Source organism: Streptomyces sp. NPDC029014 (assembly GCF_055564695.1).
The window spans coordinates 1-54,414 of sequence record NZ_JBVHVT010000062.1; the positions used below are offsets into that span (position 1 = coordinate 1).

24 protein-coding genes are annotated in these 54,414 nt (G+C 73.1%); 3 read left to right on the plus strand and 21 right to left on the minus strand.

The genetic code is table 11. The annotated features are described in order from the left end of the window. Both ACZ4VL_RS28630 and ACZ4VL_RS28635 read right to left on the minus strand, forming a co-directional pair. Window positions 1-1,983 (minus strand): type I polyketide synthase (locus ACZ4VL_RS28630; protein WP_468205406.1); only part of this gene is annotated, 1,983 nt, incomplete at its 3' end. A gap of 48 nt (window positions 1,984-2,031) precedes the next feature. Further along, window positions 2,032-15,972: a type I polyketide synthase gene (locus ACZ4VL_RS28635; RefSeq protein WP_468205409.1), complete on the minus strand. Its 13,941-nt coding sequence runs from the start codon at window positions 15,970-15,972 to the stop codon at window positions 2,032-2,034. Window positions 15,973-16,419: 447 nt separating this feature from the next. Here ACZ4VL_RS28635 and ACZ4VL_RS28640 point away from each other — a divergent pair, with 447 nt between their 5' ends. Genes ACZ4VL_RS28640 through ACZ4VL_RS28650 form a run of 3 tightly spaced genes read left to right on the plus strand, consistent with a single transcriptional unit; the run spans window position 16,420 to window position 19,293 of the window. After that, window positions 16,420-17,751, plus strand: a complete 1,332-nt coding sequence (locus tag ACZ4VL_RS28640; protein WP_468205412.1) for an LLM class flavin-dependent oxidoreductase — start codon at window positions 16,420-16,422, stop codon at window positions 17,749-17,751. Continuing rightward, window positions 17,748-18,785, plus strand: coding sequence for an LLM class flavin-dependent oxidoreductase (locus tag ACZ4VL_RS28645; RefSeq protein WP_468205415.1), 1,038 nt, complete (start codon window positions 17,748-17,750; stop codon window positions 18,783-18,785). Before ACZ4VL_RS28640 ends, ACZ4VL_RS28645 begins: the two co-directional genes overlap by 4 nt. A gap of 1 nt (window position 18,786) precedes the next feature. Next, entirely contained in the window at window positions 18,787-19,293 is a 507-nt protein-coding gene (locus ACZ4VL_RS28650) for a flavin reductase family protein (RefSeq protein ID WP_468205416.1), read from the plus strand. Window positions 19,294-19,824: 531 nt separating this feature from the next. Here ACZ4VL_RS28650 and ACZ4VL_RS28655 read toward each other — a convergent pair. The 19 genes from ACZ4VL_RS28655 to ACZ4VL_RS28745 form a co-directional block, all read right to left on the minus strand. Next, the gene (locus tag ACZ4VL_RS28655; RefSeq protein WP_468205419.1) at window positions 19,825-20,601 is read right to left on the minus strand and encodes a class I SAM-dependent methyltransferase; all 777 of its coding nucleotides are present in this window, start codon (window positions 20,599-20,601) and stop codon (window positions 19,825-19,827) included. A gap of 100 nt (window positions 20,602-20,701) precedes the next feature. Next, window positions 20,702-22,006, minus strand: coding sequence for an acyltransferase family protein (locus ACZ4VL_RS28660; RefSeq protein WP_468205420.1), 1,305 nt, complete (start codon window positions 22,004-22,006; stop codon window positions 20,702-20,704). Beyond that, window positions 21,999-22,949: an alpha/beta hydrolase gene (locus ACZ4VL_RS28665; protein WP_468205423.1), complete on the minus strand. Its 951-nt coding sequence runs from the start codon at window positions 22,947-22,949 to the stop codon at window positions 21,999-22,001. Before ACZ4VL_RS28665 ends, ACZ4VL_RS28660 begins: the two co-directional genes overlap by 8 nt. 180 nt (window positions 22,950-23,129) lie before the next feature. After that, on the minus strand, window positions 23,130-24,353 hold the full coding sequence (locus ACZ4VL_RS28670; protein ID WP_468205424.1) for a sensor histidine kinase: 1,224 nt from the start codon (window positions 24,351-24,353) through the stop codon (window positions 23,130-23,132). Further along, window positions 24,350-25,690, minus strand: coding sequence for an FtsX-like permease family protein (locus tag ACZ4VL_RS28675; RefSeq protein ID WP_468205427.1), 1,341 nt, complete (start codon window positions 25,688-25,690; stop codon window positions 24,350-24,352). The genes ACZ4VL_RS28670 and ACZ4VL_RS28675 overlap by 4 nt, the downstream gene beginning before the upstream one ends. Next, entirely contained in the window at window positions 25,684-26,451 is a 768-nt protein-coding gene (locus ACZ4VL_RS28680; RefSeq protein WP_468205428.1) for an ABC transporter ATP-binding protein, read from the minus strand. The genes ACZ4VL_RS28675 and ACZ4VL_RS28680 overlap by 7 nt, the downstream gene beginning before the upstream one ends. A gap of 116 nt (window positions 26,452-26,567) precedes the next feature. Continuing rightward, a complete protein-coding gene (locus ACZ4VL_RS28685; RefSeq protein ID WP_468205429.1) occupies window positions 26,568-27,215 on the minus strand; it encodes a response regulator transcription factor in 648 nt (215 codons plus the stop codon). Between the two features lie 33 nt (window positions 27,216-27,248). Then, window positions 27,249-28,232, minus strand: a complete 984-nt coding sequence (locus tag ACZ4VL_RS28690; RefSeq protein WP_468205432.1) for a TauD/TfdA family dioxygenase — start codon at window positions 28,230-28,232, stop codon at window positions 27,249-27,251. Next, the gene (sbnA, locus tag ACZ4VL_RS28695) at window positions 28,229-29,242 is read right to left on the minus strand and encodes a 2,3-diaminopropionate biosynthesis protein SbnA (protein WP_468205435.1); all 1,014 of its coding nucleotides are present in this window, start codon (window positions 29,240-29,242) and stop codon (window positions 28,229-28,231) included. The genes ACZ4VL_RS28690 and sbnA overlap by 4 nt, the downstream gene beginning before the upstream one ends. 29 nt (window positions 29,243-29,271) lie before the next feature. Then, window positions 29,272-30,303: a 2,3-diaminopropionate biosynthesis protein SbnB gene (gene sbnB, locus ACZ4VL_RS28700; RefSeq protein WP_468205438.1), complete on the minus strand. Its 1,032-nt coding sequence runs from the start codon at window positions 30,301-30,303 to the stop codon at window positions 29,272-29,274. Between the two features lie 16 nt (window positions 30,304-30,319). Continuing rightward, window positions 30,320-31,297 carry a TauD/TfdA family dioxygenase gene (locus tag ACZ4VL_RS28705; protein WP_468205441.1) on the minus strand — a complete coding sequence of 326 codons (978 nt, stop codon included), beginning with the start codon at window positions 31,295-31,297 and terminating at the stop codon, window positions 30,320-30,322. A gap of 2 nt (window positions 31,298-31,299) precedes the next feature. After that, window positions 31,300-34,356, minus strand: a complete 3,057-nt coding sequence (locus ACZ4VL_RS28710; RefSeq protein ID WP_468205444.1) for a non-ribosomal peptide synthetase — start codon at window positions 34,354-34,356, stop codon at window positions 31,300-31,302. A 78-nt stretch (window positions 34,357-34,434) separates the two neighbouring features. Further along, on the minus strand, window positions 34,435-35,262 hold the full coding sequence (locus ACZ4VL_RS28715) for an ABC transporter permease (protein ID WP_468205447.1): 828 nt from the start codon (window positions 35,260-35,262) through the stop codon (window positions 34,435-34,437). Continuing rightward, complete coding sequence (locus ACZ4VL_RS28720) at window positions 35,259-36,191, minus strand: ATP-binding cassette domain-containing protein (RefSeq protein WP_468205449.1); 933 nt, start codon at window positions 36,189-36,191, stop codon at window positions 35,259-35,261. The genes ACZ4VL_RS28715 and ACZ4VL_RS28720 overlap by 4 nt, the downstream gene beginning before the upstream one ends. A 4-nt stretch (window positions 36,192-36,195) precedes the next feature. Then, complete coding sequence (locus tag ACZ4VL_RS28725) at window positions 36,196-36,408, minus strand: MbtH family protein (protein WP_043435585.1); 213 nt, start codon at window positions 36,406-36,408, stop codon at window positions 36,196-36,198. Next, window positions 36,405-40,040 carry an SDR family NAD(P)-dependent oxidoreductase gene (locus ACZ4VL_RS28730; RefSeq protein ID WP_468205451.1) on the minus strand — a complete coding sequence of 1,212 codons (3,636 nt, stop codon included), beginning with the start codon at window positions 40,038-40,040 and terminating at the stop codon, window positions 36,405-36,407. The genes ACZ4VL_RS28725 and ACZ4VL_RS28730 overlap by 4 nt, the downstream gene beginning before the upstream one ends. Beyond that, complete coding sequence (locus ACZ4VL_RS28735; protein ID WP_468205454.1) at window positions 40,037-40,825, minus strand: thioesterase II family protein; 789 nt, start codon at window positions 40,823-40,825, stop codon at window positions 40,037-40,039. The genes ACZ4VL_RS28730 and ACZ4VL_RS28735 overlap by 4 nt, the downstream gene beginning before the upstream one ends. 60 nt (window positions 40,826-40,885) lie before the next feature. Next, window positions 40,886-50,917 carry an amino acid adenylation domain-containing protein gene (locus ACZ4VL_RS28740; protein ID WP_468205456.1) on the minus strand — a complete coding sequence of 3,344 codons (10,032 nt, stop codon included), beginning with the start codon at window positions 50,915-50,917 and terminating at the stop codon, window positions 40,886-40,888. After that, window positions 50,917-54,414: amino acid adenylation domain-containing protein (locus tag ACZ4VL_RS28745; protein WP_468205458.1), on the minus strand; the 3,498-nt coding region annotated here is incomplete at its 5' end. The genes ACZ4VL_RS28740 and ACZ4VL_RS28745, both read right to left, overlap by 1 nt.

A 54,414-nucleotide genomic window follows, 5' to 3' on the forward strand; every position in this document is an offset into this window, starting at 1 on the left:
GAAGTCCGGCCGCACACCCCACGACGACACCAACCGGAACAACGCCACCTCAAGCGCGAAAATCGCCGGCTGCGCCCACACCGTCCGGTCCAACAACCCCTCACCAGAGCCGTCCTCACCGAACATCACCCCACGCAACGACGGCCCACCCAACTCCGCCGCGAACAACCCCACGACCTCGTCCAACGCCTCCGCGAACACCGGAAACGCCTCATACAAGCCACGACCCATCCCCAGCCGCTGACTCCCCTGCCCCGTGAACACCACCGCACAACGCACCGGACCATCAGCCGTGCCGTGCACCAGTCCCGGAGCAGCGGTGCCCTGTGCGAGGGCGTCCAGGCCGGTCAGCAGGGACTGCCGGTCCTCGCTCAGGACGACGGCCCGGTGTTCCAGGCGGGCTCGTGTGGTCGCCAGCGCGCGGCCGATCGCGCGCACGTCGGACTCGGGGCGTCCAGCGGCGTACGCGTACAGGCTGCGGGCCTGTGCGCGCAGCGCCTGCGCACTGCGCGCAGACACCACCCACGGCACCGGACCACCCGCCGCAACCGACCCCGGAACCGACTCCGGATCCGCGACCGGGGTGGGGGCCGGGGCCTGCGGGGCTTCCTCCAGGATCACGTGCGCGTTCGTCCCGCTGATCCCGAACGAGGACACACCCGCCCGGCGCAGACGGTCACTCTGCGGCCACGACCGGGCCTCCCGCAGCAGCTCCACCGCACCGGCGGACCAGTCCACCAGCGGCGTCGGCTCGTCCGCGTGCAAGGTCCGCGGCAACTCGCCGTGCCGCAGCGCCATCACCATCTTGATCACACCGGCCACACCGGCCGCGGCCTGGGCGTGGCCGAGGTTGGACTTCAGGGAGCCCAGCCACAGCGGGCTCCGGACGGAACGGTCGCGGCCGTAGGTGGCGAGCAGGGCCTGCGCCTCGATCGGGTCACCCAGCCTCGTCCCCGTCCCGTGCGCCTCGACCGCGTCGACGTCGCCGGCCGCCAACCCCGCGTCGCCGAGTGCCTGCCGGATGACGTTCTCCTGTGCCGGGCCGCTGGGTGCGGTGAGCCCGTTGCTCGCCCCGTCCTGGTTGACGGCACTGCCCCGCACCACCGCCCACACCCGGTGCCCGTTGCGGACCGCGTCCGAGAGCCGCTCCAGCACGAGGACGCCGACGCCCTCGGACCAGCCCGTACCGTCCGCACCCGCCCCGAACGCCTTGCACCGCCCGTCGACCGAGAGCCCGCCCTGGCGGCTGAACTCGGCGAACATCACGGGGCTGGACATCACCGCCACGCCGCCCGCCAGCGCGAGGGAGCACTCGTCCCTGCGGAGGGCCTGTACGGCCAGGTGCAGGGCGACGAGCGACGAGGAGCAGGCCGTGTCGACGGTGATGGCCGGGCCGTTGAAGCCGAAGGTGTACGGCACGCGGCCGGAGACGACGCTGGCGGCCGTGCCCGTGCCGTAGTAGCCCTCGATCTCTGCCGGTACGGCGGGCAGTCCGGCCGCGTAGTCGTGGTACATGACGCCCGCGTACACGCCCGTCCGGCTGCCCTTGAGGGTGGTCATGTCGATGCCGGCGTGCTCGACCGCCTCCCAGGAGGCCTCCAGCAGCAGTCGCTGCTGGGGGTCCATGGCGAGGGCCTCGCGCGGCGAGACACCGAAGAAGCCGGCGTCGAACTCCGCCGCGTCGTACAGGAAGCCGCCCTTGCGGGTGGCGCTCTTACCGGGCCGCTCGGGGTCCGGGTCGAAGAGGGATTCGGTGTCCCAACCCCGGTCCTGCGGGAAGTCCGAGATGGCGTCCTCGCCCCGGTCCACCAGGGTCCACAGGTCCTCGGGCGAGTTCACGCCGCCCGGGAACCGGCAGGCCATGCCGACGATCGCGATCGGCTCGCGGTGGCGGTCTTCCGCTTCCTGGAGCTGCCGGCGCGTCTGGTGCAGCTCCCGTGCCGCCCACTTCAGCTTGTTCAGAAGGTTCTGGTCGTCGGTCATGAGGGGTCACTCCCGCAAAGGTGCATTGAGGTCTGGCCGGGGGCAGGTTCAGGAGTTCCCGAACTCTTTGTCGATCAGGTCGAGGATCTGGTCCGCGGTCGCGGCCTCCAGTTCGTCGACGAAGCCGCCGCCGTCCGCAGGGTCCGGCTGTACGGGGGCTTCGGCGGCGGTTTCCCGCCCGGGGGCGGAGAGGGCGAGCAGTGCGGTGAGGCGGGCGGTGATGCGTTGCCGGGCTTCGTCGCCGAGGTCCGGCCCGGTCAGTGCCTGCTCGATCCGCCCCAGGCCGTCGAGGATCGGCTCCAGGGCCGGTCCTGCTCCGGCGCCGAGTTCCTTCTCCACGTACGCGGCGAGTTCCTGGATCGTGGGGTGGTCGAAGACGAGGGAGGCGGGCAGACGCAGCCCGGTGAGCCGGTTGAGGTGGTTGCGCAGCTCGACCGCCATCAGCGAGTCGAAGCCCAGTCCCTTGAACGGCGTGTCCACCGCCACCGGCCGACCCGGCCCGTACCCCAACACCTCCCCGACCTGCCGCTGCACCACGTCCAGCACCACCCGGCGACGCTCGACCTCGCCCAGCCCCGCCAACCGGCCGGCCAGACCCGCCACCTCCGCCGGACCACGCCCACCAGCCGGACGACGAACACCCGAACCACGTACCAGCGACCGCAACACCACCGGCACCTCGTCGGCATCACGCCGCCGCAACCCGGCCACGTCCAACGCCGCCGGCACCACCACCGCACGCCCCGACGCCACCGCCGCGTCGAACAGCCCGAGCCCCTCCCCGGCGGACATGGCGGCCAGGCCCAGGGAGGACAGCCGTACCCGGTCGACCTGCGACAGGTCCCCCGTCAGTCCGCCGTCCGAGGCCCACCAGCCCCACGCCAGTGACACTCCGGGCAGGCCCTGCTCACGACGCTGCGCCGCCAGCCCGTCCAGTACGGCGTTGGCCGCCGCGTAGGCCGCCTGGCCCGCGCTGCCCACGACGCCGGCGAAGGAGGAGAACAGCACGAACGCGGTCAGGTCGAGTCCGGCGGTCAGCTCGTGGAGGTTCAGTGCGGCCCGTGCCTTCGCGTGGAAGACGGCCCGGAGTCGGTCCGCGTCGAGGGATTCGATCACCGAGTCGTCGAGGACCGCCGCGGAGTGCACCACCCCGGTGAGCGGCCGGTCCGCGGGGATCGAGTCGAGCAACGCGGCCAGTGCCGTGCGGTCACCGACGTCACAGGCCTCCACCCGCACCCGCGCCCCGGCCCCCACCAACTCCTCCACCAGGGCGTCGACCCCGTCGGCGGCAGCGCCGCGGCGCGACACCAGCAGCAGGTCCCGTACTCCGTACGCCGACACCAGGTGCCGGGCCACCAACGCGCCCAGACCACCCGTGCCACCCGTCACCAGCACCGTCCCCGAAGGCCCGAACGAACCCTCCGAACGGCCCGCCGGCACCTCACCCACCCGGGCCAGACGCGGCACCAGCACCCGACCGCCGCGCACCGCCACCTGCGACTCGCCCACACCCAGCGCCAGCCCCAACGCGGCCGCCTCCGCACCCGCCGACAGGCCCGGCTCCACATCCACCAGCACCAGCCGGCCCGGATGCTCCCGCTGCGCCGAACGCACCAGACCCCACACCGACGCCGCACCCACATCCACCACGGCCTCACCCGTGGCACCCCGCGTCAACACCACCAGCCGCGACCCGGCGAACCGCTCCCCGGACACGAACTCCTGCACCACGGACAGAGCCCGTGCCGCCGTCTGCGACACCTCGTCGGCCCGGTCGTCGTCCACGGCCCCGGCCTCCAGGACCACGAACTCCGAGGCCTCCGCAGAGCCCCAGGCAGTCCACTCCACCGCCGCGTCGGCCACTGCCGGTACCGGTTCCCACGTCATGTGGAACAGGGCGTCCTGGACACCGCCGCCCGCGGCGGCGCGCAGCTGCTCCCGCTGCACCGGCCGCGTCACCAGCCGGCCCACCGACAGCACCGGCGCACCCGACTCGTCGGCCGCCCGCACCGCCACCGCGTCATCGCCCGCCGGTACGAGCGCCACGCGCAGTACGGGCCCGGGCCGGCCGGTGAGTTCGATCCCGGACCAGTCGAAGGGCAGGCGCAGTTCCTCTCCGGAGGGGTCGATCGACAGGTGGAACGCCGCGTCCAGCAGCGCCGGGTGGATGCCGTACGCCGATGCCTCGCCGTTGACCGCGTCGGGCAGGGCGATCTCGGCGAAGAGCTCCTCGCCCCGCCGCCACGCGGCCCGCACACCCTGGAACACCGGCCCGTACTCGTACCCCGCACCGGCCAACCGGTCGTAGAGACCCGCGGTCTCCACGGCCACCGCACCCCGCGGCGGCCACACCTCCAGACCACCGCCCTCCACGGGGACGGGCGAGCCCGGCAGCAGCGAACCCGCGGCGTGCAGCGTCCACTGCGCGTCGCCGAGGGCGGCCGCGTCCGCTCCGTGTTCCGGGCGGGAGTGGACGGTCACGGCACGGCGGCCGTCGTCGTCGGGGCCCGCCACGGCGAGTTGGACGCGCGCCCCGGCGCCGTCGACGACGAGGGGCTGGTGGAGGGTCAGCTCCTCCAGCCGGCCGCAGCCGAGCCGTTCGCCCGCCTGGAGGGCCAGCTCGACCCAGACCGCGCCCGGCAGCACCACCGTGCCGGACACGGCGTGGTCGGCGAGCCAGGGCTGCGCGGCCAGGGACAGGCGGCCGGTCCACAGCACGCCGCGGCCGTCGGGCAGCGGTACCGTCGCGCCGAGCAGCGGATGGTCCGCGGCGGACAGGCCCAGGCCGGCTACGTCGCCGCGGCGGGCCGGGACGTCGAGCCAGAACCGCTCCCGCTGGAAGGCGTACGTCGGAAGGTCGACGCGCCGGGCGGCGGTGCCGTGGACCTGGTTCCAGTCGACGGCCAGGCCGCGTACGTGGCCCTCGGTGAGGGAGGTCAGGAACCGCTCGGTGCCGCCCTCGTCGCGGCGCAGGGTGCCGAGCGCGACGGCGGGTGACGTGGTGTCGTCGAAGGTCTCCTGCAGGCCCACGGTGAGGACGGGGTGGGCGCTGACCTCGACGAAGAAGCCGAAGCCGTCGCGCAGCAGCTGCCGTACGGTGTCGTCGAAGCGCACTTCCTGGCGCAGGTTCGTGTACCAGTACTGCGCGTTCGCGCCGGCGGTGTCGAACGGTCCGCCGGTGACCGTCGAGTAGAACGGGACGTCGCCGGAGCGGGGGCGGACGTCCGCCAGGTCGGCGAGGACCCGGTCGCGCACGGTCTCCACCTGGGCGGAGTGGGAGGCGTAGTCCACGGGGATCCGCTTGGCGCGCACCCCGTCGGCCTCGCATGCGGCGAGGAGTTCCGTCAGGGCCTGCGGCTCGCCGGAGACGACGGTGGAGGACGGGCCGTTGACGGAGGCGACGGAGATCCGCTCGCCCCAGCGGGCCGTGAGCTCGCGGACCCGGGCGGCGGGGAGCGGCACGGACACCATGCCGCCGTGGCCGGACAGGTCGTCGGCGATGGCGCGGGCGCGCAGGGACACGACCTTCGCCGCGTCCTCCAGGGACAGCGCGCCGGCGACCGTGGCGGCGGCGATCTCGCCCTGGCTGTGGCCGATGACGGCGTCGGGGCGGACGCCCACGGCCTGCCAGAGGGCCGCGAGGGAGACCATGACGGCCCACAGGGCTGACTGCACGACCACGACGTCGTCCAGGGACGGGGCGTCGTCGTCGCCGCGGATCACGTCGGTGACGGACCAGCCCACATGGGGGCGGAGCGCGGCGTCACACGCGGCGAGTCGGTCGGCGAACACCGGCGAGGAGGTCAGCAGTTCGGCCGCCATCCCCCGCCACTGCGAACCCTGGCCCGGGAAGACGAACGCGACCCGGCCGGGTGCCTCGGCCGCCGTTGCGGTGACCGTGCCGGCGGCCGGCAGCCCTTCTGCCAGGGCGGTCAGCCCGGCCAGGGCGCTCGCGCGGTCGGCGGCCAGCACCACGGCACGGTGCTCGAACGCGGTGCGGGTCGTGGCCAGGGCGTGGCCGACGTCGGTCACGTCGAGGTCGGCGCGGGCGCCCACGAATGCGGCCAGGCGCTCGGCCTGGGCGCGCAGCGCGGACCCGGACCTGCCGGACAGCGGCCAGGGCACCACGGCCGGCCCGGACAGCGCGGCGGCGGTCCCGGTGGGGGCGGCGGGTCGGGCGTCCCCGGCGGGGTCGGGCTGCGTCGCCTCCTCGACGATGACGTGGGCGTTGGTGCCGCTGATGCCGAAGGAGGAGACGCCGGCGCGGCGGGGGCGCCCGTCGGGGTTCCACGCCACGGGTTCGGTGAGCAGTTCGACGGCGCCCTCGCTCCAGTCCACGTGCGGGGAGGGCCGGTCCACGTGCAGGGTCTGCGGCAGCAGTCCGTGGTGCATGGCCTGCACCATCTTGATGACGCCGGCGACGCCCGCGGCGGCCTGTGCGTGGCCGATGTTGGACTTGACGGAGCCCAGGCGCAGGGGCTGGTCGGCGGGTCGGTCCTGGCCGTAGGTTGCGAGCAGGGCCTGCGCCTCGATGGGGTCGCCCAGGGTGGTGCCGGTGCCGTGGGCCTCCACGGCGTCGACGTCCGCGGCCGTCAGTCCGGCGTTGGCCAGCGCGGCGCGGATGACCCGCTGCTGCGAGGGGCCGTTGGGCGCGGTGAGGCCGTTGCTGGCGCCGTCCTGGTTGACGGCGCTGCCCCGGACGACGGCGAGCACCGGGTGCCCGTTGCGGCGGGCGTCCGACAGGCGCTCCACCAGCAGCACGCCGGCTCCCTCGGCCCAGCCGGCGCCGTCGGCGGACTCGGCGAACGCCTTGCAGCGGCCGTCGGGGGCCATGCCCCGCTGGCGGCTGAACTCCACGAACACCCACGGCGTGGCCATCACGGTGACGCCGCCGGCGAGTGCCAGTGAGCATTCGCCGGAGCGCAGGGCCTGCACGGCCAGGTGCAGGGCGACCAGCGACGAGGAGCACGCCGTGTCGACGGTGACGGCGGGCCCTTCCAGGCCGAAGGTGTAGGCGATCCGGCCCGAGGCGACACTGCCCTGGGTGCTGGTGACGCCGTACCCCTCGAGGCCCTGGGGGATCTCGGCGTCGCTGCCGTAGTCGTGGTGCATGACGCCGGCGAACACTCCGGTGGAGCTGCCCCTGAGGGTGCCCGGGTCGATGCCGGCCCGTTCGAAGGCCTCCCAGGACGTCTCCAGCAGCAGCCGCTGCTGCGGGTCCATGGCGAGGGCCTCGCGGGGGGAGATGCCGAAGAAGGCGGGGTCGAAGTCGGCGGCGTCGTGGAGGAACCCGCCCTCGCGGGCGTAGCTCTTGCCGGGTGCCTCCGGGTCGGGGTCGTACAGGCCGGCGTCCCAGCCCCGGTCGGTGGGGAGGAACGACACCGCGTCCCGGCCCGTGGCCACCAGCTGCCACAGGTCCTCCGGGGAGGTGACGCCGCCCGGGTAGCGGCAGGCCATGCCGACGATGGCGATCGGTTCGTCGTCCGTGCCCGCCGGTGCCGGGCCGGCCGGCGGGAGGGCGGCGGGTGCGGCGGTCCCGCCCAGGAGGTGCTCGCGCAGGTGGTCGGCGAGCCGGCTCGGGGTGGGGTGGTCGAAGACGAGCGTGGCGGGGAGGCGCTGCCCGGTGGCGGCGTTCAGGCGGTTGCGCAGTTCCACCGCGGTGAGCGAGTCGAAGCCGAGCTCCTTGAACGGCCGCGTGGCGGCGATGGTCTCCGGGGTGGCGTGCCCCAGGACGGTGGCGACCTGGGCGCGCACCAGGTCCAGCAGGGCCCGGCCCTGCTCCTGGGGGGCGAGGCCGGACAGCTGCCCGGCCAGGTCGGTGGTCGGTGCGTCGGCGGCGGCCGTCCTGCGGGCGGCGGTGCGGACCAGACCCCGGAACAGGGGCCGCAGCATGCCGGACTCCGCCTCGCGGCGCAGGGCCGCCGGGTCGAGCCGTACGGGGACCAGGTGGGCGTCGTCCCGGCGGACGGCCGCGTCCAGCAGGGCCAGGCCCTGCGGGGAGGGGAGGGCCTGGATGCCGGCCCGCCGCATCCACGCGAGGTCGTCCTGATCGAGGTGTCCGAGCATCTCCCCGGCGTCGGCCCACAGGCCCCAGGCGAGGGAGTGCGCGGGCAGGCCCCGGGCGCGGCGGTGCTGGGCGAGGGCGTCGAGGAAGGCGTTGGCGGCGGCGTAGTTGCCCTGGCCCGGGTTGCCGAAGGTGCCCGCGACGGAGGAGAACAGCACGAACGCCGAAAGGGGCTGGTGGAGGGTCAGTTCGTGCAGGTGGACGGCGGCGTCGACCTTGGGGCGCAGTACGCCGGCCAGCCGCTGCGGCGTCAGGGCGGTGACGAGGCCGTCGTCCAGGACGCCCGCGGCGTGGACGACGCCGGTCAGCGGCCGGTCGGCGGGTACGGCGTCGAGGGTCGCGGCCAGCGCGGCCCGGTCGGCGGCGTCGCACGCGACGATGTCCACGTGGGTGGCGCCTTGCGCGAGCAGGTCGGCCCGCAGCCGGTCGGCACCGGCCGCGTCCGGGCCGCGGCGGCTGGTGAGGAGCAGGTGCCGTACGCCGTGTTCGGTGACGAGGTGGCGGGCGAGGAGGCCGCCGAGGGCGCCGGTGCCGCCGGTGATCAGGACCGTTCCGGTCGTGGTGAACGCGGGCGCGGCTGCGCCGTCGGCGGCTGCCCGGTCCGCGGCTACCCCGTCCGCGGCGGCGCCCGCCCGGGCCAGCCGTGGGACCAGGGCGGTGCCCGCGCGGACGGCTGCCTGGGGTTCCCCGGCGTCGAGGGCCGCCGTGACGGCGGCGGCCAGGGCGTCCCGTGAGGTGTCCGCGTCATCGACGTCGACGAGCAGGAAGCGGCCGGGGTGCTCCGACTGGGCCGACCGCAGCAGACCCCATGCCGGTGCGTGCGCCAGGTCGGTGACGTCCTCTTCGGGGCGGGCGGCGACCGCGTTGCGGGTGACGAGGACGAGCCGGGACCCTGCCGTGCGTTCGTCGGCGAGCCAGGTGTGCAGCAGGGCCAGCACCTCGGCCGTCGCGGTGTGCGCGGCCGCCGCCGGGTCGCCGTCCCCGGCCGCGGCGGAGCGGTCGGCGACCACGACCGGTGGTACGTCGCCGTCGGCGAGGAGGGCCTCGAGGTCGACGGTCCGCCGGACGGTGTCGAGCGGGGCGGTGGCGGTCCGGCCGTCCGGGTCCGGCGTGCCGAGTACGGCCCAGCCGCCGGTGTCCACGGTGTCGGCGACCGGCAGCGCGGTCCACTCGGTGCGGAACAGCGCGTTGCGGGTGGTGTCCGCGGCGGCGCCGATCACGCCGTCCGGCACCGGGCGCAGGGTCAGCGACTCGACGACGGCCACCGGCGCGCCGGTGGGGTCGGTGAGGGTCACGGACACGGTGTCCGGGCCGGTCGGGGCGATGCGGACCCGTACGGAGACGGCGCCCACGGCGTGCAGGCCGACCCCGCTCCAGGCGAACGGCAGCCGTACCGGGGCGGCGTCCCGCTGCTCCAGCGCGTCGAGCAGCGCGGGGTGGAGGGCCGCGTCCAGGAGGGCCGGGTGAATGCCGAACCGGACGGCCCCGGCGGCCTGTTCCTCGGCCAGGGCCACCTCGGCGTGGATCTCCTCGCCGGTGCGCCAGGCGGCGCGCAGGCCCTGGAAGGCGGGGCCGTAGCCGTAGCCGCGGTCGGCGATCCGGTCGTAGAAGGAGTCCAGGTCGATGCGTTCGGCGCCGGGCGGCGGCCAGGCCTGGTGCTGCTGCGGTGCGGGGGCCGGTGCCGCGGCGGCGGTCAGCACGCCGGTGGCGTTGCGGGTCCAGGGCTCCTCGGGGTCGTCGGCGTGGCCCGTCTCGGGGCGTGAGTACACCGCGAGGCGCGCCTGCCCGGTCGCGTCGGCCGGTTCGACGGCGACCTGCACCTGGACACCGCCGCGGGCGGGCAGGACGAGCGGGGCTTCGAGGGTGAGCTCCGCCAGGCGGTCGCAGGCCACCGCCTCGCCCGCGCGCAGGGCGAGTTCGACGAAGGCGGCGCCGGGCAGCAGCACGGTGTCCAGGGCGGTGTGGTCGGCGAGCCAGGGCTGCGCGGTCAGCGAGAGCCGGCCGGTCAGCAGGACGTCACCGCTCGCCGCGGTGGTCAACGCCGCACCGAGCAGCGGGTGGTGGGCCGCGCCCAGACCGAGTCCGCGGGGGTCGCCGCTGTCGGCGGGCGCGGTGTCCAGCCAGTAGCGCCGGCGCTGGAAGGCGTACGTCGGCAGGTCGGTGGCCCGGGCGTCCGTCCCCGTGAACCAGGTCTTCCAGTCCACGCCGGGCAGGCCGCGGACGTACCCCTCGGCGAGCGAGGTCAGGAAGCGGTCGGTGCCGCCCTCCGCGCGGCGCAGCGACCCCAGCGCCACGGCCTCGGTACGGGCGTCCTCGGCGGTGGCCTGGAGGCCGGTGGTCAGCACCGGGTGCGCGCTGGACTCGACGAAGAAGCGGAATCCGTCGGCCAGCAGGGTCCGTACGACGCCCTCGAAGTCCACCGGCTGTCGGGCGTTGTCGAACCAGTACTGCGCCGTCAGGGTCTCGGTGTCGTGCTGTCCGCCCGTGACCGTGGAGTAGAACGGCACGTCGCCCCTGCGGGGGGTGATGTCGGCGAAGAGTTCCAGGATCTCCTCGCGCAGGGGGTCCACCTGGGCGCAGTGGGAGGCCACCGTGGCGCCCACGATCCGGGCGCGCACGTCGTCAGCGCGGCAGGAGTCCACGAACTCCTCCAGGGCCGGGACGTCACCCGCGACCGTCACCGCGCGCGGGCCGTTGCGTCCCGCGATGACGAGTCGCCCCTCCCAGCGGGCGAGCTGCTGCTGCACCTCGTCGGCCGCGAGGGCCACCGAGGCGACCGCGCCGTTGCCGACCAGTTCGCGGGCGAAGAGGGCGCTGCGCAGCACGATCAGCTTGGCGGCGTCCTCCAGCGTCAGCGCTCCGGCCACGTGGGCGGCGGCGATCTCGCCCTGGCTGTGGCCGACGACCGCGTCGGGCCGCACGCCGGACGCCTGCCACAGCGCCGCCAGTGCCACGTTCACGGCGAACAGCACCGGCTGGAGGACCTCGATCCGGTCCAGGGACGGGGCCTGCGGGGCCTCCCGCAGCACGTCGGTCACCGACCAGTCGACGAAACGACCGAGCACCGCGTCCACCTCGGCCATGCGGGCGGCGAACACCGGGGAGGTGTCCAGCAGTTCGGTCGCCATGCCCGGCCACTGGGAGCCCTGGCCGGGGAACACGAACACCACCCGGCCCCGGACGTCGGCAGTGCCGGACACCGCCCCCACCGTGGGCCGGCCCTCGGCCAGCCCGGCCAGGCGGGCCGCGCCGGCCTCGGCGTCGGGGGCCAGGACCACGGCCCGCTGCTCCAGTTCGGCCCGGGTCGCGGCCAGCGACCAGCCGACGTCGAGCGGGGACGGCGGCTCCTCGCCGGCCCGGGTGAACGCCGCGAGGCGTCCGGCCTGCGCCCGCAGTCCGGCGTCGTCGCCGGCGGTCACGACCCACGGCACGGGTACCGGTGCCCCCGCCGTCGCGGGGCGGGAGGTGGGGGGGCCGGCGGTGGGGCGCGGGCCGGGGACGGCGGTGTGCGTGCCGGCGGGCGGCTCCTCCAGGATGAGGTGCGCGTTGGTTCCGCTGATGCCGAACGAGGACACGCCCGCCCGGCGGGGGTGGCCGTCCGCCGGCCACGGCACCGCCTCGGTCAGCGGTTCCACGGCGCCCGCGGTCCAGTCGACGTGCGGCGACGGCTCGTCGATGTGCAGGGAGCGCGGCAGCAGCCCGTGGCGCATCGCCATCACCATCTTGATGACGCCGGCCGCGCCCGCCGCGGCCTGGGTGTGCCCGATGTTCGACTTCACCGATCCCAGGCGCAGCGGCCGGCCGTCGGCCCGTCCCTGCCCGTAGGTGGCCAGGAGGGCCTGCGCCTCGATGGGGTCGCCGAGCGTCGTGCCGGTGCCGTGCGCCTCGACCGCGTCGACGTCCTCGGGGTTCAGGGCCGCGTCCGCGAGCGCGTCCCGGATGACGCGCCGCTGCGAGGGGCCGTGCGGGGCCGTCAGCCCGTTGCTGGCGCCGTCCTGGTTGACGGCGCTGCCGCGGACGACCGCGAGGACCCGGTGGCCGCGTCGCACGGCGTCCGACAGCCGCTCGACCAGCAGCACGCCCGCGCCTTCGGCCCAGCCGGTGCCGTCGGCCGCCGCCGAGAAGGGCTTGCAGCGGCCGTCGGGCGACAGCGCTCCCTGTCGGCTGAGTTCGACGAACATGCCCGGCGTCGGCATGACGGTCACACCGCCGGCGAGGGCCATCGAGCACTCCCCCGACCGCAGCGAGCGCACCGCCCAGTGCAGGGCCACCAGGGACGATGAGCAGGCGGTGTCGACGGTCACCGCGGGCCCTTCGAGGCCCAGGGTGTAGGCGACCCGGCCGGAGGCGACGCTGATCGTCCCGCCGGTCAGCCGGTGGCCGTCGACGCCCTCGGCGCCGTCCTTGAGCTGCGGTCCGTACTCCTGGAACATCGTCCCGAAGAACACGCCGGTGCGGCTGCCGCGCAGGGCGTGCGGATCGATGCCGGCGCGTTCCACGGCCTCCCAGGACGTTTCCAGCAGCAGCCGCTGCTGCGGGTCCATCGCCAGGGCCTCGCGGGGCGAGATGCCGAAGAACGCCGGGTCGAAGCCGTCCGCGTCGTGGAGGAACCCGCCGTGCCGCACGTAACTGGTGCCGGGGCGCTCCAGCTGCGGGTCGTAGAGGTGGTCCAGGTCCCAGCCGCGGTTGACGGGGAAGTCCCCGATGACGTCCCGTTCGGCGAGGACCAGCTCCCACAGTTCCTCGGGGCTGGTCACGCCGCCGGGGAAGCGGCAGGCCATCGCCACGATCGCGATCGGCTCGTCGGCGGAGCCGGGGCGCGGGGCGGTCGTCTCCCCCGCGGGTGCGTCGTCGCCGCCGGAGAGCAGGCCGTACAGGTGGGAGGCGGTCGCGGCGGGCGTCGGGTGGTCGAAGAGGGCGGTCGTGGTGAGGGACGCCCCGGTCGCGGCCCGCAGCCGGTTGCGCAGGTCGACCATGCCCACGGAGTCGAGGCCGAGCGCCTTGAAGGTGCGCTGCACGTCGATGTCGTGGGGGTGCGGGTGGCCCAGGACGACGGCGGTCTCCTGCCGGACGAGGTCGGCCGCCCGTTCGGGGGTCATCACGTCGTGGCCGCGCTCCCGGACCGCGCGCGCCGACTGCGCCGTCCGGGCGGGGGCCTCGGGCTGCGGTTCGGCGGTCGCCGGGGACGCGGCGGCCGGGGTCGGGGCCGGGGCCGGGGTCAGCCAGTGGCTGCGGCGCTGGAAGGCGTACGTCGGCAGGTCGGCCGCCCGGGGACCGGGGCCGAGGAGGGCCGGCCAGTCCACGTCGACGCCGCCGGTCCAGGCCTCGCCGGCCGACAGCAGGAAGCGGTCCCAGCCGCCCTCGCCGCGGCGCAGCGTGCCGACCGCCAGGGCCCGGGGTCCCGCGCCGACGGCCTCCAGGGTCTCCTCGACGGCCGCTGCGAGCACGGGATGGGCGCTGATCTCGACGAAGCGGGTGAAGCCGTCCGCCGCCGCGGCGCGCACCGCGTCCTCGAACCGGACCGTCTCGCGCAGGTTGCGGTACCAGTACTCCTCGTCCAGCCGGGGGTCGGCGAGCAGGGCGCCGGTCAGCGCCGAGTAGAACGGCACGGCGGCCTGCTCCGGGACGATCCCGGACAGGGCACCCAGGACCTCGTCGCGGGCGACCTCGACCTCGGCGCAGTGGGAGGCGTAGTCGACCGGGATCCTGCGGGCCCGGACGTCCGCGGCCGCGCACCGGGCCAGCAGGTCCTCCAGGGCGCGCGGGTCGCCGGACACCACCGTCGACGACGGGCCGTTGACGGCCGCGACCGACAGCCGGCCGTCGAAGGGGGCGATCAGCTCGCCGGTCGCCGCGGCGCCCAGCGCGACGGCGACCATGCCGCCCCGCTCGGCCAGGAGCCGGCGGATGGCCCGGCTGCGCAGGGCCACCACCCGGGCTCCGTCCGCGAGGGACAGGGCGCCCGCGACCACGGCGGCGGCGATCTCGCCCTGGGAGTGGCCGAGCACGGCGGCCGGTTCGACGCCCGCCGACCGCCACACCTCGGCCAGGGACACCATCACCGCCCAGAGCGCCGGTTGCACGACGTCGACCCGGTCCAGCCGCTCCGGGTCGGACGGGTCCCGCACCACATCGGTCAGCGACCAGTCGACGTACGGGGCCAGGGCGCTCTCGCAGGCCGCCATGCGCTCGGCGAAGACGGGCGACGACTCCAGCAGTCCGGCGGCCATGCCCGCCCACTGCGCGCCCTGTCCGGGGAAGACGAACACCACGCCGGGGTCCGTGCCGGGGCCGGGGCCTGCGGAGACGCCCCGTACCACCTCGGCCGCGCCGGATCGGCCCGCCAGGGCGCGCAGCCCGGCCCGCAGCGCCGCCTCGTCCGCGCCGACGACGACGGCACGGTGCTCGAACTGCGCCCGCCCGGCGGCGAGCGTGCGGGCGACGGAACGCGGCCCCGAGCCCGGGTGCCGCCGCAGGTGGTCCTCCAGCCGCTCCGCCTGCGCGGCGAGCGCGCCCTCGTCACGGCCGGACACCGGCCAGGCGAGCAAACCGGTGGCCTCGACCGGTGCCGGGGCGGCGGCACCGGCTGCGCCCTCGGGGGCGGCCGCCCTCGGGGCGCGCAGGTCCGCGGGGGCGTCCGTGAGGATGACGTGGCAGTTGGTGCCGCCCAGTCCGAAGGAGGAGACACCGGCGACGAGCCGGCCGTTCTCGTCGGGCCACGCCTCGTGCTCGCGCTGCACGGAGAGGTTCAACTCGTCCAGCGGGATGCGGGGGTTGGGGGTCTCGTGGTTGAGCGTGGGGACGACCTCGCGCTCGCTGATGCAGGCGACGACCTTCAGCAGTCCGGCGATGCCCGCCGCCGCCTCGAGGTGGCCGACGTTCGTCTTGACCGAACCGACCCGCAGCGGCGCCTCCTGGGGGCGCGCGGAACCGAAGGCCCGGCCGACGGCCGAGGCTTCGAGCGGGTCGCCCACCCGGGTACCCGTGCCGTGCAGTTCCACGTACTGGACGTCGGCGGGCGAGACACCGGCGGCGCGGCAGGCGTCGAGCAGGACCGCGTGCTGCGCCGCGGCGTCGGGGACGGTCAGGCCGTCACCGCCGCCGTCGTTGTTGACCGCGGTTCCCCGGATCACGGCGAGGACCCGGTCGCCGTCGGCGACGGCCTGCTGCAGGGGCTTGAGCAGGACGAACCCGCCGCCCTCGCCGCGGGCGTAGCCGTTGGCGCGCGCGTCGAAGGTGTAGCAGCGCCCGTCGGGTGAGAGCGCCTCGAAGCTCTTGAGGCTCCGGGTGCCGTGGTCGGCCAGGACGAGGTTGACGCCGCCCGCCAGCACGGCGTCGCACTCGCCGCGCAGCAGGCTCTGCACCGCCAGGTGGACGGCGACGAGCGAGGAGGACTGCCCGGAGTCCACCACGGCGCTCGGCCCGCGCAGGCCGAGGTGGTAGGAGATCCGGTTGGCGATGAAGCTGCGCTGGGTGCCGGTGAGGCTGTGCCGGGAGACGGCCTCGGGCCCCTGACGGTGCAGCAGGGCCGCGTAGTCGTCGTTGATGACGCCGACGAACACGCCGACCCGGGCACCCCGCAGCGCGTGCGGGGAGGTCCCGCTGCGCTCCACGGCCTCCCAGCTCAGCTCCAGCGCCAGGCGCTGCTGCGGGTCCATGGCGGCCGCCTCGGCCGGGGAGACCTCGAAGAAATCGGCGTCGAACCCGTCGACCGCGTCCAGGTATCCGCCCGGCAGATCCACGTCCGCCGACGCGTGCGCGCGCCGCGCGGGCGGAAATTCCCCGATCGCCGAGCGCCCCTCCTTGAGGAGGGTCCAGAACTGGTCCGGAGTGTCTGCTCCGGCAACCCGGCAGGCCGTCCCGACGATCGCGATCTGCGCACTGGAATTCTGACCGTCACGCCCGAGCATATCGGCAGCATTCATCGGTGATACCCCTCCAGAAAACCAGGACAATGCGCACTCGCGCAACGCGTCACACGCAGATCCGAAACGAAGCGAATTCAGCATGAACAGAGCGGACGGGGCGCTGAGAGCCCTCGGGATCCGCCCTGCGGGAGTGGTCTGCCGGCGCTGTGACCTCGCGACACCTCTCCTGCCCCGGCACCCGGACGACCATTCAATTTCGCTGGGAAAGCACTACGGGGGCCGGGCCGACGACGCGACGCTGCCGGTGGCCCCCGAAGCACCTACTCGCCAGTATGGACCGGACCGGTTTCAGTCCGGTTTCAGCATGCAACGAGTTCCCGGAGCGGGTCGCCGTAATCCCACCCGTCTAGTACGGTCGGTCCGCATGACCGACCAGAACGCTCGCCGAGATCCGCGTTCCACGGAGAGCTATTCGTTCGAAAAAGTCCGTTGAGGGAAGTTCGCATGGTTCACCAGAAACGCACCATGAAACTCGGCGCCATCATCGATGGCCCGGGTTCGCACATCGCCGCCTGGCGGCACCCTTCCACGCCGGTCGACGCGCAGCTCGACTTCGACTTCCACCTGGCGTGCATCCGCACGCTCGAACGCGGTCGGTTCGACTGCGTGTTCGTGCCCGACGTCGTGGCCATGTGGGGCACCGACGTCCAGCACGTCAGCCGCACCGCGCGCAACGAGCACTTCGAGCCGCTGAGCCTGCTGGCCGCCTACGCCGCCGGCACCGAGCACATCGGCCTCGCCGCCACCGCCACCACCACGTACAACGAGCCGTACGACGTCGCCCGCAGGTTCAGCTCACTGGACCGCATCAGCGGCGGCCGGGCCGGCTGGAACGTGGTCACCTCCGCCGCACCGTGGGAGTCGCGCAACTTCGGCTTCCCCGAGCACATGGAACACGATCTGCGTTACGTGCGCGCCGAGGAGTTCATCGGCGTGGCCAAGCGGCTGTGGGGTCTCGAGCGGCCGACGGGCACCGACGCGGCCGGCACGCCGTCGACACCTTCGAACCCGTCGTTCTTCGGGGTCCGCGGACCGCTCAACCTGCCGCCCTCCCCGCAGGGCAGCCCCGTGATCTTCCAGGCCGGAGCCTCGCCCGTGGGCCGGGAGTTCGCCGCCCGCCACGCCGAGGTGATCTTCACCCGGCACACGCAGCTGGCCGACGGCCAGGCCACCTACGAGGACCTGAAGCGACGGGTCGCCGCCCACGGCAGGGACCCGGAGCAGGTGCAGATCTGGCCGGGCGTCCAGCCCCTGGTGGCCAGCACGGAGGAGGAGGCGCGCCGGCTCATCGGCGAGCTGCACGACCTGGTGCCCGACATCGTCGCCGTCCGCGCCCTCCAGGAGCAGTTGGGCGACGTGGACCTGACGAAGTACCCGCTGGACGGGCCGGTGCCGGACATCCCGGCTTCGAACCGCTCGTCCAGCACGCGGGCGATGTGGACGGCGCTGGCCCGCCGGGAGAACCTGACGCTCCGCCAGCTCGCCCTGCGCCAGGTGGCGGACTTCTTCGCGGGCACCCCCGAGCAGGTGGCGGACCACATGGAGCGCGGGTTCACCGAGCGCGCCGCAGACGGCTACATCGTCGACTTCCCCCACCTCCCGGCCTCCCTGGACGCGTTCGTCGACCACGTCGTGCCGGAGCTGCGGCGGCGAGGTCTCGTGTCCGAGGAGTACGCCGAGGGCACGCTGCGCGAGAAGTTGGGGCTGGCGAGCCCTCCCCCGGCCGACGCGACCGCGCTCGCCGGTGCCACGACGTTCGAGGAAGGTGCCGCATGACCCGGAGCGATGGCCGCATCCCGTTGTTCACACGCCTGATCACGGCCGCCCGACCGGCCGGCGCGCACGCGCGGGGCAGCGGGGACGTCTCCTTCGCGCAGGTCCGCCGACGCGCCCGGGAGGCCGAGGCCGCCGGGATCGACGCCCTGCTCCTGGCGGACCGCCATGCGGCGGCGCCCGACCCGGCCGACGACCCGCACTTCGAGGCCGGCACCCTCGCAGCGGCCCTGGCCGTCAGCACCACCAGCGTGGGGTTCGTGCCCTCCGTCTGCACCGAGCACACCTTCCCCTACCACGCGGCCCGCGCCCTGGCCACGCTCGACCACCTCGGCGCCGGCCGCGGCGGCTGGCAGCCGCTCGTCCACGCCGATCCGGACGCGGCCGCCAACTACCACCGGGAGCCGAGCACCGCGCCGGAGCGGCACGCCCGCGCCACGGAGTTCGCCGAGGTGCTCACCGGTCTGTGGGACAGCTTCGACGACGACGCCTTCCTCAGGGACCGCGCCTCGGGGGCGTACTTCGTGCCCGAGAAACTCCACGCGCTCGACCACGCCGGCGAGTACTACGACGTGGCCGGACCGCTGAACATCGCCCGTCCGCCCCAGGCACATCCGCCCCTGGTGCAGCGCGCGACGGACCCCGGCGAACTCGCCCTCGCGGCCCGCATCGCCGACGTGGTCCTGCTGCCCGCCCACAGCGCCGGGGAGGCCAAGGCGGTCCGCGACGACCTGCGGGAACAGGCCCGGCGGGCCGGGCGCAACCCCGACGAGGTCCTCGTCCTGCTCGACTGGCCGGCCGACGGCGCCACCGGGGCCGCCGACCACCTCCTGTCCGTGTACGAGGCGGAAGGCGCGGACGGCTTCACCCTGTACGCACCCTCCCCCGACCCGGACACGGCCCACGACGCCGTACTGTCCCTCGCGGCCGAGGTGCGCCGGACGAGCGGTGGCCCGGCGACCCCACCCGGACCGGCGACGCTGCGCGACCGACTGGGCCTGACCCGCCCGGCCGGCCGCCACGGGGCCACCGTCTGACGTGATCGACGACCTGATCGGTTTCGACACCGTCGAGCTGGACGCGCCGACGCTGAAGCAGGCGTTCGGCTGCTTCCCGAGCGGTGTGACGGCGCTCTGCGGCCTGGTCGGCGGTGAACCGGTGGGCATGGCCGTCAGCGCCTTCACGTCCGTGTCCCTCGCGCCACCGCTGCTGTCGGCGTGCATCCAGGAATCGTCGTCCACCTGGCCGCAGTTGCAGGGCCGGCTCCGGCTGGGCCTCAGCGTGCTGGCCGAGGACCAGGCCGCGGCGTGCCGCCACCTGGCGGGCGCGGCGGAGCACCGGTTCCGGGAGGTGGGCTGGCGGACCTCCCGGAACGGGGCGGTCTTCCTCGACGGCGCGGCGGCCTGGTTCGAGTGCTCGGTCTTCGCGGAGGTCCCGGCGGGCGATCACACGATCGCCCTGCTGGAGATCCACCACCTGCGCACTGCGTCGACCACGTCCCCCCTGGTCTTCCACGCCAGCCGCTTCCGCCGCCTGGCCCCATAACCGGACCCCACCAACCGAAAGGCCAGCGTCTTGGCTGAACAGCAGGCACCCTAAAGCGCGATATGAGCGATTTCGTGAATTAACAGACGGTTTCCGGCCGGAGGTTCTCCCGGTCTTCGTACGAGAAACCCGATCACCATCGGTCTCCCGGACCAGGATTCACCAGGTCCGCGACCTGGCAGGAAGGGGCGTGGACGGCCCGGGGGCGGGCGCGGACGGTCAACGTCGCCCCAACAACGCCGCCGTGGCCTGGATGCAGCGCAAGGCGCAGAACCAGCTGCCGACGACCCCGCCCGCCCTGCCGGCCACGGGCCTCGCGATCGCGGCGACCCTGCTGGCCTGTCCGACCCTCTCCACGGCAGCAACCCTGGAAGCCGCAACGGACCTCCACACCAACAAAGAAACAGCCCAGGGCGGACCCCACCCCCTGACGGCGCCGGCGCCCCGCCCGCTCCGAGCGGCTGCTCGTACGCGCCCGGGCGGCCCGGGGTATACCCGGGCCACTTCCCCGGCCCGTCGTAGGCGGCTCCGTCAGCCGAGGGTGAAGAAGACCATCGGGTTGTGCCGGCTGTCACGGACCGGCTCGTCGAGCCCCAGCCCGCTCTTCACCGCGCGGAGCTGCTCGATCACCTCCGGAGCGTGGGCGGCCGACGGGGTGAAGTACGGAATGCGCCGCCCCGTGAGCCACTTCATGAGCACCGAACCCTCGCTCAGCGGCTTCGGGCGGCGCCCGTGGAAGACGTCGTGCACGCTTGTCGGAGTCCCCGAGGGGACCTTCGGGAATACGTTGTCGATGTACCAGTGGGCGAACCGGGCACCGTGGTCGGCGTCGATGAACAGGTAATCCGTCTGCGCGGGAATCTCTCCGAGCCGCTCGCGGACGTCTCCCTTCGTGAACGTCCAGCGGTCCGCCGAAAGCTCCGCCGGAACATTGCTCACCACGTGGTCCACGATGTCGAACGAATACAGGTGGCCCGCGCCGTTGTCCCGCAGCGCGCTCAGGATCCACATCGTGGACCAGCCGTAGAACGTCCCTATCTCCACGACGGTCTCGGGGCGGTGTTCACGAAGCAGCAAATAGGTGATCTCGGCCTCGTAGTCGTCGAGCTGCGCCTTCATCGACTTCCCGCGCTGCTGCAGGAACTTGCGCTGCTGATCCCTGACGCCGCGCAGGTCGTCCCGGTACTTCGCGTAGAGCGCGCCCACGGATTCCACGGAAAGATTCCGCAGCGCATTCCCGACACCCTCCGACATCGAATCCCCGCCACCGATCGGCTTTGAATTCTCGACGCCCTTGGAAACAGTCACGAAACTTTCTCCTTTGTTTTTGCGAGTCCAACTCGATGGCAAATAGCGAACACCGTACAGCAGGGCGATATCGGTTGGAAATCGTCCCGATAATGCCGCTTTATCGACGGCGCCGTCGGACGTTCCACTCCAGATCGCGGAACGCCTTCCAGCAGACGGCGAGCACGCCCGCGAACACGGGGAGCCAGGCGAGGCGGCACAGCACCCAGTGCGGGCTGTCCGGCACGGTGAGGAGGCCGAAGAAGTGCTGTCCGGAGCCGGCCGAGACCACGGTGGTGGCGAGCATGGCCGTCTGGTGCCAGAGGAAGACCGTCATGGCCGAGAGGTTCAGCAGCGCCACGGCCGCCCAGCAGAACTGTCCGGCGGTGGCCCGGGCGGACGCCCCGGGTCGGCTCTGCGGCAGGACCGGATCCTGCTCCGCCGGCTGCCCGGCGAGCCGGCGGAGCGGACCGCACAGCAGAAGTCCCAATCCGCACTGGGCCACTCCGAAGCAGACAGCTGCCAGACTCGGCGGGCTGAGATTGGACAGGGCAGCCCCGGGGACGCCGACCATGCTCGCCGGGTAGTCGCACCACAACACCAGGACCGCCACCGCGGCCGTGCCGCCGACCAGCATTCCGGCCGCACGCCGGCGACCAGCGAGACCGTCCGCCGCCCAGAGCACACCCAGCGCGTACGGCACCAGCCAGCCTGCGGGAACGTTCAGGGACCGGAGCACGGAGACCCATCCGGTGTCGTCCGCCAGTACCCGCGCCAGATCCAGCGCCGCGACCACCAGGAAGGCCGCAACCGCCAGCCGGCCCGCACACCGCCGGATCAGCGGGGTGGCCGCTGTGATCACCGCGTAGACCAAGAGGAACCAGAGCGGGGACACGGCGAGCTGGACGAGGGTTCGGATCGTCTCGTACGCGACCCCGGCAGCGGCCAGCCCGAGCAGCACCAGCAACCACACGGCCACGAGGGCCACCACGGGCCGGAACAGCTGCCGCAACCGCTGGGCCAGCCAGGCGCGGTAGCCGATGTGACGCGCCATCGCGGAGGCGTGGCTCTGGGACCCGACGCGGCCGCCGACGAAGAAGAAGACCGCGAGCGGCTGGAGCAGCCAGGTCACCGGAGTGAAGCCGGGCATGTGGCGTAACGGGCTGTCACCCCCCAAGTGACCTCCCGACTTCAGCACGACGGCGCTCACGAGCCAGTGGCCGAGCACCACCCCGAGGATGGACAGGGCGCGGAGGACGTCCACCGCGCGGTCCCGGGAGGACGGGGTCGCCGCGTCGATCCGCATCACCGCCCGGTGGAGCCGGTCCACGATGGTCCGCTCGGCGAGCCGTGTGCGGGAGGGGGCCGCCCCGGCTGCGGAGGTCGCGGGCGCACTGTGCGGCCGTCGGGCTCGCAGATCAGCCACGGGACACCTCCGAGCCCCGCCCCAGGCTGATCAGGGCGATGTTCCTCAGTGAGAGACCACCGGGACGGAGGTAGTCGCCGTGTCTGCTGTCGCCGGTCGGCAACGTCCGGGCGCCGAAGTCCGCGGAGGTCGGGTCGGCACCGAAGCCCACGCTCTCGCTGAACAGGGAGACCTGGGTGTGCGGCACGTTCGCGATCCAGTCCCTGCTGCCCCGGCCGGCCCAGAACGGCACTCGGATCCCCAGCTCGGAGGCCGACTCGGCCCCCATGCCCGGGCTGCCGACGACGACGAGCCCGGTCACTTCGGACTGTGCCCCCCCGTCCCCGCGCAGCGCTTCCGCGCACACCACGCTCCCGTACGAGTGGCACAACAGGGACGTGGAGGCCTGGGGGTTGAGCTCCCGAAGCCGGCGAAGCCGGTCGCGGAGCCGGCTGCCACCCTGGGCCGCCCGGGCGCGGGTCAAGGTGTCGCGGCTCTTCGTGCGGGGCGCGTGGTAGCCGTACCAGGCGATGACGGCGATCCGTGAACCGGGGTCGATCGAGCGCATCTCGTCGTACAGCGCACGGGCGCCTCCGCCGATCGAACCGTGGGGGGAACCGAGGTGGTCGAAGGTGTCGACGGTGGTGTCCGCCCCCGGCACCACGAGAGCGATCCGCTGCGCGTGCACCAGGTCTCCGAGCACCTCCACCGCCTGGCCGTCGCCCTCTGCGCTGACCTCCAGGAAGGTCCGGCCGGCGGCGCCCAGTCGGCCGAGCGCCAGGGCGCGATCGTCGTCGCCCATCCGTCGCGCCGCCTCTGCCGCCTCTGCGATGTACCGCTGGTTCACCGCGTAGCGTTCGGACAGGTTCTCCGCGGTGACCGGAGCGGGCCGAGGAGCGTCCGGCAGGCCTGGCACGGCCGACGCCGCGGCGGCCGTGACCGACGCGACGATGCATCCGGCCACGACGGCTATGAGTAATCCGTGCCTGATCCGCGCAGCGCGCATCGAGGGCCTTCCTTCCACTGATGAGAGAAACGTCAAGGGCCGTCCGGGCCGTGGGCAGGCGGCAGGGGCGTACGCGGCGTACGCGTCCACGGCGGCTTCCGGAGGCGCAGATGATCGGGTCCGTCGGGCCGCGTCCCGTCAGATGCGGACGGGCAGTTCGATCACGGCGGTGGTGGATCCTGATGCCGGGCTGTCGAGGCTGAGGGTGCCGTCGACCGCGGCCAGCCGTTCGCGAAGGCCCAGCAGGCCGCTTCCCGCCCCGGTCCGGGCGCCGCCCACGCCGTTGTCGTGGATCCGGATCCGCAGCAGTTCACCCACGAGATCCGCGTCCACCGACGCCTGCGTCGCCCCGCTGTGCTTGGCGATGTTCGTCAGCAGTTCGGCAACGCAGAAGTAGGCCACTCTCTCGATCACCGCGTCGGGCCGCTCGTCAAGGTTCACCTTGAGGGTGATCGGCACGCCGGCCTGTGCCGTCAACTTCGGCAGCGCGTCGACGAGTCCCAGATCGAGCGCGGCGGGGCTGATCCCGTCGATGAGGCGCCGCAGTTCCGCGATGGCCGCGTCGGTCTGGGTACGGGCCCGTGCGACGAGCATGCGGGTCCGGTCGGCGGGCGGAGCCTCGTCTTCCAGGGCGTCCGCGGTCAACGACAGTGTCATGGCGATCGCGACGAGTTGTGCCTGCGTCCCGTCGTGCAGGTCACGCTCGACCTGGCGCAGGCTGCGGGCGCCCTCGGCGAGGGCCGTGCTGCGCGCCCATTCGAGAGTGCGCACGCGCCGCTGGGCGACGCTGGGTCCGAGCAGGGACCGGGCGAGCAGCCGGTGCAGGTTCGTCATCGCACGGACCGCCCTCGGGGCGACCGCCAGCGCGAGCAGACCGGCCACCACCGCGGCGGTACCCGGCAACAGTCCCGGCCGGCTGATCAGCGCCCACACGACGGACCACACACCGAGGCCCGGCAGAGCGACCGTGAGGACGAAGGAGACGACGTCGACCGGGAGCCGGAGCGTCAGGTACAGCATGCTGCGCCAGGCGGTCGCGTCGGACAGGCTGCTCCGGATCCAGCGCATCAGCCCGGGCGCGGCCCGCGGTGGCGCGGGGGCGTCCACGGGCTCGCCGAGCAGCGCCCGGACCAACCGGGCGTGGACCCGGCCGAGAGACCGGGCACCCCTCAGGCCGGCGGCGAGCACCGGCAGTCCGAGCAGGGTCAGCGAGAGCAGGCCGCCGACGTAGAGGACGGCCAGGACGTAGACGATGCCGATCAGCGAGAGCGGCAGCCCGGCGAAGGCATAGGCGATCGCCGCCGGCCGTACCTTGCGTCCCGTCGTTCGGGCGCCGTCCTCGACGAACGTGGTCGCCGTCATGCCGTGGCCGCGGCCGAGACGGCCGGCTCCGAGGTGGCCTTCACGCCGGTCACGAGGATCGTCGTGGCGGTGAGCGCCACCACGCCCAGCACCAGGGGGCCGTACATCTCCAGCGGGAGCGAGGGGAGCAGGCCGTCCGTGGCGGCCACCGCGAACGCCACGCTCACGGGCGCCGCGACCAGGATTCCGAGCAGTACGCCCGCCATGGCGGTCAGCGCCGCCTCGGCGCCCAGCATCCGCAACAGCTGGAGCCGGGTCGCACCGGTCAGGGTGAGCAGCGCGTACTCCCGCCGCCTCGCCGCCGTCAGCGAGACGAGCGTGTTCACGGTGGCCACCGCGCCGAAGCCGGCCAGCATGGCGAGTTCCACCCCGCGCAGCCAGATGTCGCTCTCGGCGTAGGTGCCCGGCGGGGCGACCTCCTGGAGCGTCCCCGTGACCGCGGCGAACGTCGTCGAGAGCCCGACCAGCAGCGCGATCGGCACCACGGCGGAAGCCAGCCGGTGGGCGTGGCCCCTCAGGTTGTCCGCGGCGAGCCAGCCGCCGGCGTCCCCCAGGTGTCGGCTGCCCGCGATACGGAACGGCAGGCCGAGCAGCACCATGGCCAGACGCGCCAGCAGGGGTCCGAGCAGTCCCACCGCGATCACGAGGAGCAGTGCCCCGAGCAGGGCCGCCTGAGCGGCCTTGTCCGCCGGCTGCCGCGCCAAGAACGCGCAGAGGAAGCCGGCGCCCGCGAGGAAGAGCACCCCGGCGGCGCCTCGCACCCAGCCCAGCCGGCCCTGTTCTGCCGCCGTCTGAGCCATCGCCGCGGACGGCCTGCCGCGGACCGTGCGGCGGGCGGCGATCTTCGTTGCGCCGACGCCGACGAGTGACGTCGCCGCGGTCGCGATCAGCATGGGCCACGGCGACCACGGCACACCGGATGCGGCCGGGGCCAGGCCACGCGCAACGAGCTCCGTCAGGAAGACCCGCGCACCCCAGGAGCCGAGCACCCACGCCGGCGGTGAGACGAGCAGGATCACCAGGAGCACCTGGCACCTGATGAGCCGCTTGACCTGGGCCGGCGTCGCCCCGCTCGTGCGCAGCAGGGCCATGTCCCGGGCTTGCAGGCGCACGGAGAAGCCGAGCGTGTTCGCCACCACGAACAGGGCCATCAGCATCGCGATCTCGCCGAACGCCCCACCGATCATCGCGAGCCGGGAGTCACCACCGCCGGCGATCGCCGTTGCGATGAGGGAGCCGAACAGCGTGATCACGGCGACGGCCATCAAGAGCGCCGTGGCAAGTCCCGCGAAGGACGCGGGCCGGGCCCTCAGGGCCGCGAGTGCGAACCTCAACATGCCAACCCGCTCAGCTTCTCGGCGATCTGCGCCGCCGACGGGCGGGCGAGGTCATCGATCAGGAGACCGTCGGCGAGGACGACGACGCGGTCCGCGAAACTCGCCGCGACCGGATCGTGCGTCACCATCACGCAGGTGCTGCCTCCGGTTTCCACTCGCTCGCGCAGCAGCCAGAGCACTTCCCGGCTGGTGGAGCGGTCGAGCGCGCCGGTCGGTTCGTCGGCGAAGAGGACACGGGGCCGGCTGAACAACGCACGGGCCACGGCCACCCGTTGCTGCTGACCGCCGGAGAGACGGCCGGGCCGTTCCTTCCTCCGGTCCGCCAGGCCCACCTGCGCGAGGGACTCTGCCACCGCGTCCCAGTCCACCCGGGCACCGGCCAGCCGCGCGGGAAGCGCGACGTTCTGTTCGACCGTCATGGCGGGCATCAGGTTGTACGACTGGAAGATGAACCCCGCCTCGGCACGCCTCAGCTGCGCCAGCCGCCGCTCGGGCAGGGCCGTGATGTCCGTCGAACCCCAGTGGACCGTGCCCGCCGTCTGCCGGTCCATTCCCGCGACGCACTGCAGCAAGGTCGACTTTCCCGACCCGGAGGGGCCCATCACCGCGGTGAACGAGCCGGCCGCGAAGGTGATGTCCACGCCGCGCAGGGCCTTGACCGCGTCGCGGCCCCGGCCGTACGTGCGGTGCAGGTTCTCGGCGCGGACTCCCAGCCCTGCTTCCACGGCGGGCCGGACAGTAGCGTCGGTTCTCAGTGCCATGTCCTCATTCTCGGCTGCACGGCCCGTACGGAACATCGTGCTACCTCCCGTCTTCGGGGTTCGGATATCCGCCCCCCTTGCCGCCGCACCGGCCGCCGAGCGCACGCGGCCGCCGTTTAGGGCCCGATCTCCTGCAGGTAGGCGACGACGGCCTTGACGCGTCGGTTGTCGGCGTCGGTCGAGGGGAGGTCGAACTTCACGAACACGGACGCCGCGTGCTTCTCCACCGCCCGCTCGGAGATGACGAGGAGTGTGGCGATGGAGCGGTTCGAGTGGCCCTGGGCCATCAGGCTCAGGACCTCTCGTTCCCTGGCGGTCAGTCGGTCGAGGCGGCGCGTGCCGCTGTTCAGCATGCGGCTGACGATCTCGGGATCGAGGACCACACCACCGGCCGCGACCCGACGCAGGGCCTCGATGAAGTCCGCCGTGGCGGAAACGCGTTCCTTGAGCAGGTAGCCGATGCCTGACGCCTCGTCGGCCAACAGACGGGCCGCCCAGGACGGCTCGGCGTGCTGGGAGAAGACCAGGATGCCCACGCCCGGTTGCTCGGCGCGGAGTTGGACGGCGGCACGGATGCCCTCGTCCGTGTGGGTCGGGGGCATCCGGATGTCGACGACGGCGACGTCGGGGACGTGTTCGGCCACCGCGCAGAGCAGTTCGTCCGCGTCGCCCGCGGTGGCGAGGACCTCACAGCCGCGGGCGGTCAGCAGCTCGACCATGCCTTCACGAAGAATCACCGAGTCCTCGGCGATGACCACTCGCACGACATGCTCCCCTGGTAGTCGTCGGCCGGATCCTCATTCAACCAGAACGTAGCCGTCGTCCGGACGCCCGCCCCGGGAGCGGCGCAGGGAGGTGAGCGCGAAGGTGCGCTGCAGCCAGCGGTCCCTGCCGTCGTAGCGCGGAGTGAATGCGGTGCGGCCGTGCACGGTGACGTGGTTGTCGACGATGACCAGGTCGCCCGGCAGCAGTCGGGACGTCTGCGAGACCTGCTCGAAGAGCGCACCCAGCTCGGCGAGGGCGGCGGCGCCACCCGTGGTGGTCGCCCGTGTGGCGGAGAAGTCCACCCGCACGTCGGGGTCCTCCCACGAGCCGCCCAGCACCGGGTGCCGGGGAGCGTCGGCGCAGCCGGACCCGAACGAAGGCGGCGCCTCGGTGACGAACTCGGGACGGGCCAGCGCCTCGCGACAGGCCGGGCTGAGCTGCTCCAGGACCTCGCGGACACAGGCGGTACGGGTGCCCGCGACACCCTCGTGGTCGGCGCGCAGGCAGAGCAGCATGACGTAATCCGGGCGGTGCTCGTGAAACGCGTTCTCGTTGTGGAACGAGAGGAGCACCGAGCCGGCGTTGCCCTGGAACTCCTCGCGGCCCGGCACCGGTACGACGTCCTGCACCAGGGCGCCGGACTTCTCCCGCCGGAACGCGGCGGGGTCGCCCAGTCCGCAGGCCACCATGAGAAGGACCGCGGCGGCGACGGAGGCGTCCCGCTGGACCGAGTCCGCGGCCGCCGGGGTGTCCCGTGAGACGTCACCCAGCGGGAGTCCCCGTATCAGCAGCCGTCCACGAGGTCCGGAGTGCCGGCGGAACCGGCGGATCGCCTGCCGCAGCGGGCCGGGCAGGTTCTCCCACGCGTCACGGGCCGCCGCGACGAACTCGGGCGAGTCGACCCGGCCGTCTGCGACGTCCAGCACCCCTCGCGCGACGGCTTCCACCAGGGCGGCTTCACCGTCGAGGGTGAAATCCGCTCGTTCGGCGACGTCCGCCTGCAGCAGCTCGGTCATCGCGCAACACCCGTACTGGACATCATCGGTACTTCCTCGGCTTTCTCGAGTTCGTCGGCGAGGACTGAGTTGCCGTATATCTCCTCGACCCATCCCCTGTGGTAGACCGAGTCCAGGTAGCGCTCGCCCATGTCGGGCGCGATCGCCACGGCGGTGAGGTCCTCGCCGGGAGCGTGCTCGTCCAGCCAGCGCATGGCTCCGCTGATCACCGTCCCGGTGGAGCCGCCGAGCAGGAAACCGCGCCCGGCCAACCGGTGGCAGGCGCGCACGGTCTCCACCTCGCTGACGTGGACCACGTCGTCCACGTAGGACCGGTCGAGCAGCGGCGGTCGCACTCCGGTGCCGAGGCCGGGGATCATCCGCGGCAGGGACGGGCCACCGAACGTGACCGACCCGACCGCATCGACGGCGACGACGGTGACCTGGGGCCGGTTCTCCTTGAAGTAGCGGGCGCAGCCCATGAGCGTGCCGGTCGTTCCGGCCCCGACGAAGGCCACCTTCAGGTCGGGGAATCGCCTGGCGATCGCCGGGGCCGTCGACCTGTAGTGCGCGAGCGCGTTGTTGGGATTGGCGTACTGGTTGAGCCAGACGTGGCTGTCGTTCGACTCGCACAGTTCCTGCACCAGGCGCAGCCGCGCACCGAGGAAGCCGCCCTCGGCCGCGGGTTCGGTGACGGTGTAGACCGTGCCGCCCATGGCCTCGATGAGTTGCTTCGTGGCCAGGTTGCACCTGTTGTCGGTGACGCAGACGAAGCCGTAGCCCTTGCTGGCGGCAAGGATGCTCAGCGCCACGCCGAGGTTGCCCGACGACGACTCCACCAGGACGGAGCCGGGACGCAGCACGCCGCCGGCCTCCGCGGCCTCGACCATCGCCCGGGCGGCCTTGAGCTTGATCGAACCGGCGAAATTGAAACCTTCGCACTTCAGGTAGAGCCTGCGCCCGAAGGTCCGACGGAGGTCGACGAACAGGTCCTCCTCGTGATACTCCTGCGCCTCTGAGATGATCGGCACAGCTTCCTCCCGTTCTGGGGCAGTTGCCCCTAGCCGCCGTACCGGTTCATCTCGTGGAAGAAGTCCTCGACCACGTGCAGGTCGCCGCTGCGCGACACCTGGTCGTGGACATGGGCGCTTACGGCCAGGTCGAGCACGCCGAGGCCGAACGGGGAGAACACCACCGTGCGGTCGGACGGCACCTCGGTACGGCCCGCCATGACGTCGTAGAGGGTTCCGTGGATGAAGTCCCGGTGGCCCACCAGCTGTTCGGCGAGATGCGGCGAGGTGTTGGCCTTGAGGCAGTGTTCGACGTCGTCGACGTAGTTGACGGAATCGAGGATGATCTCCGGCGCCAGGTCGCGCAACGAGACGTGGAGCACCAGCGGGTGGTGGGCGAACAGCTCCGGGTCGGTGACGTGCGGAGTGCCCGCCACGGTGGCGAAGACCACCAGGTCGCTGCCGCGGATCAGGTCGTCCGCGGAGTCGTGCACGGTCACCCGACCGCCCTCACCGCATCGGCCCAGGTAGTCGGCGAAGCCGGCCGCGTGCTCGCCGGACAGGTCGTGTACGCCGACCTCGTCGAAGGACCATCCCGTGCCCGCCAGGTAGGTGTGCAGGTAGCGGGCTATCAGACCTGTACCGATGAAGCCGACCCTGGTGGGGCGGGCCCTTCCGCGGGAGAGCCTGTCGGCGGCGAGGGCGGCGGACGCGGCGGTCCTGCTCGCGCTGATGATCGAGCTCTCCAGGCAGGCGTACGGATAGCCGGTACGGGGATCGTTGAGGATCAGGACCGCCGACGCGCGCGGCAGCCCGGAGTTCACGTTCTCCGGAAAGCTGGAGATCCACTTGAGTCCGTCCACGCCGTCGTCCCCGCCCAGCGACGCGGGCAGGGCGATGATGCGGGCGGTGGGGCGGTCGGGGAACTGGAGGAAGTACGACGGCGGATTGACCGTCTTCCCCGCACCGTGCGCCATATAGGCCGCTTCGACGATCTCCGTGACCAGTCGCTCCTGCCCGCTCAGCGCACGCTGCACCTGCTGGCCGGAGATCACTGCGAAAGTTGGGTTGTGCTTCGTCATCTGGCTTCTCGAACCTCTAGACCGATCGGGTGGTGGGGTTCGCCATCGCGACGAGCACCTCGCGGGCTCCGTCGTACGGCAGCCGGCTGTGAGCCGTGCGCAGGTTGTCGACGAGCATCACGTCGCCCGGGCGCCACGGCTCGGCGACGGTGACGGAGTCGTACACCTTGTTGATCAGCGTGACGATGTCCTCGGTGATCTCACCGCCGTCGCCGAAGCGCGTGTTGAACGGCAGGCCCTCCGGGCCGTAGAAGTCGACCAGGTACTCACGGACCTCGGGCGCCATCGTCCACTCGTTGAGGAAGGCGATCTGGTTGAACCAGAGCCGCTCGCCGTCGGCAGGGTGGCGCAGCACCGCCGGACGACGCTGGCTGGTGCGCAGCCCGTTGCCGTTCCATTCGAAGGAGATGTCGTTGGCCGCGCAGTACCGCTCGACCTCGGCGCGGTCGGTGGTGCCGAACGCCTCCGTCCACGGAACGCCGATGTCCTCGGTGTAGCTGCGGGTGAGCAGCCACCCCTCGCGCTCGAAGCGCTCGACGAGGTCGGCGGGCAGGCCCTGCAGGACACGGCCGGCGTCGGCCAGGGCGGTGGCCCCGCCGCTGGCGGGCGCGCTCAGGCAGGCGAAGGCCATGGTGGCGGGGAATTCGAGCGCGTAGCTCAGCTCGTGGTGCATGCACATCGGCTGGTTCGGCGGCCATTTGGAGGACGAGTAGATGCGGTCGTCATACGTCCAGCGGGGCGCGAACGCCTCGCGCTCCGGCATCAGGTCGTTCCCGAGGACCTTGAGGACCGTGGCCGCTCCGGCGGCGTCGTTCAGCCCGAGGCCGCGTACCAGTACTGCGCCGTGCGACGCGACGATCCGGTACAGCGCCTCGCGGTGTTCGGCGGCCCAGGCCGCCGGGTCCGACGCGTCGGCAGCGGTGACGATGGCCGGACGGCCCTCGTCGCGCCGTCCGTCGAGTCCTGCGAACGGGTCGATGTCATTCGGCGGCACTTTCACACTCGCTCTCTCTCGTGCATGTCGTGGACAGCCAGCACCACGGCGGCTGTCTGCGCCGGCCTGGTGCGGAAGAAGTGGTGACCCCCGTCGGGCAGTTCGCGTACCCGGACGGACCTGGCGATGCGGCGCCAGGCTTCGATGCCGCCTTCGTGGCCCTGGGTGGCGGGGTCGTCGGCGGCCACCACGAGGGTCAGCGGAGCCGCGAGGGGCGTGGCCGGCGGATGCTCCGCCACGTCGGCGAAGAACGTGTTCGCTTCCAGGACGTCGTGCCGGTACGCCGCACCGACCAGCGCCGCTCGACTCGTGTCCGTCCCGGAGAGCTCGGCGTAGCCGCTCTCGCCACTGAGGCGTGCGGCGATCTCCAGGGGGGCCATGGTCTCGATCTCGGCGCTGAACCTCCGCCGGTCGTCGGGGGTGCCGACCAGTTGGCCGCCGATCAGGACGGCCCGCAGGTCGTGCCCCCGCTCCTCCAGCAGACGCGCGGTCAGCACGGCCGGGGCGGCTCCGGAGGAATGGCCCCAGAGCAGGACCGGTCCGGCGACGCGCTCGCCGATCTCGTCCGCCACGGCTGCGGCGATCTCTTCCAGGGAGGCGAACGGCTCGCTCTCGATCGTGAGGTCGTGGCCGGGCAGCTCAACTCCGTGGACTGCCAGCCCACTGTCCGCCAACTCGGCCGCGACGGGCTGGAAGTTGACGGCGTTGCCGCCCGCGTACGGGAAGCAGACGAGGGTGGCGGCCGGCGAGGGGGGCGTGAAGAGGGGGTTCAGGAGGCCCGTTGCGGTGTCCGCCACTTCGGGGCCGCCGGTTCCGTCGATGAATGCGGCCAGGTCGCTCAGCCGCGGGTACCGGGTGAGGTCCTTCAGCGACACGGCCCGGTCGAGCTTCACGACGAGGCGCACGGCGGAGAGGGAGGTGCCACCCGAGTCGAAGAAGTGGCTGCTGCGGCCGACCCGTTCGGGTGTCAGGCCGAGCACGGCCGCCCAGGCGGCGGCGATCCGTTGTTCCGTCGGGGTGACCGGCGGCTGCAGGCCGTCGTCGTCCGCCCCCGCGAGCTCCGCCAGCCGCTTCTTGTCGATCTTGCTGTTGGCGGTGAGCGGCAGGGCGTCGAGGCGCCTGAAACGGCTCGGCACCATGTACTCCGGCAGCGCGGCCGCCAGCCACGTCCGCAGCTCGTCGACGGGTACGTCGGCGGCGGCGGCGTAGAACGCCACCAGGGTCTCACCGGTGACGACCACTGCGGTGTCACGGATCCCGGCGACGCCGAGCAGCCTGTTCTCGATCTCGCCGAGCTCGATGCGGAAGCCCCGCAGCTTCACCTGTGCGTCGCGGCGGCCCAGGAACTCCAGCTTGCCGTCGGGGCACCAGCGGCCGAAGTCACCGGAGCGGTAGAGCCGCTCCCCCGGTCGGTGCGGATCGGTGCCGTACGCGGCGGCCGTTCGCTCCGGGTCGTTGACGTAGCCACGGCCGACGCAGATTCCGGCGAACACGATCTCGCCGGGTGAGCCGAGCGGCACCGGTTCGAGGTCGGGGCCGACGACGTAGACCCGCACGTTGGCGACGGCCGGACCGAGGGGGACCCGGTCACCGCGCGGCGGCTCGGTCATCACTTCGTGGTTCGTGTCGTCGGAGGTCTCGGTGAGTCCGTACGCGTTGACGAGCGCAGTGCCTGGGAAGGCGGCGAACCAACGGTCGACGAGCTCCTTCTTGAGCGCTTCGCCGGTGGCCGAGAGGCAGCGGATCCGGCCGAGGCCGCCGCCGTGCTCCTCCAGGTGCGACAGCACCACTTCGAGGTAGGAGGGGACGAGTTGGGCCACGTCCGCGGCGCGGACGACCTCCACGAACCGCTCCACGTCGAGGATCGCCTCCTGCGGCACGATGAGGGTCGTACCGCCCACCAGCAGGGCCGCGACGAGCTGCCACAGGGAGATGTCGAAGCACTGCGGAGCGATCTGCGCGACGACGTCGCCCTCGCCCACCCCGAGGTCGTCGGTCTTCGCGTAGAGGTGGTTGAGCATGCCCTCGTGCTCGCACATCACCCCCTTGGGCCTGCCCGTGGAGCCGGAGGTGAAGTAGATGTAGGCCAGCCGGTCGGGGCCGATGCCAAGCCCGAGGTCCGCCGGGTCGGCCCCCTCGCTCTCGTCGACGCGCAGAACGGTGACGGACGGGCGCTCGCGCAGGGCCTCGCCGAGGGTGGCGGTGCTGCCCGGCTCCGTGAGGACGAGGGTGCATCCGGCGCGGTCGAGGGTGGTGCCGATACGGTCCGCCGGGAAGTGCGGCTCGATCGGCACGTACACGCCGCCGGCCTTGAACACGGCGAGGACGGAGGCCATCCAGTCAAGGTTGCGCTCGGTCACCACGGCGACGGAGCCCTCGGCGGTCAGACCGTGGTCGAGGAGGGTCCGGCCGATCCGGTTCGCCCGGGCGTTCAGCTCGGCGTACGTGATCCGGCGCTCGCCCGTGATCGCGGCGGTCCTGTCGGGGTGCAGGCGTACCCGCTCCTCGAAGAGCTCGTGGAAGCGGCGGTCCGGCAGCTCCCGCGCCGGGCCGGCCATCCCGACCAATTGGTGGTGCCGCTCCTCGTCCGAGAGCAGGCTGTCGCTCTCGTGGGGGGCGTCCGGGTCGCCGACCATGCGGTCGAGCGCGGTGCGGTGGTAGCCGGCGACCCGGGTCGCGTGGTCGGCGTCGAAGTCCTCGGTGCGGTACGTCAGGACCAGCGCGCCGTCGGTGACGCACACCCCGAACACGACGCCGTCGGGCAGCGTGCCCGGCGACCCGCCGACCATGGTCTCGAACCCGTGACCGGGAGCGACGGCCGCGCCGCGGACGCGGTCCACCAGACCGGCCCATGTGGTGCCGGCCACCGGCACGAGGTGGGGCGCGGGGCCGAAGGCCACCTCGTCCTCGCCGCTGAGGAGCGCGACGACCTTGGCGTGGGCGGCGGAAAGCTCTGTCGGTGTCGGCTCGGATTCCAGCGGAATGCGAACGGTCGCCGTGCCCGGTGCCGTACCGGTTGTCGTCTGCCACCGCGGAACGGTGGTATGACCGGACCTCATGAGAGGGCTCCTCCACTCGGGGAGTTGGAATGAGAAGAATGTATGGGCGGAGGTTTCCCTCCCGTTATCGATCACATTTCAGCGACGTCGATAGCGGGATATCGCCAGCGGTACCGCAAAGCACATGAGGCCCACGCTCCACAGCACGGTGCCGAGGACGGGACCGGCGACCGGCCCTCCGGCGAGCAGGTTGCGGCACGCGTCCGTCACCAGGGTCGTGGGGTTGGCCTCGGCGAAGGTCCGCAGCCAACCCGGCATCGTGCTGGTCGGCACCAGCATGGAACTGCCGAACTGGAACGGGATCATCCAGAGGAAGCCCACCGACTGCACGGTGTTGGGACTGCGCATCGAGAGGCCGATGAAGGCCGACACCCAGGCCAGCGCAGTGCCGTACAGCAGCGTGAGCAGCACGGCGGCCACCGCGAACAGGAAGTTGGTCTCCACCCGGAAGCCGATGGCGATCGCGAACACGAGCATGACGACCTGGCCCAGCAGGAGCCGGCTCATGTCCGCCACGATCCGGCCGGTCAAGACCGCCGAGCGGGCGATGGGCAAGGACCGGAACCGGTCCATCACACCGTTGTCGAAGTCGACGGCGAGCAGGTAACCGGTCGAACGGGACGCGAACATCAGCGTCTGCACCATGATGCCCGGCAGGAGGAACTGCCGGTAGTCGCCGGGGCGGTCTCCCCAGATGGCGCCGCCGAAGACGTACAGGAAGATCAGGGTGAAGACCATCGGCATCACCACGGAGTCGAGGAGCTGTCCGGGGTCGCCGCGTAACTGGAGCATGTTGCGCCTGGCGATGGCGAGCGACTGCCTGGCGGTGTCCCTCAGCCCGTTCCGGGCGGAACCGGCGAGGGGGGGTACCCCGACGGTCGGCGCGATGTCGGTGGTCGGGGTCACGCGGTGCTCCTGGTCAGTTCGATGAAGGCCTCGTCGAGGCTGGCGACCCGGGTGTCCACGGCCAGCACCTCCACCGCCGAGGCGGTGACGGCCCGCACCGCGCGGGTCAGTTCGTCCGGTTCCACGAGCGGCAGCCGGACCGCGCAGGCCTCCTGGTCGATCCGGCCGTCCAGCCCTTCCAGGGCCAGGGCGCCCGCGAGGGCCGCCAGATCCCGGGGGTACGCGGGCCGTACCTCAAGGGTCCGGCCGCCCACCCGGGCCCGGAGCTCCGCGGCCGTACCGGCGGCGATCACCCGTCCCTTGTCCACGACGACCACCGAATCGGCCAGCGCCTCGGCCTCCTCCATGTACTGGGTGGTGAGCAGCACGGTCGAGCCGGCGAGGGCGCGCTCCTTCACGGTGGCCCACAGCTCGTTGCGGCTGTGCGGGTCCAGACCGGTGGTCGGCTCGTCGAGGTAGATGAGCCTCGGCTCGCCCATGAGCGATGCGGCGAGGTCGAGACGTCGGCGCATTCCGCCGGAGTACTCGCGGGCCGGCTTGCCGCCCGCCTCGCCGAGCCGGAACCGCTCCAGCATCCCGTTCGCCTCCGCGCGGGCCCGGCGGGCGGGCACGCCCAGGAGGCGGGCGATGAGATACAGGTTCTCCCTGCCGGAGATGTTGCCGTCGACCGAGGCGAACTGTCCGGTCAGCGCGATGCAGCGGCGGACCTGGTGGGGCTCCTCGACCACGTCGTACCCGAAGATCCGGGCGCGCCCGGCATCGGGTCGCAGCAGGGTCGCCAGGACGCGCACCGTCGTGGTCTTCCCCGCCCCGTTCGGGCCGAGGAGGCCCAGCACCTGCCCGGCGGGCACCGCGAGGTCGACTCCGTCGAGGGCCCGGTGGGCGCCGAAGCGCTTCACCAGGCCCTCGACCTCGATGGCCAGAGTCATGGTGTTATTGCGCGTCCATCGCGGTGGCCAGACTGCGCGGGCGCATGTCGGTCCAGTTGGCCTCGATGTAGGCGAGGCAGGCGTCGCGGGTGTCGGCCGGGTGGGCGGTCAGCCAGCCGGCGGGCACGTCGACGAACGTCGGCCAGAGGGAGTGCTGTCCCTCGTCGTTGACGAGCACCACATAGGTGCCGTCCGCGTCCTCGAACGGATTGGTCATCCTCGTTCACCTTCCAGTTGCGGGGAAAGCACTGCGGCGAGCCTGCCGACAGTGGGGTGTTCGTAGAGGTGGTGCACCGACAGCCGGGCGGTCAGCGCGCTGTTGATGCGGTTCACGAGCTGCGCGGCGCGCAGCGAACTGCCGCCGAGGTCGAAGAAGCGGTCGTCACGGCCGACATCGCTGCCGAGGACGTCGCTCCAGAGGGCGGCCAGGGCCCGTTCCAGCTCGGTGGCCGGCGGTACGAACTGCCGCCCGCCGCGTTCCAGCGCTGCGACCGCGACGGCGAGCAGCTGGTCCCGGTCGGCAGGCAGCCTGTCGATGCGCAGGCAGCGCAGGGGGTGGTCGAGCTCCCTCGCCACCGGTGCCACGGCCGCCCGGACGTCGGCCTCGGAGGCCGACCCGGTGTACACGACGATCGCCTCGGCGATGTGCAGGCTGTCCGGGGCGAGGGCGCGCGCGATGTGCTCGTTGCGGCCGTCGAGGCCGATCAGCACGGTGGCCCTGTCCTGTCCCAGTACGGTGAGCAGCGAGGCGAGGCCCTCGTCGGGGTCGAGGGTGCGGAAGCCGCGGGCCTCGGCGGCGTCCTCGGGTGCTCCCCGGTTCATGCCCAGGCCGCTCCAGGTGCTCCACGCCAGGCAGTGCACGGGCCGGCCGCGCTCGCGTCCCCAGTGGTCGGCGAATCCGTGCAGGAAGCTGTTGGCCGACGAGTACGCCGCGAAGGAGCTTCCGCCGAACTCGCCGTTGACCGACGAGAAGAGCACGAGGGGCGTGTCGGGCCGGTCCTCCAGCAGCTCGGCGAGGGCCAGGGTGCCGGTCACCTTCGCGCGGTAGGCGTCGTGGAAGGCCTGCGGGGACTCGCGGGCGACCTGGTGGATCTCCAGTTGCGCCCACTGGTGGGAGACGTCGGCGCCGGCCAGGTGCAGCACACCGTCGAGCGGCGCTCCCCAGCGTGCCTCCGCCTCTTCCACCGCGGCCCGCAGCGCGACCGGATCGGCCACGTCGAGCGCACGGTAGGCCACGTCGCCCAGGACTGCGAGGTCGTCGAGGCGTTCGGCGCGCTCGCCCCCGTCGGCCGGGCTCCGCCCGACCAGCAGCAGTTTCGCGGCGTGGGCGGCCAGGAGGTATTCCGCGATCGGATGGGCGACGCCGCCGAGACCCCCCGTGACGAGGTAGCGGCCGCCGGTGGCGAACGCGTCCTTCCCCCGGTCGTCGAGGGCCATCGGCCGCAGCCTGGGCACCAGGCGTCGCGTGCCGCGGTGGGCCACGAGGTCGGCGGCGTCGTGGCAGGCGAGTTCGGTGACGATGGCGGCGGCACGGCCGGAGGGGGCGGACACGTCGAGCTGCCGGACGGACGGCAGCACCCGCTCCGCCGCGGCCGTCCGCAGGAGGCCGGGCAGGCTCGCGGTGGCGAGGTCGAGGGCGTCGCCCGCGGCCGTCCACAGACCGCCGCTCGTGACCACCAGGAGCGGGGGCGCGGGGTCGTACGCGGCCAGGTCCTGGACCAGGCGCAGCACGTCGAGGGCCACGCTCTGCGCGTCGGGCCCCTGGGCCAGGTGGACGACGGCGCCGGCCCGTCCGTCCGGGGAGGCACCGTCGGGCGGGGAGACGACGAGCTCGGGGACGCCGGGCACGGCGGCGAGTTCTTCCCGGAGGGCCTCCGAGACCAGCCACGGGCCGGGCGGCAGCTCGCCGCGTTCGGCGGGGGCGTCGGTCCAGGTCCGCTCGAAGTACCACGGGCCGTTCGCCTCGTCGCACCATGCGGCGTAGACACCCGCGTCGAGGTCGGCGATGAGCTGGGCTCGCTGGATCTTGCCGCTGCCCGTCTTGGGGAAGTCCTCCCGCTCGACCGGGATCACCAGGTCGGGCTGCAGGCCCAGGGCCTCGGCCACCCGCGCCTTGATCGCGGCGATGGTGTCGTGGACCGAGGTCCGGTCGTCGGAGGCCGGGACGAAGAAGATCACCAGTTTGTCGGTGCTGTCGCCCGCGCCGGACCAGCCGCAGGCGGCGACGTACGTGACCTCGGTCCCCTCCACCTGTTCCGCGATGGACTCCACGTCGTAGCTCAGGATGTTGGCACCCTGGACGATGATGAGGTCCTTCTCCCGGCCGGTGATGGTGAGCCGGCCCTCGTGCAGGAACGCGAGGTCGCCCGTGCTGAACCAGCCGTCGGCTGTGAACGCCTCCGCGTTCGCCTCCTCGTTGCGGAAGTAGCCCTCCATGATCGTCGGGCCGGTGATCTGGAGCCGCCCCACGTGGTCCTCGGGCAGCACGTCGTCGTTCGGGTCGACGATGCGCAGCCGCACGCCCGGGATCGGCGGCCCGACCTCCGTGAACGTGACGGCGTCGGGGTCGGTGGACCAGCGCAGCGCCCCGCCGAGCGAACTCTTGTCCACCCTCAGCCGGCCCGCGTCCGGATTCCCGGCGCGCAGGGCCGAGTACGTCACCCCGGAGCTGGTCTCCGACATGCCCCAGCACGGGTGCATCGCGTCGGCCGGCATCCCGTGTGCGGTGAGCAGCTCGATGAACCGGTCCGCGGTGCGGCTGACGACGGCCTCTCCGCCGTTGAGGAGGTGCTTCAGCGTCGAAAGGTCCCAGGACCGGCCGGTCATGGCGGCGGCACGCTCATTGACGAGCGCGAAGGCGAAGTTGGGGGCCCAGGTGTTGGTGACGCCGTACCGGTCGATCCAGTCGAGCCAGCGCAGCGGGTCGGCGAGGAAGGCGTCGATGGTGGCGTTGACGTGCCGGCAGCGCAGCACGACGTCCCGCACGGTCCACATGATGATGCCGCCGACGTGGTCGAGCGGCATCCAGTTCAGCGCGACCTCGGCGGAATCGAATCCGTTCACCGCCGCGGTGGCCCGGGTGCGGGCCAGGATGCTGCGGCTGGCGTGCCGGACCACCTTGGGCACCCCGGTGCTGCCGGAGGTGAGCAGGTGCACGGCCGGGCTGTCCGGGGTCGCCGGGAACCAGTCCCTGCTCTGCGGGCCGTCGCCCAGTTCCTCGACGACGGCCACCCGCAGGTCGTCGACGCCCCACAGGGCGGACAGCTTGGCCACCGCCGGGGCGAGGGAGGCGTCGGTGAGGACGAGCGGCCGGTCCAGCAGCTGCCAGGCGTTGCGGAGCTTGGTCGTGACAGCGTTCTCACGGTCGTAGCCGGGTGCGGCACCGACCGGGGTGGGCAGGTATCCGCCCAGGACGCACGCCCAGAACGCGGTGACGAAGGCGCGGTTGTCGCCGAACTGGAACAGCACGGACTCGCCGGGGGCGATGCCGGTGGAGCGCAGGCCGGTGAGCAGCCGCTGTGCGTCGGCGAGCAGCTGGGAGTAGCTCTGGAACTGCTCGTCGTCACCCGTCAGGTAGACGATGCCCTGGTCCGGGGCGAGTTCGGCGGCAAGCCGGAGGGCTTCCTGCAGGGTGGTGGGGAAGCCGGGGTCGGCCGGCAGGTCGCCGCCGTAGGCTACGGCCGGTGCTCCCGCCGCCGCGGGCGGCGCGTCCGCGGCGCGGGGGGCGGCCGGGCGCACCCGGTCGAGCCGGGCCTCCCTGCGCAGCAGGGGTACGGCCTCCTCGACCCCTGTCACGGATGCGGCCGCCGCCCGCAGCAGGGCCACGGCGTCGTGTCCGGGCATCGTCATCGGTTCCGCTCCCCCTGAGAGGCGTGCACGGGCTCCCGGCCCAGCAGTGTGCTGCCGAGGATCGCGGTGAGCTCCGCTTCGGAGTCGTTGAGATAGAAGTGGCCGCCGGGGAAGACCTCGACGGAGAACGACCCGGTCGTCTGCTCCTCCCAGGCGTGGAGGCCGCTGACGGGGGCGCGCGGGTCGGTGTCCCCGCCGAGCGCGGTGATCGGCACGGAGAGCGGCTGGTCGGGGCGGTGCCGGTGGTTCTCCCAGAGGGTGAAGTCGGCACGCAGCGTCGGCAGCAGCAGCTTCATCAGCTCGGGGTCGGTGAACACCCCGTCCGACGTGCCGTCCAGGCCCCGCAGGGCGGCGCTGAAGTCGTCGTCGGACAGCCGGTGCAGCTCCGGCGCGGGGACGTTGTGCCCCGGGGCCGACTGCCCGGACAGGAACAGGTGTCCGGGCTGGGTGCCGCGCTTGCGCAGCGCCCTGGCCAGTTCGAACGCCATCAGTGCACCGCCGCTGTGGCCGAAGAACGCGTACGGGCCCTGGAGATAGGGTCGCAGCGCCACCGCGACGGTGCGGACGGCGGCGTCGACGGACGCGGGGTGCGGCTCGCCGACGCGGTCCTCGCGGCCGGGCAGCTGCACGGCCACGATTTCCACTTCCGGCGGGAAAAGAGCCGGCCACGCGGCGAACGCGCTCGCCCCCGCTCCCGCATGCGGAAAGCAGAAGAGACGGACCCTCCGGTTCGACCGCCGGGCACGGCGGACGAATGGAGTTTCTGCTATGAGCCTGTCAGGCATGACCGAGCCGCCTCGAAATCTGCGGGACAACAGGAATACGTTGCACGGTATTGAGCCGCCTTATCGGTCCTCTATTACGGCCCTTTCCGGGCCGCATTCGAAGGACCCCGCGATACGTGTGGCGATGTCGCACAGCAAGGCCGGCTCCAGCAGGTCGTCGTGCCCGCACGTGAACGGGGTGACCTTCAGCTCCCCGTCCACGTAGGGAGCCCAGGCGGAGGCCAGCTTCGCGGCCCCCTCCTCGCCGCCCGAGGTGAACAGGGCGACCTCGCCCTTGTACGCGGCGGGCCGGTGCGCCGTGACCACCATGATCGTGTTGATCATGACGTCGAAGAGCCGCTCGTCGGCCGCGCCGCCGAGAACCTCTCCGACCAGGCCCAGTCCCCGCGCCCGCTGTTCCGCCTCGTCGCCCCGGTTGTCGGGGTCACCGCCCGCGTCGTCGCTCAGGACGGCGAGCACGTCGGCCGTGGTGAGCAGCCGCTGTCCCTCCACCGGGGCTTCCTGGGCGGGATCGCCCGGCATCGAGTCCATGATGGCCAGCAGGGCCACCTGCTCGCCCTGCTCCTGCAGGGCGGTGGCGATGGCGTGCGCGATGTTGCCGCCGGTCGAGTACCCCAGCAGGTGGTACGGGCCCTGCGGCTGCACGGCGCGGATCTGTTCGACGGCGCCGAGCGCCCACGCGGCCAGCGAGTCCGGCAGCGGTCCCGGGCCGTCGAGTCCCCACGCCTGCAGGCCGTACAGGCCCACGTCCTCGGGCAGCCCGCGCAGGAGTCCGGCGTAGCACCAGCTCAGGCCGAGCGACGGCGGGGCGCAGAACAGGGAGGGGCGGTCACCGCCGCGTCGCAGCACCACCATGGGCCCGGTGTCGTCGGCAGTGTCGAGCCGCGCGGCGAGCGAGGCCGGGGTGGGCGCCTCGAAGAGGGCCCGCACGTCCGTCGCGACGTCGAACGCGGTGCTGATCCGGGTGGCAAGGCGCATCGCGAGCAGCGAGTGGCCGCCGAGCTCGAAGAAGTTCGCGTCGACGCCGACCCGGGGCAGTTCGAGGGCTTCCGCGAAGAGGCCGCAGAGCAGTTCCTCGCGCAGGCTGCGCGGGTCGCGCCCGGCCGTCGCCGCCGTCACCTCCGGTACGGGCAGGGCCTTGCGGTCGAGCTTGTTGTTGGGACTCAGCGGCAGGCCTTCCAGCACCACGACCACGCCGGGCACCATGTGCGCCGGCAGCACCACGGCGAGCCGGCCGCGCAGTTCCCCGGGGTCCAGCTGCACCCCGGCGGCCGGGACGGCGTAGCCGACGAGCCGGTCGGCGTGGACGGCCGCGGCGGCGTGGGTGACACCGGGCTGCTCGGCGAGCGCGGACTCTATCTCGCCGAGCTCGATCCGCAGGCCGCGGAGCTTCACCTGCGTGTCGGCCCGGCCGACGAACACCAGCTGGCCGTCGCGGTCCCACCGGACGACGTCGCCGGTGCGGTACATCCGGCCGCCGGGTGCGAACGGGTTCGCGACGAACCGCTCGGCGGTCAGGGCGGGACGGGCGAGGTAGCCGCGGGCCAGGCCGGGGCCGGTCGTGTACAGCTCTCCGGCCACGCCGGGCGGGACGGGCCGCAGGTACCGGTCGAGCACATACACCCCGGCGTTGGCGATGGGCCTGCCGATCGGGACCGGCTGTCGGCCGGGAGCGTCGTGCACCCAGGACGCGACGTCCACGGTGGCCTCGGTCGGACCGTACGCGTTGACGAGCCTGCGGCCCTCGGACCAGTGCGCGATCACGTCCACCGGGGGAACGTCGCCGCCGGTGACGATCACCCGCAGGGCGGGCAGCGCGATCCGCGGCAGGCCGGACAACACGGCCGGGATGAGGTGCGCCTGGGTGATGCGCCGGTCGGCGAGGAACGCGGCGAGTTCCTCGCCGGCCAGGACGCCCGGGGGGATCACGAGGCAGGAGCCGGTGAGCAGGGCGAGGCACAGCTCGGAGACGCTCGCGTCGAAGCTCGGGGAGATGAGCTGTGCGACGCGGTTGCCCGGACCGGCTTCGTAGCGCTCGGCCTGGTTGGCGACCAGGCCCGCGATGCCGCGGTGCGACACCACGACGCCCTTGGGCCGGCCCGTCGACCCGGAGGTGTAGATGACGTACGCGGCGTCGTCGAGGTGCCGGGGGACGACCGGTTCCGTACCGGGGAGCCCGTCCGGGACCGGGAAGGAAGTGGGCGTGAGCTCGCACACCGGGCGGGCGTCATCGAGCATGAAGGCGATCCGCTCGGCCGGGTAGTCCGGGTCGACCGGCAGGTACGCGGCCCCGGTCTTCAGCGTCGCCAGCACGGCGGTCACCAGGTCGGCCGAGCGGGGGAGCCGCAGCGCGACGATCTCCCCCGGTCCCGCGCCCCGCTCGCGCAGCAGGTGCGCGAGCCGGTTGGCGCGGAGGTCCAGCTCGGCGTAGCTGAGCGTCTCGGCACCGTCCTGTACGGCCGGGTGGTCCGGGGTGCGGCCCACCTGCCGCGCGAAGAGCTCCGGCCAGGTGAGCGGGGGCACGTCGCGGGCGGTGTCGTTCCACCCCTCCAGGACCAGCCGGCCCACCTCCGGACCGAGGACGTCGAGCCGGTCCAGCGGCGCGTCGGGCTCGGCCACGGCCGCGGCGAGCAGCCGGACCAGGGAGTCGGCCAGGCCGCGCGCGGTTTCCGGGTCGAACAGGTCGGTGGCGTAGCGCACGATCCCGTTCAGCCCCGAGGTCTCGTCCTCCTCCAGGACGAACGCCAGGTCCACCTTGGCGGATTCCGAGTCGACCTGCTCCCCGCGGACCACCAGGCCCGGGAGCTCCGGTTCCGAGAGGTCGAGGTTCTGCAGTGTGAGCATCACCTGGAACAGGGGGTGGTGGGCCAGCGAGCGTGCCGGGTTGAGCACCTCGACCAGCCGCTCGAACGGCACGTCCTGGTGGGCGAACGCGGCCAGGTCGGTCTCCCGCACCCGGTCGAGGAGCTCGTGCAGGGAGGGGCTGCCGGAGACGTCGGTGCGCAGCACGACCGTGTTGACGAAGAAGCCGACCAGCTCGCGGGCCGCCTCCTCGTCGCGTCCGGCGACCGCGCAGCCGAGCGGGATGTCCGTGCCGCTGCCGTAGCGGGTGAGCAGGGCGGCGAGCGCGGCCTGCAGCACCATGAACACGCTGGCGTGCCGGCGGCGGGCCAGGTCGGCGACGGCGCGGTACAGGTCGGGGCCGATCACCAGCGGCACCGAGCCGCCGCGGTGGCTGAGGGCGGCCGGCCGGGGACGGTCGACGGGCAGGTCCAGCAGGTCGGGCGCGCCCGCGAGGGTGTTGCGCCAGAACGCGGTCTGGCGTGCCAGCACGCTCTCCGGGTCGGTCTCGTCCCCGAGGACCTCCTGTTGCCAGATGGCGTAGTCGGCGTACTGCACGGGGAGCGGCGTCCACTGCGGGGCGCGCCCGCCGCGGCGGGCCTCGTACGCGGTGGCCAGGTCGCGCAGCAGCGGTCCCATCGACCAGCCGTCGCTGACGATGTGGTGGACGAGCACGAGCAGGATGTGTTCGTCGCCGCCCTGGGTGAAGAGCCAGCAGCGGATGGGAAGTTCGCGGTCGAGCCGGAACGCGTACCCGGCAGCGGCGGCGATGTCGTCCCCGGCCGCTTCCTCCAGGACCGGTTCCTCGTTCACGATCCGCTGGTACGGCACGCCCGACTCGTCACCGAAGACGGTGCGCAGGCTCTCGTGCCGTCCTACCACGTCGGCGAGGGCGGCCCGCAGCGCGGCCCGGTCGACCCGGCCGGTGAGCCGCAGTGCCAGCGGGACGTTGTACGTGGGCGAGGGGCCCTCGAAGCGGTACATGAACCACAGCCGGCGCTGGGCGGCCGACAAGGGCACCTGCTCGGGCCGCGGGCGCGGGGTGAGCGCGGGGCGGGACCGCCCGGCGGCCGGTTCCGACTCGGCGATCCGCGCGGCGAACCCGGCGACGGTGGGTGCCTCGAAGAGGGTTCGGATGCTGACGTCGACGCCGAGCTCGTCCCGGACACGGGCGGTGACCCGGGCGGCGAGCAGCGAGTGCCCGCCGAGGTCGAAGAAGACGTCGTCGACGCCGAGCGAGGGCACGCCCAGGATCTCGGCGAAGATCTCGCACAGGGCTTCCTCGCGGGCGTCCCGGGGGCCCTGGGCGGAGGTGGCCGTCGCTTCGGGTTCGGGCAGCGCGTCCCGGTCCAGCTTTCCGTTGGCGGTGAAGGGCAGCCGGTCCATCGCCACGTACGCGGACGGCGCCATGTACTCGGGAAGCCGCTCGGCGGCGTACGCCCGCACGGCCGCGAGGTCGAGCCCGGCGGGCGTCACGTACGCCACCAGGCGCTTGTCCCCCGGCCTGTCCTCGCGCAGGACGACGGCGGCGTGCGACACGTCCGGGTGCTTGCCGACGGCCGACTCGACCTCGCCCAGCTCGATCCGGAAGCCGCGCAGCTTCACCTGGTGGTCGACACGGGCGACGAACTCCAGTTCGCCGTGCCGGTTCCACCGGCCGAGGTCGCCGGAGCGGTACATCCGCGACCCCGGAGGGCCGTACGGGTCCGCGACGAACTTGGCCGCGGTGAGGCCGAGCCGGTTGAGGTAGCCGCGGGTGACCAGGTCGCCCGCGATGTAGAGCTCGCCCGTCACTCCGACGGGCAGCGGGCGCAGCCTCGCGTCGAGCACGTACATCCGGGTGTTCCAGACCGGCCGGCCGATGGTGATGACACCGCTGGGGACATCGTCGCCGGGGGCGATGCGGAACTCGGTGCAGCCCACGGTCGTCTCCGTGGGCCCGTACTCGTTGACCACGGTCACGCCGGGGTGCCGGCGGCGCCATTCGTCGAGCAGTTCGCCCATCAGCGACTCGCCGCCGAGGACGAGTTGCTCGGTCGGGGAGAAGGCGTCCGGCAGGTTCAGCAGCAGCGAGAGGTGGCTCGGCGTGGCCTTGACGAAGGCGGGGCGCGTGCCGGGGGCGTCGCCGTTCAGGTCGACGAGGTCCACGGCACCGCCCGCGGTCAGGGGCGCGAAGATGCCGGTGACGGTGAGGTCGAAGGAGATCGGCGAGTGCACGAGCGCACCGCGCTCGACGGAGTCGTAGGCATTGCGGGCCCACGCCAGGTACGAGTTGAGCGAGCGGTGCTCGACCACGACGCCCTTCGGCCTGCCGGTGGAGCCGGAGGTGTAGATCACGTAGGCGGCGGCACTGTCCGCTACGAACCCCGGCAGCGGTTCCGTCCGCACCGCCTCCCCGTCCGCGTCCGCCTCCGGGGAGAGGCCCGCGTCCAGGTGGAGGCGCGGACGCGCGCCGGGGAGTTCGGTCGTCGTGGTGGTCAGCACCAGAACCGGATCGACGTCGTCGAGCACGAAGGCGAGCCGGTCGGCCGGGTGCTCCGGGTCCAGCGGCAGGTAGGCCGCCCCGGCACGGAAGACGGCGAGCACCGCCACCACCAGGTCGACGGACTTCGGCAGGGCAATCGCCACGAACGTCTCCGGGCGGGCACCCCGCGCGACCAGGACCCGGGCGAGCCGTTCGACCCGGTCGGCCAGTTCGGCGTACGTGAGGCGGTCGTCCCCGCACACCACGGCGACGGCTTCGGGGGTCCTGGCCGCCTGCGCGGCGAACAGCTCCGGCACGGTCGTCCGGGGCACGTCGTGACCCGGGTCGTTCCAGCCGGCCAGAACACTGTGGCGTTCTTCCTCGGACAGGATCGGCAGATCGCCGACCGGAAGCTCCGGGTCGGCCGCGGCCGCGGTGAGCAAACGAACCAGCCGGTCGGCCATCGCCTGCACGGTCTCGGCCTCGAACAGGTCGGTGGCGTACTGGATCGCACCCTGCAGACCGTCCGGACGGCCGTCCTCGGTGTGCTCCTCGGCGAGGAAGAAGGACAGGTCGAGCTTGGCGGTGTCCGCGCCGACCTGCTCGCGGACCACCTCCAGACCGGCCATGCCGAAGTCTCCGCCCGCGGTGTTCGCGAACGTCAGCATCACCTGGAACAGCGGGTGGTGGGCGAGCGACCTGGCCGGATTGAGCACCTCGACCAGCCGCTCGAACGGCACGTCCTGGTGGGAGTAGGCGGCCAGGTCGGCGGTGCGGACGCGGCGCAGCAGCTCGGCGAAGGACGGATCGCCGGAGACGTCGGTGCGCAGCACCAGTGTGTTGACGAAGAATCCGACGAGGTCGTCGAGCGCCTCGTCGGTGCGTCCGGCGATCGCCGTGCCCAGGGTGATGTCCGCGCCCGCGCCCATCCGGGTGAGCAGGGCCGCGATTCCGGCCTGGACCACCATGAACAGGCTCGCCTGGTGGGCCCTGGCCAGCGCCACGAGCGACGCGTGGGCGTCGGCGGGCACGGCCAGCTCCACAACACCGCCGCCGTTCCCGGCGACCGCAGGACGCGGCCGGTCGGTGGGCAGTTCGAGCAGTTCGGGGGCGCCGGCCAGCGCCGTCCGCCAGTGTGCGAGCTGTCGGGCGATCAGGCTCTCCGGGTCCTCCTCGCCGGCGAGGAGTTCGTGCTGCCACAGGGCGAAGTCCGCGTACTGCACGCGCAGTGCCGGCCAGGAGGGGCCCTCGCCGGCACAGCGGGCCGCGTACGCGGTGGCGAGGTCGGTCGCGAGCGGGGCCGCGGACCAGCCGTCCCCGGCGATGTGGTGCAGGAGCAGCAGCAGGGTGTGCTCCTCGGGACCGGCCTCGAAGAGCGTGACGCGCAGCGGAGCCTCCCGTTCGAGGTGGAAGGCGTACCCGGCCGCCGCGTCGAGCGCCTGCGGGGAGTAGCGCTCCACCCTCAGGTCGACCTCGGCGGGCAGGACCTGCTGGTAGGGCGAGCCCGCGAAGTCGGGGAAGGCGGTCCGCAGGGCCTCGTGCCGCTCGACCACGTCGGTGATCGCGGCCTGCAGCGCGGACCGGTCCAGCCGGCCGGTCAGGCGCAGCGCGATCGGCAGGTTGTAGGTGGCGGCAGGGCCTTCGAGCCGGTACAGGAACCAGAGGCGTCGCTGGGCGTACGACAGCGGCGGGTGCTCGGGCCGCGCGCCGGCGAGGATCGGCGGGCGGGCGCCGGCCGCCGTGTCGAGGCGGGCGGCTATACCGGCCGGGGTCGGCGCCTCGAACAGCGCACGGATCGGCAGCTCGACGGCGAAGGTGGAGCGAATGCGGCTGACCAGCCGGGTGGCGAGCAGCGAATGCCCCCCGAGGGCGAAGAAGTCGTCGTCGACACCGGTCTGCTGCAGGCCGAGGACCTCGGCGAACAGGGTGCAGAGGATCTCCTGCTGCGGCGTCGCCGCGGCCCGCGCCGCCGGGGCGGCCGCGAGCTCCGGGGTGGGCAGGGCGGCGGTGTCGAGCTTGCCGCTGGGGGTCAGCGGCAGGGCGTCGAGGAGCACGATCGCGCCGGGCACGAGTACCTCGGGCAGCCTCGCGGCGAGGTGCTCCCGGACCGTGCGGATCAGGTCGTCGCCGACCAGGTCGTCCCCGGCGGGGACGACGTACGCGACGAGGCGCTCGTCGAAGACGGTGACGACGGCCTGCCCGACCTCGGGCAGTTCGGCCGCCGTGGCCCGGATCTCGTCGAGCTCGATCCGGACGCCGCGCACCTTGACCTGGCGGTCGGCGCGGCCGGCGAACTGGAGGGAGCCGTCGGGGTTCCACCGCCCCAGGTCGCCGGAGCGGTACATCCGCGACCCGGCCGGGCCGAACGGGTCGGCCACGAACCGCTCCGCGCTGAGGCCCGGCCGGTTCAGGTAGCCGTGCGCGAGCTGGACGCCCGCGAGGTAGAGCTCTCCCACGACGCCGGGCGGAACCGGGCGCAGCGCCCGGTCGAGCACGTAGACACGGGTGTTCCACACGGGGAAGCCGATCGGCGCGTTGCCCGGGCCTATCTCCTGGCCGCCGTCCCACGCCGTGACGTCGACGGTGGCCTCGGTCGGGCCGTACAGGTGGTGCAGGGGGACGCCGAGCAGGTCGCGGAAGCTTCGGTGCAGGTCCGCCGGGAGTGCCTCGCCGCCACAGAACACGCGGCGCAGGCTGGTGCAGCCGGCGGCCTGCGGAGTCTGCACGAAGGCCGAGAGCATGGCGGGGATGAAGTGGACCGTCGTCGCGCGTTCGGCCCGGATCAGCTCGGCGAGGTACTCGGGGTCGCGGTGCCCGTCCGGCTTGGCCATCACCATCGTGGCGCCCTGCAGCAGCGGCCAGAAGAACTCCCAGACCGACACGTCGAAGCTGGTGGCGGTCTTCTGCAGCACCCGGTCGTCGGCCTCCAGGGGGTACGCGCGCTGCATGCCGTCGAGCCGGTTCACGGCCGCGGCGTGCGGGATGACGACGCCCTTGGGGCGGCCCGTCGACCCGGAGGTGTACATGACGTACGCCGGGTCGGACGGGTGCAGCGGGCGGAGCCGGTCGGCGTCGGTGAGCGGGGTGTCCTCGTACCCCGCCACGTCCGTACCGGCCAGGTAAGCGCTGTCCAGCACACAGATCGGGGCGGCGTCGGCGAGCATGTAGGCGATGCGGTCGGCCGGGTAGCCGACGTCCACCGGCAGGTACGCCGCGCCCGTCTTCACGATCGCGAGCAGCCCGACGAGGAGGTCCACCGAGCGGGGCAGGGCGAGGGCCACGAGCCCGCCCGGACCCGCGCCCCGGCCGACGAGGTGGCGGGCCAGCCGGTTGGCCCGGGCGTGCAGTTCCCCATACGCGACCTCCTCGCCCTCCAGGACCAGGGCGACCCGGTCGGGGGTGCGGGCCGCCTGGGCGTCGAGCAGCTCGGGGAGGACCGCGGCGGGCAGTTCGAGACCCGTGGCGTTCCACGTCTCGACGACCTGTTCCCGCTCCGCGGGCAGGGTCACGCCGATCCGGCCGACGGGGAGGTCGGGGGTGGTGGCGACGGCTTCGAGGACCTGGAGGAACCGGGCGGCGATGGCGGTGCCCTGCGCCCTGTCGAACTGCTCGGGGCGGATGTCGAGCCGGACGATGAGGCGGTCTCCCGCGATGCCGGTGATGAGGCTGAGCGGGTAGTGGGTCGCGCCGCCGCCGTCGATGTCGGCGATCTTGAGCTTCGCCTCCGAGCTCTCCTCTGCGTCGTCGAAGGGGTAGTTCTCGAAGACGAGGATCGAGTCGAAGAGCTCTCCCAGGCCTGCCGCCCGCTGAACCTCGGCGAGGCTGACGTGGTGGTGGTCGAGCAGGTCGCCCTGCCGGCGCTGGAGGTCGGTCACGGCCTGGGCGAACGGCGCGGCAGGGTCGAGCAGGACGCGTACCGGGAGCGTGTTGATGAAGGAGCCGATCATGCCCTCGACGCCGGGCAGATCGGCCGGGCGGCCGGAGACCGTGGCGCCGAAGACGACGTCGCTGCGGCCCGTGAGCTGCCCGATCACCATCGCCCAGGCACCCTGCACCAGGCTGTTCACGGTCAGGCCGCGGTCGGCCGCCAACCGGACCAGCCGGGCCGTGGTCCCGGGCGACAGCTCGGCGGCGATCCGCTCGGGCAGCACCTTGCCCGCGGGGGCGCCGGGCGCCACCCTGGTCGGCCCGTCGAGGCCGGCGAGAGCCGTCCGCCACGCCTGCGCACCGGCGTCCGCGTCCTGCCGGGCGAGCCAGCCCAAGTACTCCCGGTAGGGGGTGACCCGGGGCAGGCCGTCGGTGCTGCCCCCCGCCTCGTAGACCTCGAAGAGCTCGTTGACCAGCAGGGGCGCCGACCAGCCGTCGAGCAGGATGTGGTGGTTGGTCACCACGAGCCGGTGCTCTTGCGGCCCGAGGTGGACCAGGCTGAACCGGATCAGCGGCGGCCGGCCGAGGTCGAAGCGGGTGGCCCGTTCGGTCGTCAGGAACGCGTCCAGTTCCTCGGCCCGGAGGGTCGACTCGGACCAGCCGGGCTTCACGTCCCGGGGAATGATCTGCATCGGCCGGCCGTTCGCCCGCAGCCGGAAACCGGCCCTGAGGTTGGCGTGCCGCTGCAGGACGGCTTCGGCGCTGCGGCGCAGCAGGGCCGCGTCCACCTCACCGGACAGCTCCAGCACGAGCTGGGTGTTGTAGACGTCCACCGCCTCGTCGTCGTAGAGGGAGTGGAAGAGCATCCCCTCCTGCAACGGTGTCAGCGGCAGTACGTCTTCGAGGCGCGAGCGCTTCATTACCAATCCCCCAGTTCAGCCTCAAGGCTGTCGATCTCGCTCTGTGTCAGGTCGTCGCTCAGGTCGGACGGCGTCAGTCCGACCGCGTCCGGCCGCTCGTCCGCAAGGGCGGTGAGCGCGTCGAACCATGCGTGTGCCAGGCGCCGTACCTCGGACTCGGCGAGCAGCCCGGAGGCCCAGGTCCAGGTGGCGACGAGGCGCGGACGGCCCTCGTGCTTCTCGGTGACCGCGGTGATCTCGACCGCGTGTGTCATCGGCATCTCGGGTGACCGCGGCGCGGGCGTCGGCCCGTCGACGGTCTGCCAGTCGCCCGTGTCGTCGCCGTCGGTGTACCGGCCCAGGTAGTTGAAGCCGATCTGCGGGGCGACGTCCAGGCCGGGCTCGCCCCTCAGGTGGCGCAGGATGCCGTATCCGACGCCGTTGTCCGGGAACGCGCGCAACTGCTCCTTGACCTGCTTGAGCCGGTCGATGGGCGCGCGGCCCTGCGGGTCGAGCCTGACGGGGTAGAGGCTGGTGAACCAGCCGACCGTCCGGGAGGTGTCCACCCCGTCGGCGACGTCTTCGCGTCCGTGCCCCTCGAGGTCGACGAGGACCGGTCCGGCACCGCGTCCTTCCACGACCGCCGTCGCCAGCCCGCACAGCAGTGCGTCGGTGACGCTGCCGTTGACGCTCGCCGGGATCCTCGTGAGGAGCGCCTCGGTGACCTCCGGTGCCAGGGTGAGCTCGATCTCCCGGGCGGTGGCGGCGGTGTCGACCGCCGGGTCCAGCCGGCGGGTGCCGAGGATCGGCTCCGCGGTCGCGGCGATCTCCTGCCACACCGGGAGTTCGGCCCGCCGGTCCGCCGCCTGCAGGTGCCCGGACCAGGTCCGGTACGAGGTGGTGACGGGGGCGAGCTCGGGGGCCCGGCCCGCGGCGGCCGCCTCGTACGCGGCGGCGAGGTCGGGCAGCAGTATCTGCCACGACACCGCGTCGACGACCAGGTGGTGCAGGACGATCAGCAGCGTGCCCGGCGCGTCGGGTCCGGCGTCGAACCAGACGAACCGTGAGACCTCACCCGCTGCCGGGGACAGTTCCCGGCGGGCCGTCTCCGCGGCTTCGCCGTCGCCCGGGGCGACGCGCCTGACCGCGACCGGTACGGTGCCGCGCTCGCGCACCTCGTACGTGCCGTCCGGGTGGTGGCGCAGGCGCAGGACGTCGTGGTGGTCGGTCAGGGCCTGGGCGGCCCGGACCAGTGCCTCCTCGTCGAGGCCCGCCGGGACGCGCACGGTCATCGACTGGTTGAAACCGTCGGTGGCCTCGTACTGCTCCAGCCAGCGCATGATCGGTGTGGGCTGGAAGGTGCCCGTACCGGCGTCCCGGTCCTCCGTCGTGGTCGGAACCGCTGTGGCCACCCGGGCAAGGAGCGCAGGGGTGCGCTCCCGGAAGACGTCGCGGGCCGAGACCAGCAGTCCGCCCGCGCGGGCGCGGCTGACCACCTGGATCGACATGATGCTGTCGCCCCCGAGGTCGAAGAAGCTGTCGTCGGGGTTGACGGCGGGCAGGTCGAGGACGTCGGCGAAGATCCGGCAGAGCAGTTCCTCACGGGCGTCGGCGGGCCGGCGGCCGCTGCTGCCGGCGGTGGACCACTGCGGTGCGGGGAGCGCTGCCCGGTCGACCTTGCCGTTGGGCATCAGCGGGACCTCGTCCAGGACCACCAGGGCGGCCGGGACCATGTAGTCCGGCAGTCCGGTGGCGATCTGTGCCCGCACGGCCGCCGGGTCCGCGGCGCCTACGTAGTAGGCGACCAGGCGCCGGTCGCCCGGACGGTCCTCGCGCACCACGGCGGTCGCCCGGCTCACGCCGGTCACCGCGTTGAGGGCGGACTCCACCTCACCGAGCTCGATGCGGAAGCCGCGCAGCTTCACCTGCGTGTCCGCCCGGCCCTGGTACTCCAGCTCACCGCCGGCGGTCCACCGGGCCAGGTCGCCGGTGCGGTACATCCGCGAGCCCGCGGAGCCGAAGGGGTCGGCGAGGAACCGCTCCGCCGTCAGCGACGGACGGCCGAGGTAGCCGCGGGCCAGGCCCGCGCCCGCGACGTACAGCTCGCCGGTGACGCCGGGGGCCACCGGACGCAGGGCCGCGTCCAGCACGTACACGCGGGCTCCCGCGATCGGACGGCCGATCGGCGGCACGACCTCGCCCGACAGCGGCGCGCTCATGGTGGCGCACACGGTCGTCTCGGTCGGACCGTAGGCGTTGATCATGCGGCGCCCCTCGGACCAGCGGGCCACCAGCTCCGGCGGGCAGGCCTCGCCCGCCACGACGACCGTCGCGCCGGCCGGCAGGGCGTCCTGCGGCAGCACCGCCAGCGCCGTCGGCGGCAGGGTCACGTGCGTCACGGTCTGTTCGGCGCAGAGTGCGGCCAGGTCGGGACCCGGCATCAGCCGCTCCGCCGGGGCGACCACCAGGGTGGCCCCCGACAGCAGCCCCATCACGATCTCCCAGGCCGCCGCGTCGAAGCTCAGTGCCGCGAACTGCAGCACTCGGCTGCCCGGGCCCACACCGAACGCGTCCTGCTGGGCCCGGGCCAGGGAGGCGATGCCGCCGTGCGGCACGACCACGCCCTTGGGCCGGCCCGTCGAACCCGACGTGTAGATCACGTAGGCCGGGTGGTCCGCACGCAGCTCCACCTGCGCAGGCGCCTCACCGGACAGTTCCGTCTCGTCCACGAGCACCGTCGGCACCGCGCACTCGCCGAGGCCCGGCAGCGTTGCGCTGTCGGTGACCAGCAGTGCCGGCCGCGAGTCCGACAGCATGTACGCCACCCGGTCCGCCGGGTAGTCCGGGTCCACCGGCACGTACGCGCCGCCGGCCCGCAGCACCGCCAGCAGCGACACCACCAGGGCCACCGACCGCGGCAGCGCCACGGCCACCACGGACTCCGGCCCCACACCGCAGGAGGCGAGGTGCCCGGCGAACGCGTCCACACGCGCCGCCAGCTCGCCGTAGGTCAACTCGACCTCTTCGAAGGCCAGCGCGGGCGCCGAGGGGTCCGCCGCCACCCGGGCCGCGAACAGCTCCGGGAACGACAGCGCGTCACCCGCCCCACCGGAGGACGCGGGACCTGCCCACTCCTCCAGTACCCGGTCGCGCTCGCCGGCCGACAGCACGTCGACCGCCGAGACCCGGCCGTCCACGTCCGCGAGCAGCCCCTCCAGCACCCGGACGAACCGCTCGCCCAGACCGTGCGCACTCGCCTCGTCGAACAGGTCCGAGGCGTACTGGACCTCTCCGCTGAGCCCGTCGGGGGTTTCCTCCAGGTGGAAGGTCAGGTCGAACTTGGCCACGCCGAGGTCGGCGCCCTCGTAGCCGGCCTCGAGGCCGGGGAGGCCGAAGGCGGCCTCGGCGTTGTTGTCGAGGACGACCATCACCTGGAACAGCGGGTGGTGGGCCAGCGAGCGCTGCGGGCTGACGACCTCGACCAGGCGCTCGAACGGCACGTCCTGGTGCGCGTACGC

Coding starts and splice junctions, on each gene's coding strand:
- ACZ4VL_RS28635 (WP_468205409.1), bottom strand. CDS start 15,972: ATGAATGCTGCCGATATGCTCGGGCGTGACGGTCAGAATTCCAGTGCG.
- ACZ4VL_RS28640 (WP_468205412.1), top strand. CDS start 16,420: ATGGTTCACCAGAAACGCACCATGAAACTCGGCGCCATCATCGATGGC.
- ACZ4VL_RS28645 (WP_468205415.1), top strand. CDS start 17,748: ATGACCCGGAGCGATGGCCGCATCCCGTTGTTCACACGCCTGATCACG.
- ACZ4VL_RS28670 (WP_468205424.1), bottom strand. CDS start 24,353: ATGACGGCGACCACGTTCGTCGAGGACGGCGCCCGAACGACGGGACGC.
- ACZ4VL_RS28675 (WP_468205427.1), bottom strand. CDS start 25,690: ATGTTGAGGTTCGCACTCGCGGCCCTGAGGGCCCGGCCCGCGTCCTTC.
- ACZ4VL_RS28680 (WP_468205428.1), bottom strand. CDS start 26,451: ATGGCACTGAGAACCGACGCTACTGTCCGGCCCGCCGTGGAAGCAGGG.
- ACZ4VL_RS28690 (WP_468205432.1), bottom strand. CDS start 28,232: ATGACCGAGCTGCTGCAGGCGGACGTCGCCGAACGAGCGGATTTCACC.
- sbnB (WP_468205438.1), bottom strand. CDS start 30,303: ATGACGAAGCACAACCCAACTTTCGCAGTGATCTCCGGCCAGCAGGTG.
- ACZ4VL_RS28710 (WP_468205444.1), bottom strand. CDS start 34,356: ATGAGGTCCGGTCATACCACCGTTCCGCGGTGGCAGACGACAACCGGT.
- ACZ4VL_RS28720 (WP_468205449.1), bottom strand. CDS start 36,191: ATGACTCTGGCCATCGAGGTCGAGGGCCTGGTGAAGCGCTTCGGCGCC.
- ACZ4VL_RS28725 (WP_043435585.1), bottom strand. CDS start 36,408: ATGACCAATCCGTTCGAGGACGCGGACGGCACCTATGTGGTGCTCGTC.
- ACZ4VL_RS28730 (WP_468205451.1), bottom strand. CDS start 40,040: ATGACGATGCCCGGACACGACGCCGTGGCCCTGCTGCGGGCGGCGGCC.
- ACZ4VL_RS28735 (WP_468205454.1), bottom strand. CDS start 40,825: ATGCCTGACAGGCTCATAGCAGAAACTCCATTCGTCCGCCGTGCCCGG.
- ACZ4VL_RS28740 (WP_468205456.1), bottom strand. CDS start 50,917: ATGAAGCGCTCGCGCCTCGAAGACGTACTGCCGCTGACACCGTTGCAG.